Annotated in this window: 45 protein-coding genes and 3 tRNA genes; 20 read left to right on the plus strand and 28 right to left on the minus strand. The window is 66.3% G+C overall.

The features are described from left to right. The 4 genes from CGK74_RS16580 to CGK74_RS16595 all read right to left on the minus strand — a co-directional run. On the minus strand, positions 1-149 hold a 149-nt coding region (locus CGK74_RS16580), incomplete at its 3' end, for a GTP-binding protein (protein ID WP_240498767.1). Positions 150-186: 37 nt separating this feature from the next. Next, a tRNA-Thr gene (locus CGK74_RS16585) sits at positions 187-261 on the minus strand. A gap of 17 nt (positions 262-278) precedes the next feature. Next, a tRNA-Gly gene (locus CGK74_RS16590) sits at positions 279-352 on the minus strand. Positions 353-439: 87 nt separating this feature from the next. After that, a tRNA-Tyr gene (locus CGK74_RS16595) sits at positions 440-524 on the minus strand. Positions 525-777: 253 nt separating this feature from the next. Here CGK74_RS16595 and CGK74_RS16600 point away from each other — a divergent pair. The 3 genes from CGK74_RS16600 (at position 778) to CGK74_RS16610 (ending at position 5,945) form a co-directional block, all read left to right on the plus strand. Beyond that, positions 778-4,308 carry an indolepyruvate ferredoxin oxidoreductase family protein gene (locus CGK74_RS16600; protein WP_094269521.1) on the plus strand — a complete coding sequence of 1,177 codons (3,531 nt, stop codon included), beginning with the start codon at positions 778-780 and terminating at the stop codon, positions 4,306-4,308. Between the two features lie 64 nt (positions 4,309-4,372). Beyond that, the gene (locus CGK74_RS16605; protein WP_094269558.1) at positions 4,373-5,125 is read left to right on the plus strand and encodes a class I SAM-dependent methyltransferase; all 753 of its coding nucleotides are present in this window, start codon (positions 4,373-4,375) and stop codon (positions 5,123-5,125) included. Positions 5,126-5,237: 112 nt separating this feature from the next. Further along, positions 5,238-5,945 (plus strand): P-loop NTPase family protein, encoded by a 708-nt coding sequence (locus CGK74_RS16610; protein WP_094269522.1) that lies wholly within the window; start codon positions 5,238-5,240, stop codon positions 5,943-5,945. A 15-nt stretch (positions 5,946-5,960) separates the two neighbouring features. Here the strand turns inward: CGK74_RS16610 and CGK74_RS16615 are convergent, their stop codons facing one another. Further along, a complete protein-coding gene (locus CGK74_RS16615; RefSeq protein WP_094269523.1) occupies positions 5,961-6,590 on the minus strand; it encodes a response regulator transcription factor in 630 nt (209 codons plus the stop codon). A 137-nt stretch (positions 6,591-6,727) separates the two neighbouring features. Between CGK74_RS16615 and CGK74_RS16620 the strand changes: the two genes are divergently transcribed. The 3 genes from CGK74_RS16620 to CGK74_RS16630 all read left to right on the plus strand — a co-directional run bounded on the left by CGK74_RS16620 (position 6,728) and on the right by CGK74_RS16630 (position 10,138). Then, complete coding sequence (locus CGK74_RS16620) at positions 6,728-7,723, plus strand: ABC transporter substrate-binding protein (RefSeq protein ID WP_165770103.1); 996 nt, start codon at positions 6,728-6,730, stop codon at positions 7,721-7,723. Continuing rightward, entirely contained in the window at positions 7,720-9,642 is a 1,923-nt protein-coding gene (locus CGK74_RS16625; protein ID WP_094269525.1) for a hybrid sensor histidine kinase/response regulator, read from the plus strand. Before CGK74_RS16620 ends, CGK74_RS16625 begins: the two co-directional genes overlap by 4 nt. Positions 9,643-9,715: 73 nt before the next feature. Further along, entirely contained in the window at positions 9,716-10,138 is a 423-nt protein-coding gene (locus tag CGK74_RS16630) for a PhaM family polyhydroxyalkanoate granule multifunctional regulatory protein (RefSeq protein WP_094269526.1), read from the plus strand. Between the two features lie 54 nt (positions 10,139-10,192). Here CGK74_RS16630 and CGK74_RS16635 read toward each other — a convergent pair whose 3' ends face one another. From CGK74_RS16635 to CGK74_RS16670, 8 genes are all read right to left on the minus strand, one after another. Further along, entirely contained in the window at positions 10,193-11,383 is a 1,191-nt protein-coding gene (locus tag CGK74_RS16635; protein WP_094269527.1) for a CaiB/BaiF CoA transferase family protein, read from the minus strand. Positions 11,384-11,436: 53 nt separating this feature from the next. Next, the gene (locus tag CGK74_RS16640; protein ID WP_094269528.1) at positions 11,437-12,672 is read right to left on the minus strand and encodes a phenylacetate--CoA ligase family protein; all 1,236 of its coding nucleotides are present in this window, start codon (positions 12,670-12,672) and stop codon (positions 11,437-11,439) included. 61 nt (positions 12,673-12,733) lie between these two features. After that, positions 12,734-13,543, minus strand: a complete 810-nt coding sequence (locus CGK74_RS16645) for an ABC transporter ATP-binding protein (RefSeq protein WP_094269559.1) — start codon at positions 13,541-13,543, stop codon at positions 12,734-12,736. Positions 13,544-13,654: 111 nt separating this feature from the next. Continuing rightward, positions 13,655-14,971, minus strand: a complete 1,317-nt coding sequence (locus tag CGK74_RS16650) for an ABC transporter substrate-binding protein (RefSeq protein WP_094269529.1) — start codon at positions 14,969-14,971, stop codon at positions 13,655-13,657. 103 nt (positions 14,972-15,074) lie between these two features. Next, positions 15,075-16,139, minus strand: a complete 1,065-nt coding sequence (locus tag CGK74_RS16655) for a branched-chain amino acid ABC transporter permease (RefSeq protein ID WP_094269530.1) — start codon at positions 16,137-16,139, stop codon at positions 15,075-15,077. Positions 16,140-16,169: 30 nt separating this feature from the next. Then, positions 16,170-17,099, minus strand: a complete 930-nt coding sequence (locus CGK74_RS16660; protein WP_094269531.1) for a branched-chain amino acid ABC transporter permease — start codon at positions 17,097-17,099, stop codon at positions 16,170-16,172. 12 nt (positions 17,100-17,111) lie between these two features. Further along, positions 17,112-17,936: an ABC transporter ATP-binding protein gene (locus tag CGK74_RS16665; protein WP_420823184.1), complete on the minus strand. Its 825-nt coding sequence runs from the start codon at positions 17,934-17,936 to the stop codon at positions 17,112-17,114. An 11-nt stretch (positions 17,937-17,947) separates the two neighbouring features. Then, a complete protein-coding gene (locus CGK74_RS16670) occupies positions 17,948-19,927 on the minus strand; it encodes an AMP-dependent synthetase/ligase (protein WP_094269532.1) in 1,980 nt (659 codons plus the stop codon). A gap of 262 nt (positions 19,928-20,189) precedes the next feature. On the opposite strand from CGK74_RS16670, the gene CGK74_RS16675 reads away from it, so the two are divergent. Then, on the plus strand, positions 20,190-21,257 hold the full coding sequence (locus tag CGK74_RS16675; protein ID WP_094269533.1) for an FUSC family protein: 1,068 nt from the start codon (positions 20,190-20,192) through the stop codon (positions 21,255-21,257). A 3-nt stretch (positions 21,258-21,260) separates the two neighbouring features. Further along, on the plus strand, positions 21,261-22,385 hold the full coding sequence (locus CGK74_RS16680) for a peptidoglycan -binding protein (protein ID WP_094269534.1): 1,125 nt from the start codon (positions 21,261-21,263) through the stop codon (positions 22,383-22,385). A gap of 19 nt (positions 22,386-22,404) precedes the next feature. Here CGK74_RS16680 and CGK74_RS16685 read toward each other — a convergent pair whose 3' ends face one another. The 4 genes from CGK74_RS16685 to icmF form a co-directional block, all read right to left on the minus strand. Continuing rightward, a complete protein-coding gene (locus CGK74_RS16685; protein ID WP_094269561.1) occupies positions 22,405-22,806 on the minus strand; it encodes a DUF2721 domain-containing protein in 402 nt (133 codons plus the stop codon). A gap of 61 nt (positions 22,807-22,867) precedes the next feature. Further along, complete coding sequence (locus CGK74_RS19420) at positions 22,868-24,241, minus strand: methyl-accepting chemotaxis protein (protein ID WP_094269535.1); 1,374 nt, start codon at positions 24,239-24,241, stop codon at positions 22,868-22,870. Positions 24,242-24,421: 180 nt separating this feature from the next. Then, on the minus strand, positions 24,422-26,056 hold the full coding sequence (locus CGK74_RS16695) for a methyl-accepting chemotaxis protein (protein ID WP_094269536.1): 1,635 nt from the start codon (positions 26,054-26,056) through the stop codon (positions 24,422-24,424). Positions 26,057-26,264: 208 nt separating this feature from the next. Next, on the minus strand, positions 26,265-29,531 hold the full coding sequence (icmF, locus tag CGK74_RS16700; protein ID WP_094269537.1) for a fused isobutyryl-CoA mutase/GTPase IcmF: 3,267 nt from the start codon (positions 29,529-29,531) through the stop codon (positions 26,265-26,267). Between the two features lie 229 nt (positions 29,532-29,760). Between icmF and CGK74_RS16705 the strand changes: the two genes are divergently transcribed. From CGK74_RS16705 to CGK74_RS16720, 4 genes are all read left to right on the plus strand, one after another. Continuing rightward, positions 29,761-30,798 (plus strand): AraC family transcriptional regulator, encoded by a 1,038-nt coding sequence (locus CGK74_RS16705; protein ID WP_206186281.1) that lies wholly within the window; start codon positions 29,761-29,763, stop codon positions 30,796-30,798. A 144-nt stretch (positions 30,799-30,942) separates the two neighbouring features. After that, a complete protein-coding gene (locus tag CGK74_RS16710; protein WP_094269539.1) occupies positions 30,943-33,003 on the plus strand; it encodes a PAS-domain containing protein in 2,061 nt (686 codons plus the stop codon). Continuing rightward, positions 33,000-33,728: a response regulator transcription factor gene (locus CGK74_RS16715; RefSeq protein ID WP_094269540.1), complete on the plus strand. Its 729-nt coding sequence runs from the start codon at positions 33,000-33,002 to the stop codon at positions 33,726-33,728. The genes CGK74_RS16710 and CGK74_RS16715 overlap by 4 nt, the downstream gene beginning before the upstream one ends. Before the next feature lie 89 nt (positions 33,729-33,817). Further along, positions 33,818-34,300, plus strand: coding sequence for a VOC family protein (locus CGK74_RS16720; protein WP_094269541.1), 483 nt, complete (start codon positions 33,818-33,820; stop codon positions 34,298-34,300). 76 nt (positions 34,301-34,376) lie between these two features. On the opposite strand, the gene ypfJ is transcribed toward CGK74_RS16720, so the two are convergent. Further along, positions 34,377-35,243 carry a KPN_02809 family neutral zinc metallopeptidase gene (gene ypfJ, locus CGK74_RS16725; protein WP_094269542.1) on the minus strand — a complete coding sequence of 289 codons (867 nt, stop codon included), beginning with the start codon at positions 35,241-35,243 and terminating at the stop codon, positions 34,377-34,379. Between the two features lie 71 nt (positions 35,244-35,314). Continuing rightward, the gene (locus tag CGK74_RS16730; protein WP_094269543.1) at positions 35,315-36,721 is read right to left on the minus strand and encodes a KamA family radical SAM protein; all 1,407 of its coding nucleotides are present in this window, start codon (positions 36,719-36,721) and stop codon (positions 35,315-35,317) included. 500 nt (positions 36,722-37,221) lie between these two features. Between CGK74_RS16730 and CGK74_RS16735 the strand changes: the two genes are divergently transcribed. The 6 genes from CGK74_RS16735 to mnhG all read left to right on the plus strand — a co-directional run bounded on the left by CGK74_RS16735 (position 37,222) and on the right by mnhG (position 43,347). Next, on the plus strand, positions 37,222-40,131 hold the full coding sequence (locus tag CGK74_RS16735) for a monovalent cation/H+ antiporter subunit A (protein ID WP_094269544.1): 2,910 nt from the start codon (positions 37,222-37,224) through the stop codon (positions 40,129-40,131). Further along, on the plus strand, positions 40,131-40,472 hold the full coding sequence (locus tag CGK74_RS16740) for a Na+/H+ antiporter subunit C (protein WP_004258037.1): 342 nt from the start codon (positions 40,131-40,133) through the stop codon (positions 40,470-40,472). Before CGK74_RS16735 ends, CGK74_RS16740 begins: the two co-directional genes overlap by 1 nt. Positions 40,473-40,551: 79 nt before the next feature. Beyond that, on the plus strand, positions 40,552-42,186 hold the full coding sequence (locus CGK74_RS16745; RefSeq protein WP_094269545.1) for a monovalent cation/H+ antiporter subunit D: 1,635 nt from the start codon (positions 40,552-40,554) through the stop codon (positions 42,184-42,186). Beyond that, positions 42,183-42,707: a Na+/H+ antiporter subunit E gene (locus tag CGK74_RS16750; RefSeq protein WP_094269546.1), complete on the plus strand. Its 525-nt coding sequence runs from the start codon at positions 42,183-42,185 to the stop codon at positions 42,705-42,707. The genes CGK74_RS16745 and CGK74_RS16750 overlap by 4 nt, the downstream gene beginning before the upstream one ends. Continuing rightward, positions 42,704-42,988, plus strand: coding sequence for a K+/H+ antiporter subunit F (locus CGK74_RS16755; RefSeq protein WP_094269547.1), 285 nt, complete (start codon positions 42,704-42,706; stop codon positions 42,986-42,988). The genes CGK74_RS16750 and CGK74_RS16755 overlap by 4 nt, the downstream gene beginning before the upstream one ends. Next, positions 42,985-43,347: a monovalent cation/H(+) antiporter subunit G gene (gene mnhG / locus CGK74_RS16760; RefSeq protein ID WP_004258025.1), complete on the plus strand. Its 363-nt coding sequence runs from the start codon at positions 42,985-42,987 to the stop codon at positions 43,345-43,347. The genes CGK74_RS16755 and mnhG overlap by 4 nt, the downstream gene beginning before the upstream one ends. 129 nt (positions 43,348-43,476) lie before the next feature. On the opposite strand, the gene accC is transcribed toward mnhG, so the two are convergent. The 4 genes from accC to scpA all read right to left on the minus strand — a co-directional run bounded on the left by accC (position 43,477) and on the right by scpA (position 50,343). Further along, positions 43,477-45,468 carry an acetyl-CoA carboxylase biotin carboxylase subunit gene (gene accC, locus CGK74_RS16765; protein ID WP_094269548.1) on the minus strand — a complete coding sequence of 664 codons (1,992 nt, stop codon included), beginning with the start codon at positions 45,466-45,468 and terminating at the stop codon, positions 43,477-43,479. A gap of 22 nt (positions 45,469-45,490) precedes the next feature. After that, positions 45,491-47,023, minus strand: a complete 1,533-nt coding sequence (locus CGK74_RS16770; protein ID WP_004263792.1) for an acyl-CoA carboxylase subunit beta — start codon at positions 47,021-47,023, stop codon at positions 45,491-45,493. A 64-nt stretch (positions 47,024-47,087) separates the two neighbouring features. Further along, positions 47,088-48,095 carry a methylmalonyl Co-A mutase-associated GTPase MeaB gene (meaB, locus tag CGK74_RS16775; RefSeq protein ID WP_094269549.1) on the minus strand — a complete coding sequence of 336 codons (1,008 nt, stop codon included), beginning with the start codon at positions 48,093-48,095 and terminating at the stop codon, positions 47,088-47,090. Positions 48,096-48,177: 82 nt separating this feature from the next. Beyond that, positions 48,178-50,343 (minus strand): methylmalonyl-CoA mutase, encoded by a 2,166-nt coding sequence (scpA, locus tag CGK74_RS16780; RefSeq protein WP_094269550.1) that lies wholly within the window; start codon positions 50,341-50,343, stop codon positions 48,178-48,180. A gap of 362 nt (positions 50,344-50,705) precedes the next feature. Here scpA and CGK74_RS16785 point away from each other — a divergent pair, with 362 nt between their 5' ends. Then, on the plus strand, positions 50,706-51,371 hold the full coding sequence (locus CGK74_RS16785; protein WP_094269551.1) for a GntR family transcriptional regulator: 666 nt from the start codon (positions 50,706-50,708) through the stop codon (positions 51,369-51,371). A gap of 48 nt (positions 51,372-51,419) precedes the next feature. Here the strand turns inward: CGK74_RS16785 and paeA are convergent, their stop codons facing one another. The 3 genes from paeA to CGK74_RS16800 all read right to left on the minus strand — a co-directional run bounded on the left by paeA (position 51,420) and on the right by CGK74_RS16800 (position 54,950). Further along, positions 51,420-52,736, minus strand: coding sequence for a polyamine export protein PaeA (gene paeA, locus CGK74_RS16790; protein WP_094269552.1), 1,317 nt, complete (start codon positions 52,734-52,736; stop codon positions 51,420-51,422). A 214-nt stretch (positions 52,737-52,950) separates the two neighbouring features. After that, the gene (locus CGK74_RS16795; protein WP_094269553.1) at positions 52,951-54,630 is read right to left on the minus strand and encodes a cation acetate symporter; all 1,680 of its coding nucleotides are present in this window, start codon (positions 54,628-54,630) and stop codon (positions 52,951-52,953) included. Continuing rightward, complete coding sequence (locus tag CGK74_RS16800) at positions 54,630-54,950, minus strand: DUF485 domain-containing protein (protein WP_094269554.1); 321 nt, start codon at positions 54,948-54,950, stop codon at positions 54,630-54,632. Before CGK74_RS16800 ends, CGK74_RS16795 begins: the two co-directional genes overlap by 1 nt. A gap of 165 nt (positions 54,951-55,115) precedes the next feature. On the opposite strand from CGK74_RS16800, the gene CGK74_RS16805 reads away from it, so the two are divergent. Next, complete coding sequence (locus CGK74_RS16805; RefSeq protein ID WP_094269555.1) at positions 55,116-55,898, plus strand: enoyl-CoA hydratase/isomerase family protein; 783 nt, start codon at positions 55,116-55,118, stop codon at positions 55,896-55,898. Between the two features lie 33 nt (positions 55,899-55,931). Here CGK74_RS16805 and CGK74_RS19440 read toward each other — a convergent pair whose 3' ends face one another. Further along, entirely contained in the window at positions 55,932-56,129 is a 198-nt protein-coding gene (locus CGK74_RS19440) for a hypothetical protein (RefSeq protein ID WP_338056391.1), read from the minus strand. 78 nt (positions 56,130-56,207) lie between these two features. Then, positions 56,208-57,392 (minus strand): TolC family outer membrane protein, encoded by a 1,185-nt coding sequence (locus CGK74_RS16810; RefSeq protein WP_338056392.1) that lies wholly within the window; start codon positions 57,390-57,392, stop codon positions 56,208-56,210. Between the last annotated feature and the right edge of the window lie 279 nt (positions 57,393-57,671).

The following is a 57,671-nucleotide window of genomic DNA, read 5'->3' on the forward strand; positions in this document are numbered from 1 at the left end:
GTGGTGATCGCCGCGGTCAGCGTGGTCTTGCCGTGGTCAACGTGACCGATGGTGCCGACGTTGACGTGCGGCTTCGTCCGCTCAAACTTACCCTTAGCCATATCGCTATCCTTAAAATCAGAACCAGAAAAACCAGTGCGGCGCCCAATCGCGTTGGCCGCCGCGCCAGGCCAGGCAGAAAATGAGTGGTGCCCTTGACGTGGATTGAACACGTGGCCTCTCCCTTACCAAGGGAGTGCTCTACCACTGAGCTACAAGGGCTCCGAAAACAGCACATCTGGAGCGGGTGAAGGGAATCGAACCCTCGTCGTAAGCTTGGAAGGCTTCTGCTCTACCATTGAGCTACACCCGCGCCTGCCACTGCAAAACAGACCGCAGTCGATTCACTACAACCGCCACGCCGACTGCGCCATGGACGCCAACCGACGTTGAGTATTACTGGTGGAGGGAGAAGGATTCGAACCTTCGAAGGCTGAGCCGTCAGATTTACAGTCTGATCCCGTTGACCGCTTGGGTATCCCTCCACGCGGGAAGCCCCGCACTATAGGGGACACCCTTTCCACTGTCAAATACTTTTTGCTTCGGACACCCAAAAAGTACGGAAGCCCGGCCATTCGCGCTGGCGTTCAGGGTTTGCCGCCATTGAGCGGGCCACCGCTCCGCCCTAGGCTGGACACGGCAAACAGGCAAATGCGACCCGCCTCTGGGCCGTCGCAGCAAACGGCCGGTTGCACGAAGCCCGTTCCACGAAGCCCCATCCTGGAAGGAGACGGCATCATGGCCCAACGTACACCTCAGCCTGCGCCCGGCAGAGCCACCTTGGACGACAAGTACACGCTCGCCTCCGGCCGTGTCTATCTGACCGGTTACCAGGCACTCGTCCGACTGTTGCTGATCCAGAAGGCGCGCGATGAGGCGGCCGGACTCGATACGGCGGGCTTCGTGTCGGGCTACCGCGGCTCACCACTTGGGGGGCTCGACCAGACGCTGTGGAAGGCCCGGGCGCACCTCGAACGGCACGCCATCGTGTTCCAGCCCGGCGTCAATGAAGACCTCGCGGCCACCGCCGTGTGGGGCACACAACAGCTGCAGTTGTCACCCGGCGCGCGTCACGCCGGCGTGTTCGCACTGTGGTATGGCAAGGGCCCCGGCGTTGACCGCTGCGGCGACGTGTTCCGCCATGCGAATGCTGCCGGCAGCGCCCGCTTCGGCGGGGTGTTGGTCGTAGCGGGTGACGACCACGCAGCCAAGTCCTCCACGTTGCCACACCAGACCGATCACTTCTTCAAGTCGATGATGATGCCGGTGCTGACACCAGCCGGCGTGCAGGAGTACATCGACTTCGGCGTGCACGGCTACGCCTTGTCGCGCTATTCGGGCTGCTGGGTCGCGTTCAAGGCACTGGCGGATACGGTCGAGACCTCCGCTTCGGTCGACATCGACCCACAGCGGGTCAAGATTTCCACGCCGACCGATTTCGCCCTGCCACCGGACGGGCTCAACCTGCGGTGGCCCGACCCGCCGCTGGTGCAGGAGAAGCGTCTGCTGCACTACAAGCTCTACGCCGCGCTCGCCTATGCGCGGGCGAACGCGCTCAATCGCGTTGTGATCGATTCGCCGAATCCGCGGCTGGGCATCATCACCAGCGGCAAAAGTTACCTGGACGTTCGCCAGGCGCTCGACGACCTCGGCATCGACGACGCGCTCGCCGCCGAGATCGGCCTGCGGCTTTACAAGGTCGGGATGGTGTGGCCGCTCGAGGCCGACGGCGTACGCGCCTTCGCCGAAGGTCTGGACGAGATCCTCGTCGTCGAGGAGAAACGCCAGTTGCTCGAGTACCAGTTGAAGGAGGAACTCTACAACTGGCGCGAGGATGTGCGCCCGCGCGTGGTCGGCAAGTTCGACGAGAAGGGCGAATGGGCGCACGTGCTGCGCCCGGATGGCACGATCGACCACGGCGACTGGCTATTGCCCGCCGCCGGCGAGCTGACCCCGGCGATGATCGCCCGCGCCATCGCCAGCCGCATCGGGCGTTTCTTTACCTCCGAGCGCATCGAGGCCCGCCTCGCCTTCCTGCAGGCCAAGGAAGCATCGCTGGCGCGCCGCGCATTCCAGGCCGACCGCGTGCCGACCTTCTGCTCCGGCTGCCCGCACAATACCTCCACCCACGTGCCCGAGGGCAGCCGCGCGCTGGCCGGCATCGGCTGCCACTACATGGTCACCTGGATGCCGGAACGCCGCACCGGCACCTTCACCCACATGGGCGGCGAAGGCGTGCCGTGGGTCGGCGTCGCCCCTTTCACCGACGAAAAGCACATCTTCGCCAACCTCGGCGACGGCACCTATTTCCACTCCGGGCTGATGGCGATCCGTCAGGCGGTGGCGGCGAAGGTCAGCATCACCTACAAGATCCTGTACAACGACGCGGTGGCGATGACTGGCGGCCAGCCGCACGATGGCCCGCTCGACGTGCCGACCATCGTGCGCCAGCTGCAGGCCGAGGGCGTGCACAATATCGTGGTCGTGATCGACGGCACCGAACGCGCCTACGGTCCGTCCGACCTGCCCCACGTGCCTATCCGCCACCGCGACGAACTCGACGCGATCCAGCGCGAGCTGCGCGAGTCGGGCGGCGTCACCGCGCTGATCTACGACCAGACCTGCGCTGCCGAAAAGCGTCGCCGCCGCAAGCGCGGCACCTACCCCGACCCGGCACGTCGGGTGTTCATCAACGAGGCGGTATGCGAGGGCTGCGGCGACTGCGGCGAGCAGTCGAACTGCATGTCCATCCTGCCGGTCGAGACAGCCCTCGGGCGCAAGCGCCGCATCGACCAGTCGTCCTGCAACAAGGACTACTCGTGCCTCAAGGGCTTCTGCCCGAGCTTCGTCACCATCGAAGGCGGACGCCTGCGCAAGGGCCAGGCGCTACAGACCGACGCAACCGAATTCGACGCGCTGCCGCCCCCGCGACTGCCGTCAAGCGCACGCCCCTTCGGCATCCTCGTCACCGGGGTCGGCGGCACCGGCGTGATCACCATCGGCGCGCTGATCGGCATGGCCGCCCACCTCGACGGCAAGGGTGTGACCGTGCTCGACATGACCGGTCTGGCACAGAAGGGCGGCTCGGTCTTCAGCCACATCCGCATCGCCGACCATCCCGACGCGCTGCACGCCGTGCGCATCGCCGCCGGCGAAGCCGACGCGGTGATCGGCGGCGACCTCATCGTCAGTGCCAGCACCGAGGCCCTTGCCAAGATGGCGGCCGGCCGCACCCGGGCCATCATCAACGTCGCCGAGATCCCGACCTCGGAATTCGCCCACAACCCGGGTTGGAAGTTTCCGCAGGCCGAGATGGTCGCAACGCTGCGCGAAGCCATGGCGGACGGTGCCGACTTCATCGACGCCCAGCGCCTCGCCACCGCATTGCTCGGCGACAGCATTGCCACCAACCTCTTCCTGCTCGGCTTCGCCTGGCAACGCGGACTGGTACCGGTTTCGGAGGGCTCGCTGATGAAGGCCATCGAACTCAACGGTGTCGCCGTCGACCTGAACCGCGGCGCCTTTCTGTGGGGGCGGCGGGCAGCCCATGATCTGGCCGCCGTCGAGCGCCATGCGGCGCCGCCAGTGCCGACCGAGTCCATCCCGGACGGTCTCGACGCAGTAGTCGCGCACCGTGTGGCGCTGCTCACGGATTATCAGGACGCCGCCTACGCCGAGCGTTTCCGGCTGCTGGTCCACCGCGTACGCGACGTGGAGGCTCAGCGCGTCGGCGCGGACAGCACGCGCCTCGCCGAAGCGGTCGCCCGCAGCTACGCGAAGCTGCTGGCGTACAAGGATGAATACGAGGTCGCCCGGCTCTACACCGAACCGGCCTTCCTGCAGGCGCTGGCGGCGACCTTCGACGGCGATTACACGGTCCGCTTCCACCTCGCCGCGCCCCTGCTGGCGAAGCCCGATCCGAATACCGGCCTCATCGCCAAGCACAGCTTCGGCCCCGGCATGATGAAGATCTTCCGCCTGCTGGCGAAGCTGAAACGGCTGCGCGGCTCGCGCTGGGACCTGTTCGGCCACACGGCCGAGCGCCGCGCCGAACGCGCCTTGATCGAGCAGTTCGAGACCGACATCGACGAGCTGCTGTGCACGCTGAGCTTTGCGCGCCTGCCACTGGCCGTGCAGATCGCCTCGCTGCCCCAACGCATCGGCGGCTTCGGTCATGTCAAGGCGCGGGCGATGGCACGTGCCGCCGAGCGCCGCACCGAGCTGCTCGCCGAATGGCGCGCCCTCCCCCCGCGGCAGCCAAGCCCATGAGCCCGGCCGCCGGGACGTGCAGCGGAAAGCTATGATCACGCTCTCCCACCTGACCCGCGCCCGCATGCCCCCCGCCCTCAAAGCCCTCCTGGCCCAGTTCGCCGGCGCTGCTGGCGCCTTCGTCCTTGCCCGCAACGGCTGGCTGACCGGACTCTGGCCACTGGTCGGGGCTCAGGCGGGGCTGGCCGCCGCCGCGGCGCTCGCCCTGCGTAGCGCGCGCTGGTGGCTGCCGATCCATCTGGCGTTCCTGCCGCTCGCCGTCGCCGCCCTGCAGCTGGGCATCGCCCCGGTGTGGTACCTCGCGGCCTTCGTGCTGTTGCTGCTGGTCTACTGGACCAGTTTCCGCACCCAGGTTCCGCTCTACCTCAGCAACCGTCGCACCGCTGCGGCGGTCGCCGGGCTCCTTCCGGCCGGTCGACTGCGCCTGCTCGACATCGGGGCCGGCACCGGCTCACTGCTCCGTCCGCTGGCGCGCGCGCGCCCCGAAGGCCGCTTCACTGGCGTCGAGCTCGCCCCTGCGCCCTGGCTGATCGGGCGCCTGTTGTGCGCCCCCCTGCCCAACATCGACTGGCAGCGCGCCGACCTGTTCGCGCTGCCCTGGGCAGACTACGATGCAGTCTATGCCTTCCTCTCCCCGGTGCCGATGCCGACCGTGTGGGCCAAGGCCGTTGCGGAAATGCGGCCGGACAGCGTGCTGATCAGCAACAGCTTCGCCGTGCCGGGCGTACAGCCCGAAAGCATCGCGGACGTGGGGGACCGGCGCGGCACGCAACTGTACGTCTATCGCCTTCCGGGCCCGCCCAACGCCGGTCGATAGACCGAAATGGCGCCACGAAGCATCGCTTTTCAAGCGCTTGCCGAACGTGCCGGCTCGCGATAATCCAGATCGTGCGGCCACTGGCGGTCGCAAGCAAAGGACGAAGGGATCCATGGCTGAGATCATCTGCGTGATCGGCAACAAGGGCGGCACCGGCAAGACCACGCTGTCGCACATGCTGTGCCAGGGGCTGGGACTGCTGGGGCAGCGCGCCGCCTGCGTGCTCACCGACACCTCACGCGAACCGTTGTTGCCCGGAGGGCGGCGCTACGTGACCGCCGACGCGCGCACCCGCGACGCCCTGACCAAGGTCGTCGACAAGCTGCGCAGCCTCGACGACTGGATCGGCGTCATCGACGGCGGCGGCAACCGCACCGAGATGGACCGCAAGCTCTATGCGTTGTCCGACATCGTGCTGCTGCCCTTCCGCGAGTCGCACGAGGACATCCGCACGGTCGTGCGCGACCTCGAGATGTTCCCGCGTGCCTACGCAGTACCGACGCAATGGCCGACCAACGCATGGCAGCGCGATGCGGCCGACCGCAACGTCGCGCAGTTGATGAGCGCCTATCGCCACCGCATCCTGCGGCCGGTCAACGCCTTGTCATCGACCAAGCTGCTGTTGCAGAAGCAGGTGCCGGAGCAGATGCCCACCCCGCTGGCCAATGCATGCAGGGCCATCGCGCGCCAGGTCCTGCAGGTGCTGGAGATCGATTTCTCGGAAACCACGGTGGACGAAGAGCTGATTGACGAGGTCGAGCCGCTACCGGCCGCGGAGATGCCACTGCGGCTGGCCAACGCTGCGCGCCGCTCGCACTGAAAGGGGCAGCCGGCCTCAGAGGCGCGTGCCGCTGCGAGACATGACGACAAGCGCCTGGGCGCGGTTGGACACGCCCAGCGCACGGAAGATCGCGGTGACGTGAACCTTGACAGTGCCTTCGGACAGGCCGAGCAGGTCCGCAATCTCGCGATTGGTCTTGCCGCTGGCAAGCAGATCGAGCACGCGGGCCTGCGCCGTCGTGAGGCCAAAGCGCTCGCTGGGGGGCACGCCGCGACCGCCGGGTGCCGACGCGGAACGTGCGGCCGGCGTATGCACACCGCCTGCGAGTACGACGCGCACGGCCTCGAGCAGCACATCGCCCGAACTCGACTTCGACACGTAACCCGAGGCGCCCGCCTTGATCGCACGCCGCACCGACGCCTCGTCGTCGATCGCCGACACAACGATCGCGGGGACATCGGGAAAGCGCTTGGCAAGCACCCCAAGCAGCGAGAAACCGTTCATGTCGGGCAGCATCAGGTCGATGATCGCGAGGTCGATGTCCGCATCGGCTTCAAGCCGGGCAATCGCCTCATCGGCACCACTGGCCTCGATGCACGCCAGCCCTGCCTGCAGGCGCGCGAGGCTCTGCGCCATGGCTTCCCGCACCAGCGCGTGATCTTCGACGATGAGAATCCTGCTCAAGAATGGCTCCAGGCGCTGAGGAGAGTAGGCGTGCGGATGCGTGAAGCATAGCACGCGCCCGACACCCTCCCTCTACCGGCAAGCCGCGAAAGCACGCACAATCCCGCTACCGCGCCACCCGATCGAGATATTCCAGTTTGCTCCCGTTTCGCCTTTCGGCCCATGCCACTCCGCAGGAGCGCGATCGGGCAAGCCCGTACCCAAGGAACTGGAGCGGAACCTTCGGCCGCTGGCTGCTCCTGCTGTTGATCGTGCTCGGGTCGCTGGCACCGGTGCAGGCGGGCCAACGCATCCTGGTCGTCACAAGCGCCGAAACGCCCGCGCAGACCGAAGCTGTCGACGCCCTGCAGGCCAGGCTGCGCGAGGGGGAACGCGGTCGCGCAGTCGAGATCCGCCCCTGGGACCAGACCTCCGCCGACCAGACGGGAGTTGCCGACATCGTCGTCACGGTGGGCACGCCGGCAGCGCGCACCGTTGCCAGCCACGCCAACCCGGCGCCAGTGCTGCACATCCTGCTGTCGGCACACAACTACGCATCTCTGCCCGCCCGCGCCAACGGGCGGCAGTCGGCCATCGTACTCGACCAGCCGCCAAGCCGCCTGATCGCACTCGTGCAACTCGCGCTGCCGACGCTGCAGCGCATTGCCCTGATCGGCGGCTCGCAGAGCGAGGAAATCGTCCCCCCGCTCGCGCGGGCGGCGAGTGACGCGCGCCTCGGCGTCGCCCAGGCCTCCATCACCCGCGAGAACGAACTGTTCGGCGCGTTGCAGAGCGTGCTGTCGGAGCCCGCGGTGCTGATCGCCACGCCAGACCCGACGGTGTTCAACCGCTTTACCGTGCAGAACATCCTGCTCACCGCCTTCCGCCATCGCTCGCCAGTCCTCGGTTTCTCGGCCGCCTACGCCAAGGCGGGGGCCCTGCTGAGCCTCTATTCGACACCGGCGCAGATCGGCGCCGATGCCGCACAGGTCGTCGAGTCCGTCCTGCGTGGCGGCAATCTGCCTACGGTTTCGGGGCCGCGCAGCTTCGAGGTGCAGACCAACCCCACGGTGGCACGCTCGCTGGGTATCGAACTGCCACCCGCCGAGACGCTGGCTGCACGGCTGCGCAGCCTGGAGGAGGCGACGCCATGATGAGCAACTGGGGGGTCCGCGCCCGGGTGATGTTCGTCACCATCGTGCCGATGCTGGTCCTGGCCGCGCTGATGACGGTCATCTTCACCAGTGTGCGGCTGTCCGACCTGGATGACGCGCTCGGCGCGCGCGGCCAGGCCTTCGCCCGCCAGATCGCCGCCGCGAGCGAGTACAACGTCTTCGCCGGCAACCGCGACGCCCTGCGCCTGCTCGCCCTCGCCGCAACCGGCGAGGAGGATGTGCTCGCCGTACGGATCCTCGGCGTCGACGGCGAGACCCTTGCGGCTGTCGGCGCAATCGCCGACGACGCACTGCCTGCGGCGTTATCCGCCTCCATGCCGCCTCGCACGGTTGCAGAAGGTGCGCGCCTGCGGGTCATCGAGCCGATCCGCGCGAGCCCGATCGACATCGACGACGGCTTCGCCCTCGACGCGTCACCGATGCCGCGCCGGGAAGCCGTCGCGCAGGGCACCATCGTCCTCGAGCTGTCACTCGAGCGCATTCACCAGCACCGGCTGCAGCTGCTGCTGGCGAGCATTGGCGCCATGCTTGCGGTGCTCGTGGGCAGTGTCATGCTGGCGGCACGCATGAGCCGCGGCGTCAGCGGCCCGATCCGCGCCGTGGCCGACGCCGTACTGCGCATCGGTCACGGCGCGCTTCACGAGCGTCTGGCTGTGCGCGGCGGCGGCAGCCTGCGCAGGCTTGCGGTCGGCGTCAATGACATGGCGGCGCGCCTCGAGCACGCCCACGACGACATGCGGCGCCAGGTGACCGACGCCACGGCTGAACTGCGCGCCCGCACGCTCGAGGCGGAGCAGGCCAACGTCGCCAAGTCGCGCTTCCTGGCCGCGGCCAGCCACGACCTGCGCCAACCGATGCATGCGCTCGGCCTCTTCATCTCCGAACTTGCACAGCAGTCGCTCGACGCCCGCAGCCGGCAGATCGTGGATCGCATCGCCGCCTCGGCCAACGCCATGGATCAGCTGCTCGACAGCCTGCTCGACATCTCGCGGCTCGATGCCGGCGTGATGACACCGGTCGTGCGCGCCTTCGATCCGCGGCCCGTGCTCGAGCGCATCGTCGCCGAGCAGGCCTCCGCCGCGCGCAGTCGCGGCCTGCAGCTGCGACTGCGCGCGAGCGCGGGCTGGGTGCGCAGCGACCCGATGCTGTTCGAGCGCATCGTCGGCAACCTGGTCAGCAACGCGGTACGCCACACGCATGACGGCACGATCCTCGTCGCCTGCCGCCGCCGCGGCGCACACCTGCGCGTCGAGGTGCGCGACAACGGCCCAGGCATTGCCCCCGAATCGCAGGAGGTCATCTTCCAGGAGTTCGTCCAGCTCGGAAATCCCGAGCGCGCCCGCGACAAGGGTCTGGGGCTGGGACTGGCGATCGTGCGCCGCCTCGTCGACCTGCTGGCGCACCGGCTCGAGCTGCGCTCCGCCCCGGGGCGCGGCTCGACCTTCGCCGTCGAGTTGCCCCTGACCGCCCCCGAGGTCGAGGGCCGTCCCCCCGAGGATGCACGCGCGCTGGGCAGCCTCGACGGACTTCGAGTCGCGATCGTCGAGGATGACCCGCTGGTACGCGACGCAATGGCGGGGCTGCTGTCGTCGTGGGATTGCGCGTTGACCATCGCCGACAGCGCCGAAGCCCTGCTGGGGCAGCAGGCGGCATCACCACAGCGCTTCGACGTGGTCATCACCGACCTCCGCTTGTCCGGGCCCATGGATGGTATCGACCTCGTTGCGGCGCTGCGCACCGCCGGCGACGGCGCGGGACCGCAGGCGATCCTCATCAGCGGCGACACCGCGCCCGAAGTCCTCGCCCGCGCCCGTACCGCCGGCTTGCCGCTGCTGTACAAACCGGTGCGTCCGGCGAAGTTGCGCGCCCTGCTCCAGCGCATGCTGGGCGACACCTGACACGCGCCACCACAGCGGCGCATCGCTTCGGTTACTATTGGTCCATTCTCAAGACACTGCCGGGAGAACGCCGATGTCGCAGGATCAGAACGCTCAGGACCCGCTCGAATTCGTCCGCGGCATGTGGAACAGCATGGGCTTCTCCCTGCCCGGCATGGTGACGCCGACCCTCGATGTCGACGAGCTCGACAAGCGCATCGCTGACATGAAGGCGGTGGAAGGCTGGCTCAAGATGAACCTGAACATGCTGCAGATGAGCATCCAGGGCCTGGAGATGCAGCGTGCCGCGATCGCCGCCGTCAAGGCCATGAGCCAGCACGCCAAGGGCGAGGACGGTCAGGCCGAGTCCGGCGCCAACCCGTTTGCCGCCGCTGCGGCGATGTGGCCGTGGAATTTCATGAATGGCGAACAGGGCGCCACGACCGAGGCGCCGCCCTCGGCGGCCGAACCCAAGGCGACGCGCGGTACGCGCCGAAAACCGTCAGACGACAAGTAAGCGTTCGCCCTCGGCCCGCCACACGGCCCATCCTGCGGATGGGCCGTTTTGCTTTCAGATCGCGCCGGTCGCCCGCAAGCGTTCGATGTCGGCCGGCGAAAAGCCCGCCTCCATCAGCACCGCATCGCTGTCCGCTCCCGCGACGGCAGGCGCGGGACGTGCCGGCACCGACGGCATCGCCGAGAGGCGCACCGGCCGGCCGAACTGCCGTACCCCGCCCACCTCGGTGACCATGCCACGCGCGCGCAGCTGCGGGTTCTCGAGGCTTTCCTCCATGGTCAGCACCGGCGTCACGCAGCAATCCACTGCATCGAAGACTTCAATCCATTCCGCCTGCGTGCGTGCGCCGAAGATGGCGGCCACTTCCGCCCGCGCCACCGCACCCGCCGCGCCGCTCGCCAGATGCGCCGGCTTCAGGTCGGGCCGGCCCAGCGTATCGCACACCTGGTGCCAGAACTTCTCCTCCAGCGCGCCCACCGCCATGTAGCGCCCGTCTGCCGTGCGATACACACCGTAGCACGGCACCTCGCCGGTCAGCAGGTCCTCGCCGCGCGGCTTCACGCGGCCATTGGCCAGCACCTCGGTGAGCGGGAAGATCGCATGCGCCATCACGCCGTCGGTCATCGAGACATCGACAAGACGCCCCTTGCCGCTCGCACGCGCATCCACCAGTGCGACGAGCACACCGAACAGTGCGGTCATTGTCCCACCGAGCAGGTCGCCCAGTTGCAGGTTGGAGATCGCCGGCGCGCCGCCCGCGGTGCCGATCTGGTCGAGCACGCCGGCGTAGCCGATGTAGTTAATGTCATGCCCGGCGCGCAGCGCATACGGTCCGGTCTGGCCGTAACCGGAAATGCTGCAGAACACCAGCCGCGGATTGATGCGCGCCAACGCCTCGTAGCCGAGGCCCAGCTTGTCCATCACGCCGGGGCGGAAGCCCTCGACCAGGATGTCGGCGGTCTCCACCAGTTTCTCGAACGCAGCCTTGCCGTCCGGGTGCTTGAGATCGAGGCGCAGGCTGCGCTTGTTGCGGTTCACCACCTGGTACAGGTAGCTGGTGTCGCCCCCCATCGCACCGAGCGTGCGGGCGTAGTCGCCCGCGCCGGTGTCCTCGATCTTGACGACATCGGCACCATAGTCGGCGAGATGCTGGGTGGCGAGCGGGCCGGGCAGCAGGCGAGTCAGATCAAGCACGCGGACACCCGTCAGCGGCAGGCGTGCGGAGGCATTCGGGTTATCGGTCATGAGCGTGAAGGCGGCGCCCGCAGGCGCCGCGCAGAATGAAGACGGAACCGAGCTTACGCGTAGGTGCGCACGTCGTCGATCACCTTGCCGTCGTTGGCCAGCGCGCCGTTCGGCAGGAACGCGACCTCGCCTCGCAGCTTTGTCACTTCGCGGATGCTGGCCGCGACCGCGGTCGCCAAGTCCTCGCTGCCGCCGCCGGCCACCTCGCACATCAGGGTCATGCGGTCGTTCAGAGCCGGGTTATCCACCACCAGCCGGGCCCGCACGATCTCGGGGTGGCGGCGCACCACCTGGGCGATCTGGCCCGGATGCACGAACATGCCCTTGATCTTCGTCGTCTGGTCGGCGCGTCCCATCCAGCCCTTGATGCGCAGGTTGGTGCGACCGCAGGGCGAGGCGCCCGCCAACAGCGCCGAAAGGTCACCGGTGCCGAAGCGCACCAGCGGATAGTCGGGATTGAAGGTCGTGACGACCACCTCACCGACCTCGCCCGGCGCCACCGGATCGCCCGTGCCCGGACGAACGATCTCGAGCACGATGTCCTCGTCCACCACCAGCCCTTCGCGAGCCTCGGTCTCGTAGGCGATGAGGCCGATATCCGCCGTCGCATAGGCCTGGTAGGCCGCAATGCCACGCGCCGCGAAGGCATCGCGCAGGCTGGGCGGAAAGGCCTCGCCGGACACGAAGGCCTTGGTGAAGGACAGCTTCACGCCCAGTTCATCGGCCTTATCCAGCAGGATGCGCAGGAAGGACGGCGTGCCAACGTAGGCATTGGGCTGCAGGTCGGCGATGGCGGCCAACTGCTGCTCGGTCTGGCCGACCCCGGCCGGGAAGACCGTGCAGCCCAGCGCATGGGCCGCGGTTTCCATCATCGAACCGGCCGGAGTGAAGTGATAGGAGAAGGCGTTGTGCACCAGATCGCCGGCGCGGAAACCTGCGGCAAACAGCGCCCGCGCCAGGCGGTAGTAGTCGGGACGCGCCCCTTCGGGTTCGTACAGCGGCCCGGGCGAAGCAAAGACGCGACGGCAGGCACTGCCCCAGCCGACGGCGGCAAAGCCGCCGAACGGGCGCGCCGCCTTCTGCATCTCCAGCAGCTCCGACTTTCGTGTCACCGGCAAGGTGGCGAGCGCCGACCGACTCGTCACCGAATCGGGTTCGACGTCTGCCAGCAGGCGGCCGAAGGCCGGCGCACCGGCACGGGCGTGGGCGATCTGCGCCGGCAGTCGCTCCATCAACTCGCGCTCGCGCGCTTCGGGGGGGCGGGTTTCCCGCGTGTCGTAGAAGTTCATGTCGGCATCCCTGCTCGATGCAATGTGGTGTTCCGTCTTGCCTGCCGCCCTTTCGGCCGGTTCAGCTCAGCCAGCGCTTGCGCCGGCGGTAGTGCTTGATCTCGCGGAAGCTCTTGCGCCCTTCGCCCGACAGGCCGAGGTAGAACTCCTTCACGTCCTCGTTGTTCGACAGTTCGCTGGCTGCGCCTTCCATCACGATGCGGCCGTTCTCGACGATGTAGCCGAAGTCGGCGTAGCGCAGAGCGACCATGGTGTTCTGCTCGGCGAGCAGGAAGCTCACCTTTTCCTTGGCATTCAGGTCCTTGACGATCTCGAACACCTCTTCGACGATCTGCGGCGCGAGGCCCATCGACGGTTCGTCGAGCAGCACCATGTTCGGGTTCGACATCAAGGCGCGACCGATCGCGCACATCTGCTGCTCACCGCCCGAGGTGTAGGCGGCCTGGCTGGTGCGACGCGTCTTGAGACGCGGGAAGTAGGTGTAGACCTTGTCGAGGTTGGCCGCGATCTCGCCCTTGTTGCTGCGCGTGTAGGCGCCGGCAAGCAGGTTCTCCTCGATCGTCAGGTGGGCGAAGCAATGTCGCCCTTCCATGACCTGCACCACGCCACGGCGCACGAGATCGGACGGCGACAGCGCCTCGACACGCTCGCCGCGGTACTCGATCAGACCCTTGGTGACCTCGCCGCGCTCACCCTTGAGCAGGTTGGAGATCGCCCTCAGCGTGGTGGTCTTGCCCGCACCGTTGCCACCCAGAATGGCGACGATGCCGCCCTCGGGCACCTGCAGGGAGACCCCCTTCAGCACCAGGGCGACGTGGTTGTAGATCACCTCGATGCCATTCACATTGAGAAGAAGATTCGGTGCGCTCATCATTTCATCCGCTGAATGCGGCCCCGCCACGCGTTGCGCGACGGGGTCCGGATCGGTTCAGGCTGCCCGGCCACCCGCCTCGGGCGAGGCGGCCGGGATGCTGGAGACAGCTCAGGCGTTGCAGTCGCTCGCGTCGCGACGCTTGATCTGCTTCTCGGCGGCGTAACGGTCGGCCGCTTCCTTGACCATCGGGTCGAGCACGCTCTTGTCCGCCTGGTACCAGTCGGCGCCCATCACCCACTTGCTGCCGTCCCAGGTGTGGATACGCGCCCACGACGAGCCCATGTGGTCTTCGCACGTGGTCTTGATCGGGCGGATGACACCCTTTACGCCCAGTTCCTCGAGGCGCTTGTCGTCGATGTTGAGGTTCTCGAAGCCCCAGCGGACTTGCTCGCCCGTCATCACCTTGCCCTTGCCGAACTTCTCCTGGGCCGTGCGGATGGCTTCGACGCTGAGCATCGAGATCAGCATACCGCGGGTGTAGAGCACCGAGCCGACTTCGTCACGCGGACCCGAGCCCTGGTTGGCGTCGTGCACCTTCTTCAGGATGTCCTGGATCAGGGGGTACTCGGTTCCGTTCGGGTTCAGTGCCAGCGCGCTGTAGCCCTTGGCATTGGCGCCCACGTCCTTCACGTCAGGCTCGGCACCCGCCCACCACACGCCGAACAGCTTCTCGCGCGGGAAGCCGGTCGCGATCGCCTCCTTCAGCGCGGTGGAGTTCATCACACCCCAGCCCCACAGCAGCACGTAGTCGGGACGGTCGCGACGCACCTGCAGCCAGGTCGCCTTCTGCTCCACGCCCGGCGCGGTCACCGGCAGCAGCTGCAGATCGAAGCCGTGCATCTCGGCACGCTTCTTCAGCGCCGGAATCGGCTCCTTGCCGAACGGCGAGTCGTGGTAGACCAGCGCGATCTTCTTGCCCTTGAGCTTGTCGAGACCGCCTTCCTTGGTGCCGAGGTGCTGGACCAGGATGTCGGCCGCGGTCCAGTAGCTGCCCATCAGCGGGAAGTTCCACTTGAACACGCCACCGTCCTGCGAAGCGGCGAGGCCATAGCCCAGGGTGATCAGCGGGATCTTGTCGACCGGCGCCTTGTCGGTCAGCGCGAAGGTGATGCCGGTGGCCTGCGGGTCGAAGACCGCCGCGCCCTTGCCCTTCAGGCGCTCGTAGCACTCAACGCCCTTGTCGGTCGCGTAGCCCGTCTCGCACTCTTCGAACGCGATTTTCACGCCGTTGATGCCACCGTTGGCATTGATGTACTTCACGTAGTCCTGCTTGCCGTTGGCCCAGGGAATGCCGTTCGGCGCATAGGCGCCGGTGCGATACGACAGCAGTGGAATGAACTGTTCCTGGGCGACGGCCGGGGTGGCCACGCTGGTGGCACCGATGGCGGCGAGCGTTGCGGCAAGCGCGAAAGACTTGAATTTCATTGGAAGGTCTCCTCTCATTGTGTCGTTGGCATGTTGTCCATGCCGGTTGGTGCATCCCTGTGACTACCGTTTGCCCGGCCCCCTTTGCCCGGGCATCTGCTGATCAATGGGGGAAGGGCCACAGCCGCAGCTTCTGCTTGCCCACGCTCCACAGCTTCGCCAGGCCGTGCGGCTCGACGATCAGGAAGAAGACGATCAGGGCGCCGAAGATCATGTGCACCAGGTGCGTGATCGTCGCCGTGGAGAGCGGGATGCCGAGCAGATGCGGCACCTGATCGAGCGCAAGCGGCAGCAGCACGATGAAGGCCGCGCCCAGGAAGGCGCCCGAGATCGAGCCCAGCCCGCCGATGATCACCATGAACAGCAACTGGAAAGAACGGTCGATCGAGAACGCCGCCGGCTCCCAGGCGCCGAGGTGGATGAATGCCCACAGCACGCCGGCCACGCCGACGATGAAGGAGCTCACCGCGAATGCACTCAGCTTGGCGTACATCGGGCGGATGCCGATCACCGCCGCGGCCACGTCCATGTCGCGGATCGCCATCCACTGCCGGCCGACGGCGCTGCGCACGAGGTTCTTGGCCATCAGCGCGAACACGCACACCACCGTCAGCACGAACAGGTACTTGGTGACCGGCGACTCGATCGGCAGTCCGAACACATCGAGGCGGGCCATGCTGACCGAACCGGACGACGAGTTGTTGGTGAACCAGCCGATGCGCAGGAAGGCCCAGTCGGTGAAGAACTGCGCCGCCAGCGTCGCCACCGCAAGGTACAGGCCCTTGATGCGCAGCGACGGAATGCCGAACAGCACGCCGATCACGGTCGCCGACAGGCCGCCGAGCAGCATCGCCACGATCAGCGGCATGCCGTCGATGCGGACCATGAAGTTGTAGGCGGCATATGCGCCCACCGCCATGAAGGCACCGGTGCCGAGCGAGATCTGGCCGCAGTAGCCGACCAGGATGTTCAGACCCAGCGCCGCCAGCGACAGGATCAGGAAGGGAATCAGGATGGCGCGGAACCAGTATTCCGAGCCGACCAGCGGCAGCACCACGAAGGCGACCAGCAGCAGCAGGGCCATCGCCCAGCGCTCCTGGAAGATCGGGAAGATTTGTTGATCGGCCGCGTAGCTCGTCTTGAACTGGCCATTTTCTCTGTACAGCATTCGGATGTTCTCCCGGAGTCGGTAGCCGCGTCAGACGCGATCGATGATCTTCTCGCCGAACAGCCCCTGCGGACGGACCAGCAGGAAACCGAGCGCGAGCACGTAGGCGAACCAGATTTCGATGCCGCCACCCAGCATCGGCCCGATGTAGATCTCCGAGAGCTTCTCGCCGACGCCGATGATGAGGCCACCGATGATGGCGCCCGGCACCGAGGTCAGGCCGCCGAGGATCACCACCGGCAGGGCCTTGAGCGCCACCAGCGACAGCGTGAATTGCACGCCGAGCTTGGAGCCCCAGATGATGCCGGCGACCAGCGCGGCAAAGCCCGCCACCGACCACACGATGACCCAGATCTTGTTGAGCGGGATGCCGATCGACTGGGCCGCCTGGTGGTCGTCCGCCACCGCACGCAGGGCGCGGCCGGTCTTGGTCTTCTGGAAGAACAGCGCTAGCACGACCACCAGCAGCGCGGCGATCACCGCGGCCACCAGATCCTCCTTGCTGATCATGACACCGCCCTCGAACATGCCCTCGAGGATGAAGGCCGGATCCTTGGGCATGCCGACGTTGATGTTGTAGATGTCGCTGCCGAAGAGCGTCTGGCCGAAGCCGTCGAGGAAGTAGGCGATGCCGAGGGTGGCCATCAGCAAGGTGATGCCTTCCTGGTTGACCAGCTTCGACAGGCACAGGCGTTCGATCGCCCACGCCAGCACCACCATCAGCGCCATCGCCGCGATGAAGGCGAGCAGATTGGCGAGCAGCAGGCTTTCGAAGCCCAGCCACTGCGGAATCCACTCCGCGAAGCGCGACATCGCCAGCGCCGCGAACAGCACCATCGCGCCCTGGGCAAAGTTGAACACGCCCGAGGCCTTGTAGATCAGCACGAAGCCCAGTGCGATCAACGAGTACAACATGCCGGCCATCAAGCCGCCGAACAATGTTTCAAGAAAGAATCCCATGGTGTTCCCCGCTCAGTGCGACGTGCCGAGATAGGCACTGATGACGTCTTCGTTGTTGCGCACCTCGTCAGGCGCGCCGTCGCCGATCTTCTTGCCGTAGTCGAGCACCACGACGCGATCGGAGATGTCCATCACCACGCCCATGTCGTGCTCGATCAGCACGATCGTGGTGCCGAACTGGTCATTCACATCGAGGATGAAGCGGCACATGTCCTGCTTTTCCTCCACGTTCATGCCCGCCATCGGCTCGTCCAGCAGCAGCAGCGAGGGCTCGGCCGCCAGCGCGCGCCCGAGTTCGACGCGCTTCTGCAGGCCGTAGGGCAACTGGCCGACGGGGGTCTTGCGCACGTTCTGGATCTCGAGGAAATCGATCACTTCCTCCACCTTCTCGCGGTGCGCGATCTCTTCCTGCTGCGCCGCGCCCCAGTACAGGGCCTGCTGGAAGATGTTGGATTTCATCTTCAGGTTGCGGCCGGTCATGATGTTGTCCAGCACGCTCATGCCCTTGAACAGCGCGATGTTCTGGAAGGTGCGGGCGATGCCCTGCCGCGCCGCCATGTAGGGCTCGAGCCGCCTGCGCTCCTCGCCGCGATAGAGGATTCGGCCTTCCTGCGGGTGGTAGACGCCATTGATCACGTTCAGCATCGAGCTCTTGCCGGCGCCGTTGGGGCCGATGATCGAGCGGATCTCGTGCTCTCGGATGTTGAAGCTGATGTCGGTCAGCGCCTTCACGCCGCCGAAGCGCAGTGAGATGTTCTGCAGGTCGAGGATCACCTCGCCCTGGCGGCGTCCCGAAGGCGTGGCGGCCGCGGCGGAATTCATGTCGGTCATGTTCATTCCTCGTTTCCTCAGGCCGCGCGCTGGCCGGCCTCCGGCGCAAAGGTCTTCACTTCCTCGATGCGCAGGTCGGCGGAGACCTTGCCGGTGCGGCCGTCCTCGTACTTGACCTGGGTCTCGATGAACTGGCTCTTCCTGCCCTCGAACATCGCGTCGATCAGCGCGCCGTACTTCTCGGCGATGAAGTTGCGACGCACCTTGCGCGTGCGGGTCAGCTCGCCGTCGTCGGCATCGAGTTCCTTGTGCAGCACCAGGAAGCGCTTGATCTGCGCACCGCTCATCTTCGGATCGGTCGCGAGGTCGGCATTGACCTTCTCGACGCAGTCACGGATGAGCTCATACACCGCCGACTGCTGGGCCAGATCGGCATAGCCGGAGTAGGCCATGCCCTTCTTCTCCGCCCAGTTGCCCACCGCCTCGAGGTCGATGTTGATGAAGGCGGTGACGAAGTCCTTGCCGTTGCCGAAGGTCACCGCTTCCTTGATGTGCTGGAAGAACTTGAGCTTGTTCTCGATGTAGTTGGGCGCGAACATCGAGCCGTTCGACATCTTGCCGACGTCCTTGGCGCGGTCGATGATCTTCAGGTGGCCGTCCTCGTCGAAGTAGCCCGCGTCGCCGGTCATGAAGTAGCCCTCGGCGTTGATCGACTCGGCGGTGGCATCCGGGCGCTTGTAGTAGGCCTTCAGCAGCATCGGCCCCTTGACCAGGATCTCGCCGTTGTCGGCGAGCTTGACCTCGACGAAGGGCGCGGGCTTGCCCACCGAATCCAGCTTGATCTGGCCATCGGGCTGCAGGCACACGTAGGCGCAGGTTTCGGTCTGGCCATAGAGCTGCTTGAGGTTGATGCCGATCGAGCGGTAGAAGCGGAACAGGTCCGGCCCGATCGCCGCGCCGGCGGTGTAGGCCACGCGGATGCGGCTCATGCCGAGCACGTTCTTGAGCGGGCCATATACCAGCAGGTTGCCCAGCCAGTACTGGAAGCGGTCGCCACCCGACACCGGCTTGCCGTCGAGGATGTCGGCGCCGCAGCGTCGGGCGACGTCCATGAAGTGATGGAAGACCTTGCGCTTGAGGCTGCCGGCGTCCTCCATGCGGATCATGACCTGGGTCAGCAGGTTCTCGAACACGCGCGGCGGGGCGAAGTAGTAGGTGGGGCCGATCTCGCGCAGGTCGGTCATCACCGTTTCGCCGGATTCCGGGCAGTTGATGGTGAAACCGGCCACGGTCGCCTGGGCGAAGGAGAACAGGTGGTCGCCCACCCAGGCCATCGGCAGGTACGAGAGGATGTCCTCCTGGTCGGTGAGCCTGTCGAACTGCATGCCACCGCGCGCCGCCGAGATGAAGGCCTCGTGCGTCTGGCACACGCCCTTGGGCTTGCCGGTGGTACCCGAGGTGTACAGCATCACCGAGATGTCGTCGGGCGAACCCTTGGCGATCTCGCCGTCGAGAAAGTCCGGCTGGTTGCGGTCGTGGATGCGCCCCATCTCCTGCAACTCGTCCAGCCCCATCAGCAGGGTCTGGGTGTAGTGGCGCATGCCGCGGGCGTCGTCGTAGATCACATGCTCGAGCAACGGCGCCTCGCCGGCGATCTCGAGCAGCTTGTCCACCTGCTCCTGGTCCTCGACGATGGCGAACTTGATCTCGGCGTCCTGCAGCACGTAGACCATTTCCTGGGCCACGGCGTCCTGGTACATCATCACCGGAATGCCGCCGAGGCACTGGCAGGCGGCCACCGACCAATACAGCCGCGGCCGGTTGTCGCCGACGATGGCGATGCGGTCGCCGCGCTTGAAGCCCAGTTGCGCCAGCCCGCAGGCGATCGCCCGCACGTTCTCGGCCACCTGCGCCCAGCTATAGGTCTGCCAGATGCCGTATTTCTTCTCGCGCATGGCGGGCCGCTGCGGCCGCACCTGCGCATGGTGCATCAGGTAACGCGGAAAGGTATCCAGCCCCCCTTCCTGCCCTGCATTCCGCCCTTGGTTGTCGGACATGCCCCTTTCTCCTCCGGTGTCGTGCTGCCTGTCTCCTCACCCGGTCCCCCTCGGCTTGTTCTGCGGGGCCGGACGCGACACGGCGTGCTGCCCGTGTCGATTCAGGCTGCAGTCTCGCAAGGCATGTTTGCGCAACTGTTTGTGGAATGTACTGAATTGTTGCAATTGCCGGGCCGACCCGGCGCAGCGCCGGGCGAAGGCGTCCGGCGCTCGAATCGCGCTAGACTGCGGGTCACGCCGAACCCTGCGCAAGAGGTCGCCGATGGAACACAAGGTCTTCACCAAACCGGTCCATGTCACCACCTGGATGGGCGTCTTCCTGGCCCTGGTCGCGGTGCTCGCCGCAGTGCTGGTGCCACAGCTCAAGCACGCCTTCCTGGCCAATGCCGCCTTCAATGGCCTGATCGTGTTCGTGCTGGCGATCGGCATCGCGGTGAACCTGCGCCAGGTCTGGCGCCTGCAGCGCGAGGTGCTGTGGATCGAGGCTTTCCAGCAGCATCCGGATGCCGCCGCCGAAACGCTGCAGCCCACGCTTCTGGCGCCGATGGCAAGGCTGCTGTCGAGCCGCAAGCGAGGTCAGTTCCACCTGTCGCCGGCCTCGATGCGCACCCTGCTCGACAGCGTGCAGATCCGCCTGGAGGAACAGCGTGACCTGTCACGCTACCTGATCGGCCTGCTGATCTTCCTCGGGCTGCTCGGCACTTTCTGGGGACTGCTGGTCACGATCCGCTCCATCGGCGAGATCATCGGCAACATGAGCGTCGGCACCGACCCGGTGGCGATGTTCGAGGCGCTGAAGACCAAGCTCGACGAACCGCTCGGCGGCATGGCGACCAGCTTCTCGACTTCGCTGTTCGGCCTCGCCGGCTCGCTGATCGTCGGTTTCCTCGACCTGCAGTCGGGCCACGCGCAGAACCGCTTCTACAACGAGCTCGAGGAATGGCTGTCGCACATCACCCGCCTGCCTTCCGGCGCCGGCGTCGAGGGCGAGGCCAGCGTGCCCGCCTACGTGCAGGCCCTGCTCGAGCAGACCGCCGAGGGGCTCGACCGCATGCAGCGCTCCGCGGCCGAATCCGAGCGCGAGCGCCGCACCACCGCCGAACACCTCGCCGAGCTCAACACCCAGATCGGGCGTCTGTCCGAACTCATCGGCCGCGAGTCGCGCGACCTGTCCGCGCTATCGACCTCGCAGGAAGACCTGCGCGGCCTGATTCGCCAGCTCGCCCAGCAGCCGGCACAGGGGGCGCAGTTCTCCGAGGACCTGCGCGCCGAACTACGCCTGCTGTCGCGCACCATCGCCGCCGCGCTGGGCGGCCAGAAGACGGAGTAAGCGATGGCCCGCCTGTCCCGCCGCCGGGCGCTGGACTTCTGGCCCGGCTTCGTAGACGCCCTTGCCTCACTGCTGATGGTGATGGTGTTCGTGATCCTGATCTTCGTCATCGGCCAGTTCGTGCTCGCCGACGCGGTGAGCGGACGCGACCGCGCGCTGGCGCAGCTCAACGCCGAACTCGCGGCCCTGGCGAAGACGCTCAGCCTGGAACAGTCCGCCCGCGAGACGGCCGACGCGCGCATCGGTGAGCTCAGCGCCTCGCTAGCGAGTTCAGAGCGCGAACGCGAGGCGCTGTCGACCGAGCTCCTCTCGGCCCGCGGCGAACTCCACGCCGCGCAGGACGAGGCCAAGGCGCAGCGCGAGGAAGCCGCCCGCCTGTCCGCCGACATCGCGGCACTGGCGCGTCTCAAGAGCGAACTCGAGGCCGAGGTCGCGCGCCTCGCCAGCGCCCTCGACACCTCGGAACGTGGCCTCAAGGAGCAGACGGCCATGTCCGAGCAGGCCCTCGCGCAGGTCGAACTGCTCAACCGCCAGCTGGCCGCGGTGCGAACGCAGCTCGAGCAGCTCAACGCCGCGCTGGCGGTCGCCGAGGCCGCAGCCCGCGACAAGGACCTGAAGATCGAGGAGCTGGGGCGCGAGCTCAACCTGGCGCTGGCCGCCCGGGTGAAGGAACTGGCGCGCTACCGCTCGGAGTTCTTCGGCCGCCTGCAGGCCGTGCTCGGCAACCGCAAGGACGTCCAGATCGTCGGCGACCGCTTCGTGTTCTCCAGCGAGGTGCTGTTCCCGACCGCGTCCGACGAGGTCAGCCCGGAGGGCATGATCCAGCTCACGCGGCTGGCCGAGACGCTGAAGACGCTGTCGGCCGAGATCCCGGCCGACCTGCCGTGGGTGCTGCAGGTCGACGGCCACACCGACCGCCGGCCGATCGCCACCGCCCGCTTCCCGTCGAACTGGGAACTCTCCACCGCGCGCGCACTGGCCATCGTCAAGTTCCTGCGCAGCCAGGGCATCCCGCCGCAACGCCTTGCCGCGACAGGCTATGGCGAGTTCCACCCACTGGATTCGCGCAACGCCGAGGATGCCTACGCCCGCAACCGCCGCATCGAACTGAAACTGACGAGCCGCTGAGGCGCTGCCGCCGCGCCGCTCAGGCCTGCGGCGGGCGGCGGGCATCCTCGAGGTCCTGCACCACCACCGATAGCGCCTCGGTCGAGATCAGCACCTCGACCAGCGACAGCACCAGCGACAGCGCCAGGGTGAGGATGCTGGCGCCGAACAGCAGCTTGCCGGCCGCCTGGGCCTCGAGGAACAAGGCGAACATCGACAGCGCGCACAGCAGGAAGCTGAGCACACCGAAGCCCTGCATGTACTGCGTCAGCGCGATACGTCGCTTCAGGCCCGGCAACTGGCGCTGCACCAGGTCGGCACCACGGTCGGTCGACGCATTCAGCTGGCGGATCACCTGCGCCAGCGTCAGGAAACGGTTGGTATAGGCGAGCAGCAGCAGCGAGATGGCCGGGAACAGCAGTGCGGGCGTCGTCAGATTCATCATGCGGCGAGTGTAACCCGAGCCCGACTTACCCGTTCCGCCATAGGGCCCTGCGCCCGAACTAGACCTTGGCCTGCCCCGAGACCACCCGATGGACGGCGGACAACTGCTGCATCTTGGTCGCCAGTTCGTCGGCGATCAGCTTGATCGATTCGATCGACTCGGTTGCCTTGGCCGAGCTCTCTCTTGACGCGGTCGCCAGAGCCAGGCACTCGGCCAATCCCTCGCGCGACTCCTGTGCGGTCGTCTGCGCCGCCTTGATCATGTCGCCGATCTGGCCGGCCTGAGTGGCGGTACGCTCGGCCAGCTTGCGCACCTCGTCCGCCACCACGGCGAATCCACGCCCCGACTCGCCGGCGCGCGCCGCCTCGATCGCGGCGTTCAGCGCGAGAAGGTTGGTCTGCTTAGCGATCTCGCTGATGGCGGTGCTGATGTCGCCAATGCGCACCGAGATCTCGCCGAGCCGCTCGGCTTCGGTAGTGGAGTGCTCCACTGCCCCGGCGAGTTGGGTCATCTTCGATTCGGTGTCGCGCGCCGTGTCCTGCGCCGAGGTCGCCCCCTCGCGCGAGCGCTGCGCGAGCTGGATGGATTCGGCAGCGATGCGCTCGTCCTCGATCAGCCCCCTTTGCTGGGCCGACACGTCCCGCGCCAGCTTGACCACGCGTTCGACCTTGCCGTCCTCACCCAGCACCGGGTTGTAGGTCGCCTCGAGCCAGATCGGACGTCCCGTGCCCGTCCTGCGCTCGAACGTGCCGCCGATGTGCTCGCCGCGTCCGAGGCGCGCCCAGAAGTCCGCATACTCGGCAGTACGCGCATACTCGGGATCGCAGAACACGCGGTGGTGCTGGCCGACCGCCTTGTCGGCCCGGACTTCCATCAATCGCAGGAAGTTGGCGTTCGCCGAAAGAACTGTCCCGTCGGGCGTGAACTCGATGATGCCCATCGACTCGCTCGCCGCAGTCAGGGTCGCCTTGGCGAGCATGTCTTCCTTCACGCGCGCGGTGACGTCCTGGGCGATCTTGATCACGGACACCACCCTGCCGGCATCGTCGATGAGGGGATTGTACGAAGCGGAGAGCCACACCTCCTCGCCCGTCCGCCTGTAACGCTTGAAGCGACCGGAGACGAACTGCCCGGCAGCGAGCTTCTGCCAGAATTGCGCGTACTCGCGGCTGCTTGCATAGGCTTCGTCGCAGAACATGCGATGGTGCTTGCCGACAATATCGCCCTGTGCGTACCCCACAACGCGGCAGAAGTTGTCGTTCGCCGACAGCACGACACCCTGCGGCGAAAACTCGATGATCCCCGCCGAGCGGTCAATCGCCTTGTACAGCATCAGGGCCTTGTCGCATGCAGCCTGCCTGCCCGACGCCCCACCTTCTCCAGCCGTCAGCGACGTATTGGCGCCTGATTTGAAACGGGCGAGAAAACCCATGATGTCGAACCCTATCGTGTGATGTTGAGCGGCGTGAAGTGCCGGGGGACTTGCTCTGGCATTCAGTCAATCCACATTAAATCATCACGATCAACGCGAGAATAAATATCTTAGTTTTTTTGTTGATTTCGTCACTTATTTAAGCGGTGCGGCAGTCCGACACCGAGGTCGCAGGCAGCTTCAGACTTTTACCCGCGCCAGAGCTGCATCTAAGGCCTTGGACACCTCCGCCAGCCCGCGCGACGTCTCCGCAATCCCGGTCACTGCCATCGCGGAATCCTCGGCCCGCCGGGCGATGTCCTCGACGCTGCCGGCGATCGCCGCGGCAGCTGTCGACTGTTCCCGCGTCGCCAGCTCTATGCCATCGCTCAGGCGCAGGCTGTTCTCGGCAGACTCGCGAATGGCCGTCAGCGCAGACAGCGTTTCCTGGATCAGGCCGACGCTGAGCTCGACGCGAGTGCTCCCTGACTCGGCACTGCGGACCGCCGCGCGGGTTTCAGAGTGCAACGACGCGATGATGGCGCCGATCTCCACCGTTGCGCTGGTGGTGCGCTCGGCCAGCTTGCGCACTTCGTCGGCCACCACCGCGAAGCCGCGCCCCTGTTCACCAGCCCGTGCGGCTTCGATGGCGGCGTTCAGGGCGAGCAGGTTGGTCTGGTCGGCGATCTCCTTGATCACGGAGGCAATCTTGCCGATCTGCTCCGACGACAGACGGAGCTTGTCCATGGTGGCCGTCGTTTCAGTTACGGCCTGCGCCAGTTGTCCGATCTCGTTCGCGGCATGCCCCGCCTGCTCCATGCCTTCGGCCGCCATGCGTCGCGTCACTCGCGCGGCCTCGGCCGACGCGACGGCATTCTCGGCCACCTCACCGACCGCCACCGTCACCTGCTCGACGGCCGCCGCGGTATTGGAAGCCGAATCGCTTGTCCCCGCCGCGCTGTCGGAGACATGGCCACTCGATTGCTGCAACGCGTCCGACTGCGCCACGATCCGAGCTGCCGCTTCGCGCACATTGATCATGATCGCCTGCAGGTTGGCCATCATGGCGTTGTAGGCGTCGCCAATGGCCTGCAGTTCCCCGCCCCCCGCGAGGCATGCGACACGCCGCAGGTCGCCATCGCGCTGGGTCGCGGACATCGTCTCACGCAGGCGCGACAGGTCTGCGGAAATGCCACGCACCACCCCGAACTGCAACCACCCGCCAGCAAGCAGGGCCAGTATCAACGCGCCCCACAGCCAGGCGTTGGGCAGCGCAGCGCCACCCAACGCCGCTACAGCCAGAACGGCGACGGCCGCGGCCATAACGCCAAGCCCCCAACCGAAGCACGCCACCAGCGACCAGTTCGTCAAGCGCCCAAGCACTCCCGCACGGATCACGCGGCCATCACGAACATCAAACTTGCCTGGACTCGCGCGCATGCGGCGGTAGGCCGCATCGACACGTTCGATCACGGCACGCTCCGGTCGGCGACGAACCGATTCGTACCCGACCACCTCGCCGTTCTCCCGCACCGGCGAAGCGAAGGCGTGCACCCAGTAATACCCACCGTCCCTGCGTCGGTTCTTGACGTAGCCGCTCCACGGCCTGCCAGCCTTCAGTGCCCGCCACAAGTCGCCAAAGGCCTCGGGCGGCATGTCGGGGTGGCGGACGATGTTGTGCGGCTGCCCGACCAGCTCGCTGCGGTCGAACCCGGACAGCGCGACGAACAGGTCGTTTGCCGCCTCGATCCGCCCGGTCCGGTCCGTCCGGCTATAGATGAACTCCCCGTCGGGGACGATGGTTTCGTCCGAGCTAACAGGTTGGTTGATGCGCATTTTTCCCTCCCTCAGGCACTTGCATCCTTCACATACGGTGCATCCTCGTAACCCGGGAGCATCCTTGATGCGGACACGCACATATATTTTTTAATTTTGTGCCATATCAAGGAAACGCCAAGCGCACCATGCCACGCGCAGGCAAAAAAAAACGGCGCCGAAGCGCCGTGTCCCATTAGGGAGAGGGGAAGTCGGGAGAGACTGTCCGTTACATGCTGCGGCGGTACTGACCGCCGACCTTGTAGAGTGCGTCGGTGATCTGGCCGAGCGAGCAGTAGCGCACGGCGTCGACCAGCACCTCGAACACGTTGGCGTTGTCGATGACGGCCTGCTGCAGCTTGGCCTGCCATTTGGGCGCCTCGGCCTTGTTGCGGGCATGGAAGTCGGCCAGGCGCTTGAGCTGCGACTGCTTTTCTTCCTCGGTGGAACGGGCCAGCTCGATCTCCTGCTGGGCCTGGCCCTTCGGGTTGAGGAAGGTATTCACGCCGATGATCGGGTAGGAGCCGTCGTGCTTCTTGTGCTCGTAGTAGAGCGACTCCTCCTGGATCTTGCCGCGCTGGTAGCCGGTTTCCATCGCGCCGAGCACGCCGCCACGCGACGCGATGGCCTCGAACTCCTTGAGCACCGCTTCTTCGACGAGGTCGGTGAGTTCCTCGATGATGAAGGCGCCCTGGTTCGGGTTCTCGTTCTTGGCCAGGCCCCACTCGCGGTTGATGATGAGCTGGATCGCCATCGCACGGCGCACGGACTCTTCGGTCGGCGTGGTGATCGCCTCGTCGTAGGCGTTGGTGTGCAGCGAGTTGCAGTTGTCGTAGATCGCGATCAGCGCCTGCAGCGTGGTGCGGATGTCGTTGAAGTCCATCTCCTGGGCGTGCAGCGAGCGGCCCGAGGTCTGCACGTGGTACTTCAGCTTCTGGCTGCGCTCATTGGCACCGTACTTGTTCTTCATCGCCACCGCCCAGATGCGGCGGGCGACGCGGCCGATCACCGAGTATTCCGGGTCCATGCCGTTACTGAAGAAGAAGGACAGGTTGGGCGCGAAGTCGTCGATGTGCATGCCGCGCGCGAGGTACGACTCGACGTAGGTGAAGCCGTTCGACAGCGTGAAGGCGAGCTGGCTGATCGGGTTCGCGCCGGCCTCGGCGATGTGGTAGCCGGAGATCGACACCGAATAGAAGTTCTGCACCTTGTTATGGACGAAGTACTCCTGGATGTCGCCCATCATCTTCAGCGCGAACTCGGTGCTGAAGATGCAGGTGTTCTGGCCCTGGTCTTCCTTCAGGATGTCGGCCTGCACCGTGCCGCGCACGGTCGACAGCGTCCAGGCCTTGATCTTGGCGTACTCGTCTTCGGTCGGGTCGCGGCCGTTGTCGGCCTTGAACTTGGCGATCTGCTGGTCGAGCGCGGTGTTGAAGAAGAAGGCCAGGATGATCGGCGCCGGGCCGTTGATCGTCATCGACACCGAGGTGGTCGGCGCGCACAGGTCGAAGCCGTCGTAGAGCACCTTCATGTCATCCAGCGTGGCGATCGACACGCCGGAGTTACCGATCTTGCCGTAGATGTCCGGACGCAGGTCGGGGTCGCAGCCGTACAGGGTGACCGAGTCGAAGGCGGTCGACAGGCGGTGCGCCGGCATGCCCTCGGACACCTTCTTGAAGCGGCGGTTGGTGCGGAAGGCGTCGCCCTCGCCCGCGAACATGCGGGTCGGGTCCTCGCCTTCGCGCTTGAACGCGAACACGCCGGCGGTGTAGGGGAAGGAGCCGGGGACGTTTTCCTTCATCAGGAACTTGAGCGTCTCGCCCTCGTCCTCGAAGCTTGGCAGCGCCACCTTGCGGATCTTGCTGCCGGCCAGCGAGGTGTGGGTGAGCTGGGTGCGGATCTCCTTGTCGCGGATCTTCACCACGTATTCGTCGGCGGCGTACAGCGCCTTCTCGGTCGGCCACTGCTCGAGCAGCTTCTTGGCCTGCGGGGTGAGTTCGCCGTCCTTCCAGTTGATCAGCTCGTCGAACGAACCGGCATCCTTTCCGCACTGCTCGAACAGGCACTTGGCGATCTTCAGCGACTGGCGCTCGCGCGCCACGCGGGCTTGCTGCTCGACGTGCTTGTGGTAGCCGCGGACGGTGTCGGCGATCTCGGCCAGGTAGCGGGTACGGTCGGCCGGGACGATGGCGCGGCCTTCGGAGGAGGCCTTCACGCTCACCGCGGGCAGCTTGCTCTTGGCAACCTTGAGTCCCTTGCCCACCAGCGCCGGCAGCATGGCCTGGTACAGCGCGGTGACGCCGTCGTCGTTGAAGCGCGCCGCCATGGTGCCGAACACCGGCATCTCATCCGGGCGCTGACTGAACAGCTCGCGGTTGCGCTGGTACTGCTTGGCGACGTCGCGCAGCGCGTCCTGCGCGCCCTTGCGGTCGAACTTGTTGATGGCCACGAAGTCCGCGAAGTCGAGCATGTCGATCTTCTCGAGCTGGCTGGCGGCGCCGAACTCGGGGGTCATGACGTACAGCGACAGATCGACGAAGGGCACGATCGCGGCGTTGCCCTGGCCGATGCCCGAGGTCTCGACCACCACCAGGTCGAAGCCCGCCAGCTTGCATGCGGCGATGACTTCGGGCAGCGCGGCGGATACTTCCGAGCCGGTGTCGCGGGTGGCGAGCGAGCGCATGTAGATGTTGTCGTGCTCGATCGCGTTCATGCGGATGCGGTCGCCCAGCAGCGCGCCGCCGGTGCGCTTGCGCGAGGGGTCGATCGACACGATGGCGAGCTTGAGCTTGTCGTCCTGGTCGAGACGGAAGCGGCGCACCAACTCGTCGGTCAGCGAGGACTTGCCCGCGCCGCCGGTGCCGGTGATGCCCAGCGTCGGCACCTTGGTCTTGGCCGCGGCGTCGATCAGCGCCTTCTTGACGTCGTCGCCGTAGCCGCCGTTCTCGAGCGCGGTGATGATGCGCGACAGCGCACGGCGATCGCCGGCGGCCAGCGCCTTCAGCACCGCGTCGGCCTTCTGCGGCGCAGCCTTGGTGATGTCGGTGTCGCAGCGCTCGACCACGCTGTTGATCATGCCCTGCAGGCCCATCTTGGCGCCGTCTTCGGGCGAGAAGATGTGGGTGACACCGTACTCGTGCAACTCCTTGATCTCGGCCGGCACGATCACGCCGCCGCCGCCGCCGAAGACCTTGATGTGCTCGCCGCCGTTGGCCTTGAGCAGATCGATCATGTACTTGAAGAACTCGACGTGGCCACCCTGGTAACTCGTGATGGCGATGCCCTGCACGTCTTCCTGCAGCGCGGCATTGACGATCTCGCCCACCGAACGGTTGTGGCCGAGGTGGATGACCTCGGAGCCGGTCGACTGCAGGATGCGGCGCATGATGTTGATCGAGGCATCGTGGCCGTCGAACAGCGCCGCGGCGGTAACGAAACGCACCTTGTTCTTCGGCTTGTAGGGCTGCAGCTTGTGCGCAACGCTCAGGTCGGTCATGTCGGTCTTCCCCCGGACGTGTTGATGATGGTGGTGCTGCTGTTATGGCCTGAATGGTAGAAGGCGCCCGGCGCCTTTGCCATTGCGCTTGCCGACGGCAATCATGCAAAATCCGCCAATCTTCGATGCAGCACGGCGCCTACCCGTCCCCTCCGACACCATGCTCCCGAACAAGCGCGAACGACAGCGCGGTCATCGCCAGGCAGCCCGAAATCAAGCCACTGTGGCGATGGGCTTCGTCGACGGCATGCTGTCGGGCCTGCGCCGCCGGGGTCACGACCCCACCCCGCTACTGACCGCGACCGGCATCAGCCTTGCAGATGTCGCCAGCCGCGTCCCGGTCGACCGCTATGCCGCGCTCTACAACCTGATCATCGCCGAACTCGACGACGAGGCCTTCGCCCTGTTCTCGCGACCGATGCCCACCGGCAGCTTCGAGTTCCTGTGTCGCGGCATGCTGGGCGCGGCGACGCTCGACGACGCCCTGGCGCGGGCCTGCCGCTTCCTGCGCATCGTGCTGCCCGACCTGCGGGTGAGCGTCCGCCGTGACGGCACGCGCGCCGAGCTCGAGATCGCGGAGGCGCAGCCCGTGTTCGCCGGGCGCGAAGACCCGGCCCGCGTCTTCGCCTTCGAATGGCTGCTGCGACTGGTGCATGGCGTGGCCTGCTGGTTCGTCGGCCGCGGCCTCGCGCTCGACAGCGTGCGCTTTCCCTACGCCCGGCCGGCGCATGCCGACGACTACGCGCTTGTCTATACCGAACGCTCGAGCTTCGAAGGCGACACCCTGCTGGCCCGCTTCCACGACAACCTGCTCGACCTCCCCATCCGGCGCGACGACGCCGCGCTCGGCCGCTTCCTGGAAGGCGCACCGGGCCGCATCTCGATGCTCTATCGCCGCGACCGCGAGATGGTGCTGCGGGTGCGCGACCTGCTGCGCGCCGCGCTGCCGGAGAACCTGTCGATCGAACAGGTCGCACAGCAGTTGCACCTGTCGACCCGCACCCTGCACCGCAGGCTGGAGGACGAAGGCTCGAGCTTCCGCCTGATCAAGGAGGCCACCCGGCGCGACATCGCCTATGCACGCCTCACGAAGACTGCGCAGCCGATCGCGCAGCTGGCGGCGGACCTGGGCTACGCCGACACCTCCACCTTCTATCGCGCCTTCGTTGCCTGGTCGGGCCAGTCACCCGAGCAGTTCCGCAGCCAGCTGGCCGCCCGGCAGGGCGCCATGACAGGTGGGAAACCCGCAAAACGCGACAATCAATAACGTTGACGTAAACGTAACCACTTCGTCAGGATGACGGGTTCACGCGGCCTGCCATGGATGTGACGCCTGCCCTGCCCGGCAGCGACGAACTGTGCAACCATTGGCCGGAAGACACTCGAAAGACTCAGGAGACACGCCCGGATCATGGCGAAGGCAGTCGAGGAAGAACTTCAGTTGAGCACGTCGTCGCCGGAGCAGCGCCGCCGCTACGACCTGCTGATGGCTGGCCTCGACCTGCTCGACCAGGCCATCGCCGTGTTCGACGCGTCGCCGAAGCTTGTCACCTGGAACAAGGCACTGCTGCGCCTGCTCGACTTCCCCGAATCGCTGGTCCGCGTCGGCACGCCGTTCGAAGCCTTCGTGCGCTTCAACGCCGAGCGCGGCGAGTATGGAGAAGGCGACATCGAGAAGCTGGTTGCCGCGCGCATGGCTTCGGCCCGTGCCTTCGAGCCGCACTACGTCGAACGCGTGCGCCCCAACGGTCAGGTGCTCGCGGTGCGCGGGGTGCCGATCCCCAACCTCGGCTTCGTGTCCTTGTGGACCGACGTCACCGAGCAGCGCCGCGCCGAAGCCGTCATCCAGGAACAGAACGCACGCCTCGAGGCGCGGGTGCGTGAGCGCACGGCCGAACTGGAACAGGCCAACCGCGAGATCGACCAGATCGCCGAGGCGCTGCGCCTGTCCGAAGGCCGGATGCGGCTGATCCTCGACGCCATCCCGGCGATGATTGCCCACGTGGACGCAGGCCGCCGCTACCGCTTCGCCAACCGCGCCTACGCCGAGTGGTTCGGCCTGACCAAGGAGAACATCGTCGGCCGGTCGATCGCCGAGGTCTTCGGCGACGACGCCTACACCACGATCAAGCCCTTTCTCGAGGACGCGGAGCACGGTGAGCGGGTCAACTACGAGTACGCGCGCAAGAACGCCGACGGCCGGCTGGTCCATGCACGCAGTGCGGTGGTCCCGGACGTATCGGTCGAAGGCGGATTCCGCGGTTACTTCGTGATGTCGATCGACATCACCGAGCAGAAGGCCAGCCAGGCCGCACTGGTGCAGGCGCAGAAGATGGAGGCGGTCGGCCAGCTCACCGGCGGGCTGGCACACGATTTCAACAACCTGCTCACCATCATCATCGGCAACCTGTCGGCCTTGCAGGGCAAGCTGGCCGGCGGTGAGGGCAGCGACTACGTCGACCCGTCGCTGCAGGCGGCACGGCGCGGCGCAGAGCTGATCCGCCGCCTGCTCACCTTCTCCCGCCGCCAGATGCTGGAGCCCACCGCGGTCGAGGTCGGCGAACTCGTGCGCAACATGACGCAGTTGCTGGTGCGCACCCTGGGCGAAACCATTGCCGTGCATCTGCAGTTGCCCGACATGCCGATCTACGCGCTGGCCGATCCCCACCAGCTCGAGAACGCGATCCTCAACCTTGCCATCAACGCGCGCGACGCAATGCCCGAGGGCGGCGAACTCACGATCGCCGTGCAGTTGCGTCGGGTCGATGGCGCGCTGGCGAAGATCGGCGAGGTCGTGCCTGGCGACTACGTGCAGTTCGACGTCAGCGATACCGGCAAGGGCATCGAGCCGGCGGTGCTGGCGCGCGTGTTCGAGCCTTTCTTCACCACCAAGCCCTTCGGCGGCGGCAGCGGCCTGGGCCTGTCGATGGTGTATGGCTTCGTGCGCCAGTCCGGCGGCAACATCCGCATCCTCAGCACCCCGGGCAAGGGCACGAATGTGCGCTTCGTGCTGCCCGAGACGCGACCGCTCGAGCAGGCCCCGCTTACCGCCAGCCGCCAGGATGCACCTGCCGCAGCCCTGCAGGGTCCCATCCTGCTGGTGGAAGACGAACCCGAGGTGCGCAAGGTGGTCCGAATGCAGCTCACCGCGCTAGGCCACGCGGTGATCGAAGCCGGCGATGGCGTCGAAGCCCTGGCGCTGCTCGAGAGCATCGACGACATCGCGGTGCTGATCAGCGACACCGTGATGCCGGGCGGACTGAACGGCCGCGAACTGGCGCAGCGCGCCCGCGCCCTGCGTCCTGCGCTGCCCATCCTGCTGGTCACCGGCTACGCCAGCGAGCAGCCCGTCAGCGACGACGCAGTCGCCGATGTCCCGGTATTGCGCAAGCCTTTCGACCCGCCGGCGCTCGCTGCCGCGCTGGCCAGCCTGACCCTGACGGACCCGACCACGGAGCCTTCCGCCCCATGACGATGAACGCAACGGATACCGGTAGCCCGGTCATCTTCGTCCTCGAGGATGAGCCGGACATCGCCCGCCTGATCTGCAGCAACCTCGCCGAATACGGGTTCCGCTGCGAGCACCTGCGCACCGGGCGCGACCTGCTGGTGCGCGCGCGCGCCACGACGCCCGACCTGTGCATCGTCGACCTGGGCCTGCCCGACATGGATGGCATGCAGGTCGTACGCCAGTTGCAGGAGGGCACGCCGTGCGCGGTGCTCATCCTGACCGGCCGCAACGACGTCACCGACCGCGTGCTCGGCCTCGAACTCGGTGCCGACGACTACATCGTGAAGCCCTTCGAACCGCGCGAGCTGGTCGCCCGCGTGCGTTCCATCCTGCGTCGCTACCAGCGCTCGGCGACTGCCGAAGTAACCACCGAACGCAATATCGCCAGCTTTTCCGGCTGGACTTTCGACGGCAACCGCCACACCCTCACCGCACCCGACGGCCGCGAGATCGGCCTGTCCGCAGCAGAAGCCGGCCTGCTCGCCACCCTGCTGCGCCGACCGAACAAGATCCTGTCGCGCGAACAACTGCTGGGCGAGCGCGACGTCGATCCCTTCGACCGAAGCATCGACGTGCGCATTTCGCGCCTGCGACGCAAGCTCGACGACGATCCGCAGAACCCGAAGCTGATCAAGACCGTGTACGGCGCGGGCTACCTGTTCGCGGCCCAGGTGAGCTGGCAGTGAATGCCGCCATCCGTCCGCGTGGGAGGTTTTCAAGTTCGCCGTCGACGTTCATAATTATGAGTTATTGATTAGCCACCATCGGAGTTCCCATGTCGTCCCAGCGCCCGTTCAAGATCCTCGGCATCCAGCAGATCGCCATCGGCGGCCCGAGCAAGGAGAAGCTCAAGACCCTGTGGGTCGACATGCTCGGCCTGGAAGTCACCGGCAACTTCGTCTCCGAGCGCGAGAACGTCGACGAGGACATCTGCGCGATGGGCGCCGGCCCGTTCAAGGTCGAGGTCGACCTGATGCAGCCGCTCGACCCCGAGAAGAAGCCCGCCGTACACGCCACGCCGCTGAACCACGTCGGCCTGTGGGTGGACGATCTGCCGAAGGCGGTGGAATGGCTGAGCGCCAACGGCGTGCGTTTTGCGCCTGGCGGCATCCGCCGCGGCGCAGCGGGCTTCGACATCACCTTCCTGCATCCGAAGGGCAACGAGGAATTCCCGATCGGCGGCGAAGGCGTGCTGGTCGAACTGGTGCAGGCACCGGCCGAAGTCGTCGAGGCTTTCGCCAAACTCGCCACAAGCTGAGCACGGCAACAACGACAAAAGGGGCACGGCCTTTGGGGGCGTGCCCCTTATCTATTCCGGCCCCGCTGCGCGACGACTAAAGCGCCGCAACCGAGAAGGTGTCGCACGCACGCAGGTCGCCCTGCTCCAGGCCGACACGGAACCAGCGCACCCGTTGCGCCGCACTGCCGTGGGTGAAGCTGTCGGGCACGGCGTAGCCCTGCGCCTGCTTCTGGATGCGGTCGTCGCCAATCGCGCTTGCAGCGCGCAAGGCTTCCTCCACATCACCCTGCTCGAGAACCTGCCGCGTACGGTCGGCATGATGCGCCCACACCCCGGCCAGGCAGTCGGCCTGCAGCTCGAGGCGGACGGATAGCAGGTTCGCCTCCCGCTCGGACAGGCGCTGGCGCGCCTGCTGCACCTTGTCCGAAATGCCGAGCAGGTTCTGAACGTGGTGTCCGACCTCGTGCGCGATCACGTAAGCCTGGGCGAAATCGCCCGGCGCACCGAAGCGACGGTGAAGATCGTCAAAGAAGGACAGGTCGAGATACACCTTGCCATCGGCCGGGCAGTAGAACGGCCCCATCTGCGCCTGCCCGACGCCGCACGCGCTGCGCGTGGCGCCGGTGTAGAGCACCAGCTTTGGTTCCTGGTAATTGCGGCCGCCCGACTGGAAGATCGGTCCCCAGGTGTCCTCGGTGTCGGCCAGCACCATCGACGTGAAACGCGCCAGCTCATCCTCGGCCGCCGAGCGTGGTGCGCCCGGCTGTGAGGACTCGATTGCGGGTGGCTGCACCATGGTCGCCGTGTCGAGCACCACGCCCGGATCGATGCCGAAGTACATCGCCACCAGGACCAGCACGATGGTGCCGATGCCGATCTTGCCGCGCCCGCCGAGGTGATGCCCACCCTGGCCGCGCCGATCCTCGACGTTGCGGCTCTCCCTGCCGTTGCGAAAGTCCATGATCCTCTCCCGCCAGTTCCTGTTGGCATGCTACTCCGCCAGCCGCGGCGGCGGGAGAGGATGTCTGGCGCTCAGGCGGTCTGGGCAGCCGCGGCGAGCTTGTCCTCGCGGATCGCCTCGTACTCGTCTTCCCAGAACCACTTCGCTTCGCCGAAGGCCGGCTTCAGGTGGTGCAGCCAGGTGGCCTGGTCGTCGTATTGGGCGAAGAACGGGCGCTGCACCCAGTCCGGGTTGCGGCCCTGGATGAAGCGCAGCACGAAGACTTTCTCGCCGGCGATCTCGGCCACGCCCTGGATCTCGACCTTGCCGGGGCTGGCGCTCATGCTCGGGCCGCGCGCGGTACGGGCCAGACCGGACACCTGCTGCATCGCCTCGCGGTAGATCTGCCACGCACGCGCCAGCGGCACCTCGAAGTAGGCGCGCGCGCCGGTGTCGCGCTCGGCGAACATGTAGTAGGGCACGATGCCGAGCTTGACCTGCAACTTCCACATCCTGGCCCACACCGCCGGATCGTCGTTGATGTGCGCCAGCAGCGGCCCTTGCGCGCGAATCACGGCGCCAGTGCTGCGGATGCGACGGATCGCGGCCTGGGCGACCTCGGTGTCGAGTTCCTTCCAGTGGTTGTAGTGCGCCATCAGCGCAACGTGCTTGCCGGCTTCCACTAGTTGCGTCAGCAGGCGGATCAGGTCGTCGGCGTCCTCTGCTCCGAGGAAGCGGTGCGGCCAGAAGGTCAGTGCCTTGGAGCCGATGCGGATGGTCTGGATGTGGTCGAACTCGGGCTGCAGCAGCGGCTCCAGATAGTCGCGCAGGTGGCGCGTCTTCATCACCATCGGGTCGCCGCCGGTGAACAGCAGGTCGGTCACTTCGGTATTGCGGCGCAGGTAGTCGTGCAGCGTCTTCGCTTCGGAAGCGGCGATGCGCAGCTCCTTGTCGCCGACGAACTGCGCCCAGCGGAAGCAGAAGGTGCAATAGCTGTGGCAGGTCTGGCCCTGGCTGGGGAAGAACAGCACGGTTTCGCGGTACTTGTGCTGGATGCCGTCGAGACGGTTGCCGTGCTCGTCGCGCGGCATGTTCATCTCCATCTGGTCAGCCGGGTGCGGGTTGAGCTCGTGGCGCACCTCGGCAACGGCCTGCTCCAGCGCGGCCTTGTCCGCACCCTCGCGCAACAGGTCGGCGATGCGGTCGAAGTGCTCGGGCGCGAGCATGCCGCGCTGCGGGAAGGTGAGCTGGAAGATGGGATCGGCCGGGATGTTGTTCCAGTCGATCAGCTCGTCGATGACGTACTGGTTCACACGGAACGGCAGCACGGAGGACACCACCTTCATCTCGAAGCGCTGCGCGTCCGACAGCTTGTCGAGTTGCGGGATGCGGTCGAGGTCACGCTGCGTGTAAACCTTGAACGGCACCGGCTCGAAAGCGGCCTGAGCGGCCTCCTCGATGCGCCAACGGGGCTTGAGGGCCTGCACTTGAGCACTCATCTGTCGTCTCCTTGCGGTCTGGTCTTGCAATTTGCGTCGGCGCCACGGAGGCGGCGCCCACAGCCCTGCGACCGGATGCACGTGGATCGGTCGGACGGTCGTCAGGGAATCAGGAAAAGCGTCCGGCGGCGCAGAGGGATGGCGCCCGGGCCCGGATCGGCATGCGCCCGCTTCCGCGGGCTCGATGGAAGTGGGCGCATGTTATTTCACAAAGTAAATTTGTGCAAATATGATTCAGCGACCTGCAATTTAGTTCCCGACGGGATCGCCTGCCGCCTTCGCGCGCGGCATCTCGGCCCGCTGGCGCCCATCGGCATCGCCATCCGGCACGCGCAAAGTCCGCCTGAAATGGAGGGAACCCCGGGCGAAAAAATGCATCCCTCCACCATTGGCATCAAAGTTGCTTTGTTACCTTTAACCTCACTCCGGCCATCCCTCAGGGACCCTGCCGGATCGCGCTGCGCCCGGTCGCCACTCGATTCGCCGCCTGATCACGTTCAATGCTGCTCGCCTCACTCATCCTCATCCCGTTCCTCGGCAGTGCCCTTGCCGCACTGATGCCGCAGGACGCGCGCAACCGCGAATCCTGGCTGGCGATCGCGGTTGCGGTTTGCGGCCTGCTAATCGCGCTCGCCCTGTTCCCGCAGATTGCGAGCGGCGAAGTGCTGCGCGAGGAGTTCGCCTGGCTGCCTGCGCAGGGCCTCTTCTTCGTGCTGCGGGTCGACGGGCTGGCCTGGGTGTTCGCCGTTCTGGTGCTCGCCATCGGCCTGCTGGTGGTGCTCTACGCGCGCTACTACATGTCGCCCGACGATCCGGTGCCGCGCTTCTTCTCCTTCCTGCTCGCCTTCATGGGCTCGATGCTGGGCGTGGTGCTGTCGGGCAATCTGGTTCAACTGGTGGTGTTCTGGGAGCTCACCAGCCTCACCTCCTTCCTGCTGATCGGCTACTGGCACCACCGGGCCGACGCCCGTCGCGGCGCGCGCATGGCCTTCACCGTGACTGCCACCGGCGGACTGTGCCTGCTCGCCGGCGTGCTGGTGCTCGGTCATATCGTCGGCAGCTACGACCTCGACAATGTGCTTGCAGCCGGCGACCAGATCCGCGGCCACGACCTGTATCTGGCCGCACTCGCCCTGATCGCGCTCGGCGCGCTGACCAAGAGCGCGCAGTTCCCGTTCCATTTCTGGCTGCCGCACGCAATGGCAGCGCCCACCCCGGTGTCGTCCTACCTGCACTCGGCGACGATGGTGAAGGCCGGCGTCTTCCTGCTGGTGCGGCTGTGGCCGGCACTGGCGGGCACGCCGGAGTGGACCTGGGTCGTCGGCGGCGCCGGCGTCTGTACCCTGCTGCTCGGCGCCTTCATCGCCATCTTCCAGCACGACCTCAAGGGCCTGCTGGCGTACTCGACCATCAGCCATCTCGGCCTGATCACGCTGCTGATCGGCATTGGCACGCCGCTGGCAATGGTCGCGGCGATCTTCCACATCCTCAACCACGCGACGTTCAAGGCATCGCTGTTCATGGCCGCCGGCATCATCGACCATGAGTCTGGAACGCGTGACCTGCGCCTGCTGCGCGGACTGCGCCACAAGCTGCCGGTCACCGCCACGCTGGCCATCGTCGCCAGCGCGGCGATGGCGGGCGTGCCGCTGCTGAACGGCTTCCTGTCGAAGGAGATGTTCTTCGCCGAGACACTGCACGTCGGCGGCGACCGCAACTGGTGGATGTCCTTCGCCGCGGTGGCGATGGGGATGTTCAGCGTCGCCTACTCGCTGCGCTTCATCTCGATCTTCTTCGGCACGCCGGCGCAGGACCTGCCGCGCGATCCGCACGAACCGCCGCGCTGGATGCGCTTTCCGGTCGAGCTGCTGGTGCTCACCTGCCTCATCGTCGGCATCGCACCCGGCATCAGCATCGAACCGATCCTGAACATCGCGGTGCATTCGGTGCTCGGCAGCGCTGCCCCGGACTATGACCTCGCGGTGTGGCACGGTCTGAACCTGCCGCTCTTCATGAGCGTGCTCGCGCTCGCGGGCGGCGTGTTGCTGTACATCGTCCTGCGGCGCCACTTCGATCTGCAGCAGCGCGAGCAGGTGCCGCTGATCCACCGCTTCAACGGCGCGCAGGCCTACGAGACGACGATGCTGCAGCTGACACGCTCGGCAGGCTGGCTACTCAGGCGCATCGGCACCACCCGGCTGCAATCCCAGTTGGTGCTGCTGATGCTCATGCTGCTGGTGGTGCCGCCGATCCTCGCCGGCGCGCCGCCCGCGTGGACGCGCATCCCGCTGCAGGACTTCGACCCGCTGTTCGCTGCGATCTGGGCCATCGGCGGTGCCTGCGCCGTCGCCGGCGCCTGGATGGCGAAGTATCACCGCCTGGCCGCGCTGGCCCTCATCGGCGGCACCGGCATCGTCACCGCAGCGACCTTCCTGTGGCTGTCCGCGCCCGACCTGGCGCTGACCCAGCTGATGGTGGAGACCGTCACCACCGTGCTGATCCTGCTCGGCTTGCGCTGGCTGCCGCCACGGCTCGAGTCGGTCGACACCCCCGCGCAATCGCCCACCCGCGTGTGGCTGAGGCGTTCGCGCGACCTGCTGATCGCGGTCGGTGGCGGCCTCGCGCTGGCCGCGCTCACGTATGCGGTGCTGGTGCATCCGGCCTCGGACACGATCGCCGACTTCTTCCTGCTCAACGCACTGGGCGGCGGGGGCGGCAGCAACGTGGTCAACGTCCTGCTGGTGGACTTCCGCAGCTTCGACACCCTGGGCGAGATCACTGTGCTGGCGATCGTCGCCCTCACGGTGTATGCCCTGCTGCGTCGCTTCCGCCCGGCCCCGGAAAGTGCAGGCGTCCCGCCGCAGCAGCGCTTCGAGGCGGACCCCGCCAGCAGGCAAACCCCTGCGCAACAGGCGGACAGCGGCTACCTGCTGGTCGCCGGCATCTACATGCGCCTGCTGCTGCCCTTCATGGGCGTGATCGCAGTCTATTTCTTCATGCGCGGCCACAACCTGCCGGGAGGAGGCTTCGTCGCCGGCCTCATCTTCGCCGTCGCCATCCTGGTGCAGTACATGCTTGCGGGCACGGTCTGGGTCGAGAGCCACATCAACCTGCGCCCGCATCGCTGGCTGGGCTTCGGCCTGGTGCTGGCCTGCGCCACCGGCCTGGGTGCATGGCTGTTCGGCCACCCCTTCCTCACGACCCACACCGCGCACGTGGACTGGCCGCTGGTCGGCGAGCTGCACCTGCCGAGCGCCTTCGTGTTCGACCTTGGGGTGTTCACGGTCGTGGTCGGCACCACCATGCTGATGCTGGTCGCGCTGGCCCACCAGTCGCTGCGGGCACACCGCCTGCCGGGCGAGGAGGCCCAGGCCGTCGAACAAGGCAACGCCGACGGGAGGGCGAACTGATGGAACTGGTACTGGCGATCGCCGTCGGGGTGGTGTTCGGCTCGGGCATCTGGCTGATCCTGCGCCCGCGGACCTTCCAGCTCATCACCGGCCTGCTGCTGATGTCCTATGCGGTGAACCTGTTCATCTTCGCGATGGGCCGCCTGTGGGTGGACAAGCCCCCGATCACGCCCACCGCCGGTGTCGATCCCGCCCAGTTCGCCGATCCGCTGCCGCAGGGCCTGGTGCTGACCGCCATCGTGATCGGCTTCGCCACCACCGCGCTCTACCTGGTGATGATGATCGGCGCGCGCGGCCTGAGCGGCAGCGACCACGTCGATGGCGAGGAGCCGCGCGAATGAGCGCGCCCGCACGGCCGCCCGAAGGGAAGCGCTCTCCTCCCCCGGGGAGGATGTCGCGCAGCGACAGGAGGGTAGTCCAATGAACCCGCTGCCCTGGATGCACCACCTGATCATTGTCCCCGTGCTGCTGCCGCTGCTGGTCGGCGCGCTGCTGATCCCCGTCAACCAGAAGCGCCACGCGCGGAAGTTCGCCTTCAGCGTCGCCAGCGGCGCGCTGCTGTGGGGGGTGGCGATCGCCCTGCTGGTGCTGGTGGACCAGGAACACTGGCCGGATGGCATTGGCGTGTATCTCGCCTCGAACTGGACGGCGCCGTTCGGCATCGTGCTGATGGTCGACCGCCTTGCCGCGCTGATGCTGGTGCTGACCTCGACCATCGCACTGGCCGTGCTGGTGTTCTCGGCACGGCGCTGGGACCGGGTCGGCGTGCATTTCCACTCGCTGTTCCAGTTCCTGCTGATGGGGCTCAATGGCGCCTTCCTGACCAACGATCTGTTCAACCTCTTCGTGTTCTTCGAGGTGATGCTGGCGGCGTCCTACGGTCTGGTACTGCACGGCTACAACCTGCGCCGCATCCAGGCCGGCATGCAGTACATCGCGATCAACCTGGCCGCTTCGCTGCTGTTCCTGATCGGCGTGTCGCTGATCTATGCGGCCTCGGGCACGCTCAACATCGCCGACCTCGCGACGCGCGTGAGCGGCCTCGGTGCCCAGGACACCTGGCTGTTGCAGATCGGCGCCACCGTGCTGGCGCTCGCCTTCCTGACCAAGGGCGCGATGTGGCCGCTCGGGTTCTGGCTCCCCACCACCTATGCGTCCGCCTCCGCACCGGTCGGCGCGATGCTGGTGCTGATGACCAAGGTGGGGGTGTATGCGGTACTGCGGGTGTGGCTGGCGGTGTTCGGCGAGGGCAGCGGCGAAGGAGCGAGCGCGCTCGCCGGCTTCGGCCTCGCGGCGCTGACCGTCGGCGGGCTCGCGACCCTGCTGTTCGGGGCCGTCGGCATGCTGTCCAGCGAGGACGGCGGGCGCATGGCGGGCTACGGTGCGATCATCTCGTCCGGCACGCTGCTCGTGGTGATCGGCCATTCCGGCAGCGCGGTGCTGGCCTCGGGGCTGTACTACCTGCTCGGCTCCACGCTGGCAATGGCGGCCTTCATGCTGCTGATCGAACTCACCGAGCGCATCCGCCCGCCGGGCGCGGCGCTCCTCGCCATCACCATGGAAGCCTTCGCCATCGAGGACAAGCCGGAAGACCCGGTGGGCGTCGGCATGCCGGGAACCCTCACCTTTCTCGGGCTGAGCTTCGCTGCATGTGCGCTGGTGATCAGCGGCATGCCGCCGCTGTCGGGCTTCGTCGCCAAGTTCAGCCTCTTCCACGCGATGCTGGGCGCGACGCAGGGCGAGGTGCCGGCCACCACCTGGCTGATCATCGCGCTGATGGTGCTGGGCGGACTGGCGGCGATCATTGCCCTGATGCGGCTGGGTGTGCGCACCTTCTGGGCGTCGGGCGCCGTGACCGCGCCGCGGCTGCAGTTCTCCGAGGCCGTGCCCGTCGGCGCACTGGTGTTGGCGTGCGTGCTGCTGACGGTGCAGGCGGGGGCGGTGTTCGACTACCTCGGGCGCACCGCCAACGGCCTGCTGCGCAGCACCGATTACAGCGCGCGCGTGCTGGGCGAACCGCCCGTGCAGCGGGCACCGGCAGGAGGCGCGCAATGAGACGCTGGCTACCCGCACCGCTGTTGTCGGTCTGCCTGTTGCTGACGTGGCTGCTGCTCAACCAGAGCGTCGATGCCGCACACTGGCTGCTGGGCGGCGTGCTCGGCATCATTGCGCCACTGCTGGCGCGTCCGCTGCAGCCCCACGGCCATGCCCGGCTCCGCCGCCCGCTGGCGCTGTTGCGGCTGCTGTGGTTCTCGGCGATCGAGATCGTCCGCTCATGCTTCAACGTCAGTCAGATCATCCTGCTGCGCCGCTCGGCCGACGTGAACTCGCAGTTCATCCGGATCCCGCTCGACCTGCGCAGCCCGCACGGCCTGGCCCTGCTGTCCTGCCTCATCAACTCCACGCCGGGTACGGTGTGGGTGGAACTCCTGCCCGACAGCCACGACCTGCTGCTGCACGTGTTCGACCTGCACGATGCACAGTGGTGGGTGGAGACGATCAAGACGCGCTACGAGCAGCCGATCATCGAGGTCTTCGAGTCGGCCGGCGCAAGAAGCCCGGGAGAACCTGCATGACGGCCGTGACGCTGCTTTCGGCGGCAATCCTCTTCGCGCTGGCCTGCGTGATCCTTGCCATGATCCTGTGCACCCTGCGCCTGCTGATCGGGCCTTCGGCCCAGGACCGCGTGCTGGCGCTCGACACGCTGTGGATGTGCACGATGGTGCTCGCCCTGATGCTGGGCATCCGTCACGGCAGCCAGATCTATTTCGAGGCGGCGCTGATCATCGCCCTGCTCGGCTTCGTGTCGACGATCGCGCTGGCCAAGTTCCTGATGCGCGGGGAGGTGATCGAATGAGCACGGTTGCATCCCTGCCCTGGTGGGCCGCGGTGCCGGTGGCCGTCCTGCTCGTACTGGGCGGACTGATCACGCTGCTCGGCACGCTCGGCCTCCTGCGCCTGCAGACCTTCTATCAGCGCATCCACGGTCCCGCCATCACGACCACCCTCGGCGCGGGCTGCATCCTCGTCGCCTCGATGGTGTATTTCACCGTGGGGCAGTCACGCCTCGTGATCCACGAATTGCTGATCAGCGTCTTCGTGCTGATGACGGCGCCGGTCGTGGCCATGCTGATCATGCGCGCCGCCGTCTACCGGGACCTTCGCAACCACCGCGACCCGGTCGCAACCGGCGATCAGCCGCCAGAGCCGGACTGATCCGTAGCCGCGAGCGCTTCGTGCAGAAAAAAAACGGGCCTGCTCGCGCAGGCCCGCCGATTCGACAGGCACCCGGACACAAGGCCCGGATCTCCCTCCCCATCGATCAAAAACGTCTCATGGGTTCGATCACTCGAACTCGATGATGACCTCGTCCACCGAGAGGCTGGCGCCCGGCTTGGCGACGATCTTCTTGACCTTGCCGTCCTGCTCGGCCCGGAGCAGGTTCTCCATCTTCATCGCCTCGATGACGGCGAGCTTCTCGCCCGCCTTCACTTCCTGACCTTCGGCCACGGCAATCTCGCGCAGCAGGCCCGGCATCGGCGACAGCAGGAACTTCGACATGTCGGGCGGCAGCTTCTCGGGCATCAGCGACAGCAGGTGCGCGGCACGCACCGTCATCACCATCGGCTCGACCTGCAGGCCGAAGTGCGAGATGCGGTAGCGCAGGCCGCGACGCTCGATCTGCAGGCCGATCGGTGCGCCGTTGACGGTGCCGCTGAACAGCAGATCGCCGAAGACCCAGTCAGACACGATGTTGTAGGTCTTGCCCTCGTGGGTGACGGCGAGACCACCCTCGATCGCGCGGGTCGTCATCGGGTACTGCTTGCCGCCCATGACCACCACCCACTCGCTGGCGACCTTGCGGCCGTGGCCGGCAAGCTGGCCCTCGATCTGCACCGCGCGCTCGATGTAGCGCATGCGGGCGAAGGTGGCGACGGCGGCGAGCAGCGCCGGATCGTCGTGCGGCACCATCGAGGCGTCGAAGCCCTGCGGATACTCCTCGGCGATGAAGCCGGTGTTGAAGTTGCCCGAGCAGAAGCGCGGGTGCTGCAGCAGCGCGGCCTGGAAGGGAATGTTGGAGCTGATGCCGCGGATCACGAAGTGGTTCAGCGCGTCGCGCATGCGCTCGATGGCCTGCTGGCGGTCCTTGCCGTGCACGATGAGCTTGGCGATCATCGAGTCGTAGTACATCGAGATCTCGCCGCCTTCATACACGCCGGTGTCGACGCGCACCTGGCCCGGCACCTCCTGCGGCGCCTGGAACTTCACCAGACGACCGGTGGACGGCAGGAAGCCGCGGAACGGGTCTTCGGCGTTGATGCGGCATTCCATCGACCAGCCGTCGATCTTCACGTCGGCCTGGGCCAGCGGCAGCTTCTCGCCGTAGGCGACGCGGATCATCTGCTCGACCAGGTCGAGGCCGGTGATCAGCTCGGTAACCGGGTGCTCGACCTGCAGGCGGGTGTTCATCTCCAGGAAGTAGAATTCCTTGGTCGCGCCGCTGACCACGAACTCGACCGTACCGGCCGACTCGTAGTTGACCGCGCGTGCCAGCGCCACGGCCTGCTCGCCCATCGCCTTGCGCATCGCCGGATCGACGAAGGGGCTCGGCGCCTCCTCGATGACCTTCTGGTGACGGCGCTGGATCGAGCAGTCGCGCTCGTTCAGATAGACGTAGTTGCCATGCGAGTCGCCCAGCACCTGGATCTCGATGTGGCGCGGCTCGAGCACGTACTTCTCGATGAAGACGCGGTCGTCGCCGAAGGCGTTCTTCGCTTCATTGACGCAGGAGGCGAAGCCCTCGTGCGCCTCCTTGTCGTTGAAGGCCACGCGCAGGCCCTTGCCGCCACCGCCGGCGGAGGCCTTGATCATCACCGGATAGCCGATCTTCTTCGCGATCTCGACGGCCTCGTCGGGCCCCGCGATCGCGTCGTTGTAGCCGGGGATGGTGTTCACGCCCGCTTCGATCGCCAGCTTCTTGGACTCGATCTTGTCGCCCATCTTGGCGACCGAGTAGTGCTTCGGGCCGATGAACTTGATGCCTTCCTCTTCCAGGCGGCGCGAGAACTCGGCGTTCTCCGACAGGAAACCGTAGCCCGGGTGCACCGCTTCGGCGCCGGTCTGCTTGCAGGCGGCGATGATCTTGTCCATCACCAGGTAGGACTCTTTGGACGGCGCCGGGCCGATGCACACAGCCTCGTCGGCCAGTTCGACGAACAGCGCGTCCTTGTCCGCTTCCGAGTGCACGGCGACGGTCTGGATACCCATCTTGCGGGCGGTCTTGATGACGCGGCAGGCAATCTCGCCGCGGTTTGCAATCAGGATCTTCTTGAACATGTATGTATTCCTCGTGCGCGGATCAGAGCGGGATGTTGCCGTGCTTGCGCCACGGGTTTTCCAGTTCCTTGTCCTTCAGCATCGCCAGCGAACGGCACACGCGCTTGCGGGTCTCGTGCGGCATGATCACGTCGTCGATGAAGCCACGCGCGCCGGCCACGAAGGGGTTGGCGAAGCGACGCTTGTACTCGGCCTCGCGCTCGGCGATCTTGGCCGGGTCGTTCTTTTCCTCGCGGAAGATGATCTCCACCGCGCCCTTCGGCCCCATCACCGCGATCTCGGCGCTCGGCCAGGCGAAGTTGACGTCGCCGCGCAGATGCTTGGACGACATCACGTCGTAGGCGCCGCCGTAGGCCTTGCGGGTGATGAGGGTGACCTTCGGCACGGTGCATTCGGCGTAGGCGTACAGCAGCTTGGCGCCATGCTTGATGATGCCGCCGTATTCCTGCGCGGTGCCGGGCATGAAGCCGGGGACGTCGACCAGCGTGACGACCGGGATGTTGAAGGCGTCGCAGAAGCGCACGAAGCGCGCGGCCTTGATCGAGCTCTTGATGTCCAGGCAGCCGGCCAGCACCAGCGGCTGGTTGGCGACGATACCCACCGGGGCGCCTTCCATGCGCGCGAAACCGATGATGATGTTCTTGGCGTAGTCCGGCTGCAGTTCGAAGAAGTCGCCGTCATCGACCATCTTGATGATCAGCTCCTTCATGTCGTACGGCTGGTTGGGGTTGTCCGGCACCAGGGTATCGAGCGAGTAATCCAGACGGTCGGCCGGATCGACGCAGGGCACGACCGGCGGTTTCTCGCGGTTGCTGGCGGGGATGAAGCCGACCAGGCGGCGGGTCATCATCAGCGCCTCGACGTCGTTCTCGAACGCGAGGTCGGCCACGCCCGACTTGCTCGTGTGGGTGACGGCACCGCCCAGTTCCTCGGCGGTCACTTCCTCGTGGGTCACGGTCTTCACCACTTCCGGACCGGTCACGAACATGTAGGACGAGTCCTTGACCATGAAGATGAAGTCGGTCATCGACGGCGAATACACCGCACCGCCGGCGCAGGGGCCCATGATCAGCGAGATCTGCGGCACCACGCCCGAGGCCAGCACGTTGCGCTGGAACACGTCGGCGTAGCCGCCCAGCGAGTCCACGCCTTCCTGGATGCGCGCGCCGCCCGAGTCGTTGAGGCCGATCACCGGCGCGCCGACCTTCATCGCGTGGTCCATGACCTTGCAGATCTTCTCGGCGTGGGTCTCGGACAGCGAGCCGCCGAACACGGTGAAGTCCTGCGAGAACACGAACACCAGACGGCCGTTGATCGTGCCGTAACCCACCACCACGCCGTCACCCGGAATGTGGTCGGCGTTCATGCCGAATTCGTTGCAGCGGTGCTCCTTGAACATGTCCCATTCTTCGAAGCTGTCGTCGTCGAGCAGCAACTGGATACGTTCGCGCGCGGTGAGCTTGCCCTTGGCGTGCTGGGCGTCGATGCGCTTCTGGCCACCACCGAGGCGGGCCTTCTCGCGCTTCTCCTCCAGCTGACGAATGATGTCGTGCATTGATGATCTCCTGTCAGATCCTAGGGATTGTCGGGCCGCGACCTTGGCAAGCCCTTGATGTACTTCAAAGATGGCCGAGCAGGCGCAGCGCGGCGATCGAGGGCGTGGTGCTGCCCTCCTCCACCGCCCGCGCCAGCGCCGGCAGTTCCTGTTTCACCTGCGGGTGGCTGCGGAAACGGCTGCGCAGCCCGGAATCGATCAGTTCCCACATCCACGCCAGCGCCTGGTGGCGACGCTTGGCATCGAACTCGCCGGAGGCGGTCAGCGCCTTGCGATAGTCCGTCACCGTGTTCCAGAACTCGGCGACGCCTCCCTTCTTCAGCGCCGACAGCGTCAGCACCGGCACCGTCCAGTTCGGGCTGGCCGGACGCAGCATGTGCAATGCGGTCTTGATCTGCGACTTGGCGCGCATCGCCGCCGAGGGGTCGATGTCGGCCTTGTTGATGACGATCAGGTCGGCGATCTCCATGATCCCCTTCTTGATCGCCTGCAGGTCGTCGCCGGCGTTGGGCAGTTGCAGCAGGCAGAAGATGTCGGCCATGCCTGCGACCGCCGTCTCGCTCTGCCCGACGCCGACGGTCTCGATGATGATGACGTCGAAGCCGGCGGCCTCGCACACCAGCATGGACTCGCGCGTCTTTTCGGCCACGCCACCCAGGCTGCAAGCCGAGGGGCTGGGGCGGATGAAGGCGGCCGGGTTCTGCGAGAGCAGCTCCATGCGCGTCTTGTCGCCGAGGATGGAGCCGCCCGTCACCGACGAGGACGGATCCACCGCCAGCACCGCGACACGCAGGCCTTGCTCGATCAGGTAAAGCCCGAGCGCCTCGATGAAGGTCGATTTGCCCACGCCGGGCACGCCGGAGATGCCCACCCGCATCGCCCCGCCGGTATGCGGCAGCAAGGCCTCGAGCACGCGCTGGGCGCGCTGCTTGTGGTCCTCGCGCTGCGACTCGATCAGCGTGATGGTCTTGGCCAGCGGCCGCAGTTGACGCGCCAGCACGCCGTCGACCAGATTGCGGTCGGCGGCGTCGAGCTCGGGCTGCATGGCGGACAGGAATTCAGGCATGTTCATCGGCTTCGGGGCACGGATTGCGCGGTGTTGCGCGCGGCCCCGAACGGCGGACGAACCGCGCGGGGCCGGGAATCGCGCGAACTCAGGCGGCCTTGCGCGCAGCGCGGATCTGCTTGAGCACTTCGCGCGCGGCGGTCGGGATCGGCGTACCGGGGCCAAAGATGCCCTTGGCGCCAGCCGCGTACAGCGTGTCGTAGTCCTGCGCGGGAATCACGCCGCCGACGAAGGTGATGATGTCGTCCGCGCCGAGCCGCTTCAGCTCATTGACGATCTGCGGCACCAGCGTCTTGTGGCCGGCGGCGAGGCTGGAGCAACCGACCGCATGGACGTCGTTCTCGACCGCGTGGCGGGCGGCCTCTTCCGGAGTCTGGAAGAGCGGGCCGATGTCGATGTCGAAGCCGAGATCGGCGAAGGCCGAGGCCACCACCTTGGCGCCGCGGTCGTGACCGTCCTGGCCGAGCTTGGCGATCATCACACGCGGGCGGCGACCCTCCTCTGCGATGAAGGCCTCGATGTCGGCCTTCAGGGCCTTCCAGTCTTCCTGTTCTTCCACGACGGCTCCATACACGCCGGACACGGCTTGCGGGTTGGCACGGTAGCGGCCGAAGACGACCTCAAGCGCATCGGAAACCTCACCGACGGTGGCGCGCAGGCGGATGGCCTTGACGGTCAAGTCCAGCAGGTTGCCCTGGCCGGTCTTCGCACATTCGGTCAGCGCGGCGAGCGCGGCGTCGACAGCAGCCTGGTCGCGCATCTTGCGCACGCGCGCCAAGCGCTCGATCTGCGCCTCACGCACCGCATGGTTGTCGATGTCCAGGATCTCGATCGGATCTTCCTTGGCCAGCTTGTACTTGTTGACGCCGACGATGACGTCCTTGCCCGAGTCGATGCGCGCCTGCTTGTCAGCGGCACACTCCTCGACCTTCATCTTGGCCCAGCCGGACTCGACCGCCTTGGTCATGCCGCCCATGGACTCGATCTCTTCGATCAGCGCCCAGGCCTTGTCGGCCATGTCCTGGGTGAGCTTTTCCATCATGTAGGAGCCGGCCCAGGGGTCGACGACGTTACAGATGTGGGTCTCTTCCTGGATGATGATCTGGGTGTTGCGCGCGATGCGGGCGGAGAACTCGGTCGGCAGCGCGATGGCTTCGTCAAGCGCGTTGGTGTGCAGCGACTGCGTGCCGCCGAACACCGCAGCCATGGCCTCGATGGTGGTGCGCACGACGTTGTTGTACGGGTCCTGCTCGGTGAGCGACCAGCCCGAGGTCTGCGAGTGCGTGCGCAGCATCATCGACTTTTGGCTCTTCGGGTTGAACTGCTTCATGATGCGCCACCACAGCAGACGCGCGGCGCGCATCTTGGCGATCTCGAGATAGAAGTTCATGCCCACTGCCCAGAAGAAGGACAGGCGGCCGGCGAAGGTGTCGACGTCCATGCCGCTGGCGATACCGGTGCGCACATATTCCAGACCGTCGGCCAGCGTGAACGCCAGTTCGATGGCCTGGTTCGCGCCCGCTTCCTGGATGTGGTAGCCGGAGATCGAGATGCTGTTGAACTTCGGCATGTGCTGCGCGGTGTAGCCGAAGATGTCGGCGATGATCTTCATCGACGGTGCGGGCGGATAGATATAGGTGTTCCGCACCATGAATTCTTTCAGGATGTCGTTCTGGATCGTGCCCGAGAGCTTGTCCTGACTGACGCCCTGCTCCTCGGCGGCGACGATGTAGCCGGCGAGGATGGGCAGCACCGCGCCGTTCATGGTCATCGACACCGAGATCTTGTCGAGCGGAATGCCGTCGAACAGGATCTTCATGTCCTCCACCGAGTCGATCGCCACGCCGGCCTTGCCGACGTCGCCGGTGACGCGCGGATGATCGGAGTCGTAGCCGCGGTGCGTGGCGAGATCGAAGGCGACCGACACACCCTGGCCACCGGCGGCGAGCGCCTTGCGGTAGAAGGCGTTGGACGCCTCGGCAGTCGAGAAGCCGGCGTACTGACGGATCGTCCACGGCTTGACCGCGTACATCGTCGGCTGCGGCCCGCGCAGGAAGGGCTCGAAGCCGGGCAGCGTATCGGCGTGCTTGAGGCCTTCGGTGTCGGCCTTGGTGTACAGCGGCTTGACCGTCAGGCCTTCCGGCGTGATCCAGTTGAGCTTCTCGACATCACCCCCGGGGGAATGCTTGGCGGCGGCATTGTTCCAGGCCTCGAGATCGGGCTGGGGATAGGTCGGCTCGTTGGCGTTCGACATGGAAACCTCTTGGAATCAGGCGCCGCTGTCGCGGCAGTTCAATTTCAGGTAACGACTACATTCTCGGGCGAGGCCGGCCATCTTGCACAAACGGCTCCACCCCACGCCCGGACGGCGACGAAACCGCCCGTGGCTTGCTGCCACGAGCGGTCGTCGACGCTCCGTCACACCGCGCGGCCCCTCTCCTGTTCGCCGGGCTGTCGCCCGGCGCCTCCCACGCCGCGCAGCGCGAAGGAAGTTGACTTGTTGCATCGACGAAATAATACTTTATCCATAATTATGAACGCAATCCTTACCGACAGTGTGGAAATGACCGCACCCGGCTTCGGGCAAGCGTGCCCTGTACACACCACACCTCGCTCATGAACGCATCCCGCATCGCTCCACTCGCCCTGTACCAGGAAGTCGCCGAACGCCTGCGCGAAAGGATCTTTTCGCACGAACTCCCCCCAGGCACCTGGGTGGATGAGCAGGCGCTGGCCGAGCAGTACGGGATCTCGCGCACGCCGCTGCGCGAGGCGCTGAAGGTGTTGGCTTCGGAAGGACTGGTGACGCTCAAGCCACGACGCGGCTGCTACGTGACCGAGATCTCCGAACGCGACCTCGACGAGGTGTTCAGCGTGATGTCGATGCTCGAAGGCGAGTGCGCACGCGCAAGCACCCAGCACGCCAGCAAGGCCGACCTGGAGCGGCTGCAGGCCATCCACGTCGATCTGGAGAAGGCTGCCGCGGCAAACGACATCAATGGCTTCTTCGAGGCCAACCAGGCCTTCCACCACGCGATCCAGGAGATCGCCGACAACCGCTGGCTGCTGCACGTCATCGAGGACCTGCGCAAGGTCATCAAGCTGTCGCGCCACCATTCGCTGTTCTCGGAGGGGCGGCTGGAACAGTCGCTGGCGGAACATCGCGGCATCCTCGACGCCCTGCTCGCCCGCGACGCCACGGCAGCTGAGACGCGCATGCGCGAGCACATCCGCAGCGGTCGCCAGGCACTGGCACGCATCGCCCGGACGCGCGCAGCCTGATTCCCCGGCGGCCGCATGGCCGCCCTTGCGACACCTTGCCCTTGGCGCTCAGGCGGGCAAGGCGGCGGCCTTCACGTCAGTCGTTCCTTCGCGCGTCACCAGCACCTGGTCGATGCGGTAGTTATCGATATCGACGACCTCGAACTTGTAGCCCTCATAGACCACGAAATCGGTACGCTTGGGCACCTTGCGCAGGCGGTACATCAGGAAGCCGGCCACCGTCTCGTAGTTCTGGAAGCCCTCGAACACCTCGATATCTAGCGCCTGCATGACGTCCTCGATCGGCGTCACGCCGTCGATCAGCCATGAGTTCTCGTCGCGCTGCACGATAAGCTCTTCCTGGAACGGACTGACGAGATCGCCCATCACCGTGCTCATCACGTCCTGCAGCGACAGCAGACCCACCACCAGCGCGTACTCGTTGATGACGAGGGCGAAGTCCTCCTTCGCGTCGCGGAAGCGTTCCAGCGCCTCGAACAGCGACAGCGAATCGGGCAGCATCAGGATCTTGCGCACGATGGGCTGGGTGCGCAGCGACAGGTCCTGCCCCTGCACGATGCGCGGCAGGATGTCCTTCGAATCCACATAGCCGATCACGCTGTCGATGCCGTCCTCGCACACCGGGAACTTGCCGTGCGGATGATCGGCGATCTTGCGCCGGATACTCTCCTCCGACTCCGACAGGGTCAGGAAAACGATGCTCTCGCGCGAGGTCATCGCCGAGGGCACGATGCGCGAATCCAGTTCGAACACATTGCTGATCAGGTGCTGCTCCTGGCGCAGCAGTGCCCCCGCCTGCGCGCCCGCGTCGGCCATGGCGACGATGTCGTCCGCGGTGATGTCCTCGGTGCGCTTGCTCGGGACCTTGAACCATCGGAACAGCAGGTCCGCCAGCCCGTTGAACACCCACACCAGCGGCGCAAAGGCCCACATGCACAGCTGCATCGGTCGCACCACGCTGACGGCGATGCGCTCGGGCTGCACCATCGCCAGGCGCTTGGGCATCAGGTCGGCAAAGAGCACGAACAGCGAGGTCACGAACACGAAGGACAGCACGAAGCTCAGCGTACCGAGCAAGGGACCGTCGTAAACCGGTCGCAGAAGGTCGGCGACATGTGGCGACAAGGCCTGCTCGCCGACGATACCGCCGAGGATGGCCACGGCGTTGAGTCCGATCTGCACCACGGTGAAGAAGTTGCCGGGACTGTCCTGCAGCGCAAGCACGCGCTGGGCATTGGTATGACCACCCTCGGCCATCAGGCGCAGCTTGATCTTGCGCGAGGCGGCGAGCGAAATCTCGGACATGGAAAAGAACGCGCTGACGGCAATCAGCAGCAGGATGAGGAACAACTGATCGAGCAACACGAAGACTCCTTTGGGACGGGCCCCGCCGGAAGGCAAAACCGCAAGACAACGCCCGGAAGTCTATCACCTCGCCATTTCAGTCCCGCGCAGGCCCCGTGCCCGGGTCATGGATGACGGTCGCGACGCAAAGAAGAACCCCGCCGGACATCGCTGTCGGGCGGGGTTCTCGGGCGACGCCGCGGGGTGGCAAGCCACCGCGCGGCGGAACAGCGGTTTAGTGCGAAGCCGCGGTGGCCGCACCGACGCCCGTCTGGGCGCGCACGTACTGATCTTCGAAGGCCTCGATCTCGGCCTTCGCCTCGGCGCTGTTGTCCATCTTCGACACCAGGATGGTGGCGAGGAAGGCGAGCGGCATCGAGAACAGCGCGGGCTGGGTGTAGGGGAAGATCGGCGAGGCGAAGCCCAGCACGTCGACCCACACCGACTTCGACAGCACGACGAAGGTCACGGCACTGAACAGACCCAGGTAGCCACCGGCCATCGCGCCCTTGGTGGTCAGGCCCTTCCAGTACATCGACAGGATCAGCACCGGGAAGTTGGCCGAAGCCGCCACGCCGAAGGCCAGCGCGACCATGAACGCGATGTTCATCTTCTCGAAGGCCATGCCGAGCAGGATGGCGACGACGCCCAGGCCGATGGTGGCGAACTTCGACACGCGCAGCTCCTTCGCCTCGTCCGCCTTGCCCTTCATGATCACGCGCGAGTAGATGTCGTGCGAGATCGCCGAGGCACCCGCCAGCGCCAGGCCGGCCACCACCGCGAGGATGGTCGCGAAGGCCACGGCAGACAAGAAGCCGAGCAGCAGGTTGCCACCGACCGCGTTGGCCAGGTGCATGGCGATCATGTTGCCGCCGCCGATGACCTTACCGCCAATCTCGCCACCTTCGAAGAACTCGGGGTTCTGCCCGACGATGAGGATCGCACACAGACCCATGATGGCGATGACGTTGAAGAAGTAGGCCACGATACCCGAAGCGTAGAGCACCGACTTGCGTGCTTCCTTGGCGTCCGTCACGGTGAAGAAGCGCATCAGGATGTGCGGCAGGCCGGCGGTGCCGAACATCAGGCCGAGGCCGAGCGAGATCGCGGTGATCGGGTCGGCGAGCAGGCTGCCGGGGTTGAGCAGCTTCTGGCCCAGCTTGTGCACTTCCATCGCACGGCTCGTCAGCTCGTCGAACGAGAAACCGAACTGGCTGAACGCAAGCACGCCCACCGCAGTGCCACCGATCAGCAGCATGCAGGCCTTGATGATCTGCACCCAGGTGGTGGCGACCATGCCGCCGAAGGTGACGTAGACCATCATCAGCGCGCCGACCACGACCAGCGCGATGTTGTAGTCCAGACCGAACAGCAGCTTGATGAGCTGGCCGGCACCGACCATCTGCGCCACGAGATAGAAGCACACCACGGTCAGCGAGCTGACCGCCGCCATGGTGCGCACCTTGCCCTGGTTGAGGCGGTAGGCGGTGATGTCGGCGAAGGTGAACTTGCCCAGGTTGCGCAGGCGTTCGGCCATCAGGAACAGGATGATCGGCCAGCCGACGAAGAAGGACAGCATGTAGATGTAGGCATCGACGCCCTGCATGTACATCATCGCCGTCAGACCCAGCAGCGTGGCGGCCGACATGTAGTCACCCGCGATCGCCAGGCCGTTCTGGAAGCCGGTGATGCCGCCGCCGGCGGTGTAGAAGTCCGACGCCGACTTGGTGCGGCTGGCCGCCCAGTAGGTGATGCCCAGGGTCAGCAGCACGAACACGAAGAACATCGCGATCGCGTGCAGGTTGAGCGGCTGCTTCTGCGTCGCGTCCATCGCGGGACCGGCGGCAAGCACGGGAGCCGAGACGGCGAGCGACAACAGACCCGCGCCGAAGCGGGATACGAATTTGCTGTTCATCATTTCTCCGCCTTCCATGCAGCCTGGACGAGTTCCTTGTTGATGTCGTCGAATTCGCCATTGGCGCGACGCACATACACCAGAGTCAGAACCCAGAAGAAGATGAACTGCAGCAGGCCGGCCAGGATGCCGAAGGTCAGGTTGCTGCCCTCGAACAGGCGCTTGCCGATCAGCTCGGGCGCGAAGGCCACGAGCAGCACGAAGCCATAGAAGATCACCAGCACGGTGACCGCAAGCAAGCCCGCAAAGCGGGTGCGCTTGGCCACCAGTTCCGCAAAGCGCGGATTGCGCCTGATGTGCGCATAGACAGAGCTAGACACTTTCTCCCTCCTCAAGGAAAAGCAACGTTGGAAACGCCACTCCTCCACCCTCCTTGAGCCGACCAGCCGTCTGACGCAGCGGTTCGGATCAATGGATGATATATCATCGATAAGACTCCATACATGTCCGTATGGAAATTTTTTATCTTTTTATCCAGACACCCAATGGAATCGAAGATTTCGTTCGACCTCGCCGACGGCATCGCCACCGTCACCCTGCACAATCCGGGCAAACTCAACGCGGTCAACGCCGCGATGTGGCGCGGGCTCTCTTCCGCGCTCAAGCGGGTCGCCGACACCCCCGAAGTGCGCTGCGTGATCCTGCGCGGCGCCGGCGACGACGCCTTCGCTGCCGGCGGCGACATCGAGGAATTCCTGACCGTGCGCGCCACGGTGGACGACGCGCTGCACTACCACGAGGAACTCGTCGCCAATGCCCTGGACGCGATCCGCAACTGCGCAGTGCCGACCGTCGCGGCGATCCGCGGTGCCTGCATCGGCGGCGGACTGGAGATCGCCGGCTGCTGCGACATCCGCATCGCCGGCGAATCATCGCGCTTCGGCGCACCGATCAACCGCCTGGGCTTCTCGATGTATCCGGGCGAGATGGCCGGCCTGCTTGCGCTGGTCGGGCCGGCCGTGGTGCTGGAGATCCTGCTGGAAGGGCGCATCCTGACCGCGCGCGAGGCGCTGCAGAAGGGCCTGCTTTCACGCGTGGTGGACGACGAGAAGGTCTTCGACGAGGCCGCAACCTGTGCCGCACGCATCTGTGCCGGGGCGCCGCTGGTCGCGCGCTGGCACAAGCAGTGGGTCCGGCGCCTGATGACGGGCGCGCCGCTCACCGACACCGAGAAGCGCCAGGCCTTCGACTTCCTCGCGACCGAGGATTACCGCGAAGGACTCGACGCATTCCTCAACAAGCGCGCGCCCCGTTTCACGGGGCGCTGAATGGCGCTGCCGGACGAACGCCCGGCAGCCGGTTTACTGGGCGGCTGCCGGCGTTGCGGCGGGGGCAGCCCCCGCTTCGCGCAGCGCGGCCTCGAGCAGGGCAGCCTTGTCTATCTGCAGCGGCATCGGTGCGTCGGGCGGGCAGATCGATGCCGGATCGATCCCGGTGCGCTCCTGGCCCAACTCCACCGCCGTCGGCATGTTCTCGCGCGCCACATCCAGCGCCGGCATCAGGCGGCCGATCGCAGCAAGCGTGCGCGCCTTGGCCGTCAGCAGGTCGTAACTGGCATTGACGTAGGCCCTGCGTGCCTAGAAGTACTCGTTCTCGGTATCCAGCAGGTCCAGCAGCGTGCGCTGGCCGATGTCGAACTGGTTGCGGTAGGCCTGGCGTGCCTTCTCGATCGACAGCTGGTGCTGGTCCAGGTAGCGCAGTTGCTCGACCAGGCGCTGGCTGTCGTTGTAGGCGATCGACAGCGTCTGACGCAGGTCGCGGCAGGCCTTCTCGCGCTGGTCGCGGGCGACGTTGAGCGTCTCTGCCGCCTCGCGGATGCGCGCCTGGTCCGCACCGCCGCGATACAGGTTGTAGCTCAGCACCAGTTCGACCACTTGTTCGCGCGAATTGCCGTCGTAGCCATCCAGGTTGTGGTCGAGGGCCTGACGCGCGCGCAGATCCACGCGCGGGCGGTTGGCGGCGCGGCGCATGTCCACCAGGCGCTGACCGGCATCGACGTTCTCGACCGCGGCATACAGCATCGGGCTGCCGGCGAACGCCTCGCGCAGCGCGTCATTCACGGACGGGGGCAGGTCGACAGGCGGCAGCACGCCCTCCATCGACGCCAGCTGCTCGGGCGGCACCTCCCCGATCAGGCGCAGGTAGCGCGCGCTGACGTCGTGCAGGTTGGATACTTCGGTCAGCAGGTTCGACTCGGCCAGCGCGAGGCGGCCAGTGGCCTGCTCGAGGTCCACGCGACGCCCGACTCCGGATTGCGTGCGCTCGCCGATCTGGTCATACACCTGCTTGTGCTGGACATAGTTTTCCTGCGCCAGCCGCACCAGCTCGCGATAGCGCGACACGTCGCCGTAAGCGCGCAAGGCTTCCAGCGCCGCGCCTTCCGACGCATCCATCAGCTCGTAGTAGCGCACCAGCCTGGCGTGGCCGAGCCGAGCGACGTCGTTGCGGGTGTAGAAACCGTCGTACACCATCTGGTTGAGCGAAAGCGTGGCGTTGCGGTGCGTGTAGCGCTCCGTGCCCTGGCCTTCAAAGTACTGGCGCTCGCGGCCGATGCCGGCCGTCAGGTCGACACGCGGCCGATAGCCACCGCGCGCCGCATCCTGCTCGGCCTCCGAGGCGAGGAAGGCGTGCCACCGGGCCTGGACTTCCGGATTGGCGACTACCGCCTTGCGCGCAGCGTCACGCAGCATGTCGGGCGCCCCGGCCTGGACCGCAGCACCGGGGAAAGCCGCCACCAGGGCAGCGAAGAGTAGAGCGCGCATTGGTTTTTTCATGATGTTCACCTTATTGAGAGCCGCTGCGAACACCGGTCCTGCCAGGTTCGCAGCGGCATTGCTGCGTTACGGAAATTATTTCACCCCTCGCCGGATCGGCCTGAGAACTACTAGACGCTATTCCGCGAATTCCCATCCCGTGTGACACTAGGCGCCCCCGTGGCGGCGTCTACGTGCGCCGTGCCCGCTTCCAACGCCTCATCGCCATCGAGCCCTGGAGACGGCCGTCAGACTCCTTCACCAGCTCCGCCTGCTGCTCATCCCGGT

The organism is Thauera propionica, assembly GCF_002245655.1.
GTDB lineage: Bacteria > Pseudomonadota > Gammaproteobacteria > Burkholderiales > Rhodocyclaceae > Thauera > Thauera propionica.

Coding starts and splice junctions, on each gene's coding strand:
- CGK74_RS16770 (WP_004263792.1), bottom strand. CDS start 47,023: ATGCACGACATCATTCGTCAGCTGGAGGAGAAGCGCGAGAAGGCCCGC.
- CGK74_RS16685 (WP_094269561.1), bottom strand. CDS start 22,806: ATGAATCTGACGACGCCCGCACTGCTGTTCCCGGCCATCTCGCTGCTG.
- CGK74_RS16730 (WP_094269543.1), bottom strand. CDS start 36,721: ATGAGTGCTCAAGTGCAGGCCCTCAAGCCCCGTTGGCGCATCGAGGAG.
- CGK74_RS16785 (WP_094269551.1), top strand. CDS start 50,706: ATGAACGCATCCCGCATCGCTCCACTCGCCCTGTACCAGGAAGTCGCC.
- CGK74_RS16740 (WP_004258037.1), top strand. CDS start 40,131: ATGGAACTGGTACTGGCGATCGCCGTCGGGGTGGTGTTCGGCTCGGGC.
- meaB (WP_094269549.1), bottom strand. CDS start 48,095: ATGAACATGCCTGAATTCCTGTCCGCCATGCAGCCCGAGCTCGACGCC.
- CGK74_RS16610 (WP_094269522.1), top strand. CDS start 5,238: ATGGCTGAGATCATCTGCGTGATCGGCAACAAGGGCGGCACCGGCAAG.
- CGK74_RS16680 (WP_094269534.1), top strand. CDS start 21,261: ATGGCCCGCCTGTCCCGCCGCCGGGCGCTGGACTTCTGGCCCGGCTTC.
- scpA (WP_094269550.1), bottom strand. CDS start 50,343: ATGTCGAACGCCAACGAGCCGACCTATCCCCAGCCCGATCTCGAGGCC.
- CGK74_RS16675 (WP_094269533.1), top strand. CDS start 20,190: ATGGAACACAAGGTCTTCACCAAACCGGTCCATGTCACCACCTGGATG.
- CGK74_RS16650 (WP_094269529.1), bottom strand. CDS start 14,971: ATGAAATTCAAGTCTTTCGCGCTTGCCGCAACGCTCGCCGCCATCGGT.
- CGK74_RS19440 (WP_338056391.1), bottom strand. CDS start 56,129: ATGCCGGCGCTGGATGTGGCGCGCGAGAACATGCCGACGGCGGTGGAG.
- CGK74_RS16715 (WP_094269540.1), top strand. CDS start 33,000: ATGACGATGAACGCAACGGATACCGGTAGCCCGGTCATCTTCGTCCTC.
- CGK74_RS16705 (WP_206186281.1), top strand. CDS start 29,761: ATGGGCTTCGTCGACGGCATGCTGTCGGGCCTGCGCCGCCGGGGTCAC.
- CGK74_RS16810 (WP_338056392.1), bottom strand. CDS start 57,392: ATGCGCGCTCTACTCTTCGCTGCCCTGGTGGCGGCTTTCCCCGGTGCT.
- accC (WP_094269548.1), bottom strand. CDS start 45,468: ATGTTCAAGAAGATCCTGATTGCAAACCGCGGCGAGATTGCCTGCCGC.
- CGK74_RS16695 (WP_094269536.1), bottom strand. CDS start 26,056: ATGCGCATCAACCAACCTGTTAGCTCGGACGAAACCATCGTCCCCGAC.
- CGK74_RS16805 (WP_094269555.1), top strand. CDS start 55,116: ATGGAATCGAAGATTTCGTTCGACCTCGCCGACGGCATCGCCACCGTC.
- CGK74_RS16655 (WP_094269530.1), bottom strand. CDS start 16,139: ATGCTGTACAGAGAAAATGGCCAGTTCAAGACGAGCTACGCGGCCGAT.
- CGK74_RS16750 (WP_094269546.1), top strand. CDS start 42,183: ATGAGACGCTGGCTACCCGCACCGCTGTTGTCGGTCTGCCTGTTGCTG.
- icmF (WP_094269537.1), bottom strand. CDS start 29,531: ATGACCGACCTGAGCGTTGCGCACAAGCTGCAGCCCTACAAGCCGAAG.
- CGK74_RS16605 (WP_094269558.1), top strand. CDS start 4,373: ATGCCCCCCGCCCTCAAAGCCCTCCTGGCCCAGTTCGCCGGCGCTGCT.
- CGK74_RS16745 (WP_094269545.1), top strand. CDS start 40,552: ATGAACCCGCTGCCCTGGATGCACCACCTGATCATTGTCCCCGTGCTG.
- CGK74_RS16710 (WP_094269539.1), top strand. CDS start 30,943: ATGGCGAAGGCAGTCGAGGAAGAACTTCAGTTGAGCACGTCGTCGCCG.
- CGK74_RS16640 (WP_094269528.1), bottom strand. CDS start 12,672: ATGAACTTCTACGACACGCGGGAAACCCGCCCCCCCGAAGCGCGCGAG.
- CGK74_RS16665 (WP_420823184.1), bottom strand. CDS start 17,936: ATGAACATGACCGACATGAATTCCGCCGCGGCCGCCACGCCTTCGGGA.
- CGK74_RS16630 (WP_094269526.1), top strand. CDS start 9,716: ATGTCGCAGGATCAGAACGCTCAGGACCCGCTCGAATTCGTCCGCGGC.
- CGK74_RS16645 (WP_094269559.1), bottom strand. CDS start 13,543: ATGAGCGCACCGAATCTTCTTCTCAATGTGAATGGCATCGAGGTGATC.
- CGK74_RS16625 (WP_094269525.1), top strand. CDS start 7,720: ATGATGAGCAACTGGGGGGTCCGCGCCCGGGTGATGTTCGTCACCATC.
- CGK74_RS16670 (WP_094269532.1), bottom strand. CDS start 19,927: ATGTCCGACAACCAAGGGCGGAATGCAGGGCAGGAAGGGGGGCTGGAT.
- CGK74_RS16720 (WP_094269541.1), top strand. CDS start 33,818: ATGTCGTCCCAGCGCCCGTTCAAGATCCTCGGCATCCAGCAGATCGCC.
- CGK74_RS16795 (WP_094269553.1), bottom strand. CDS start 54,630: ATGAACAGCAAATTCGTATCCCGCTTCGGCGCGGGTCTGTTGTCGCTC.
- CGK74_RS16600 (WP_094269521.1), top strand. CDS start 778: ATGGCCCAACGTACACCTCAGCCTGCGCCCGGCAGAGCCACCTTGGAC.
- mnhG (WP_004258025.1), top strand. CDS start 42,985: ATGAGCACGGTTGCATCCCTGCCCTGGTGGGCCGCGGTGCCGGTGGCC.
- CGK74_RS16755 (WP_094269547.1), top strand. CDS start 42,704: ATGACGGCCGTGACGCTGCTTTCGGCGGCAATCCTCTTCGCGCTGGCC.
- ypfJ (WP_094269542.1), bottom strand. CDS start 35,243: ATGGACTTTCGCAACGGCAGGGAGAGCCGCAACGTCGAGGATCGGCGC.
- CGK74_RS16735 (WP_094269544.1), top strand. CDS start 37,222: ATGCTGCTCGCCTCACTCATCCTCATCCCGTTCCTCGGCAGTGCCCTT.
- CGK74_RS16660 (WP_094269531.1), bottom strand. CDS start 17,099: ATGGGATTCTTTCTTGAAACATTGTTCGGCGGCTTGATGGCCGGCATG.
- CGK74_RS16635 (WP_094269527.1), bottom strand. CDS start 11,383: ATGACCGATAACCCGAATGCCTCCGCACGCCTGCCGCTGACGGGTGTC.
- CGK74_RS19420 (WP_094269535.1), bottom strand. CDS start 24,241: ATGGGTTTTCTCGCCCGTTTCAAATCAGGCGCCAATACGTCGCTGACG.